Annotated in this window: 53 protein-coding genes, 1 other RNA gene and 1 pseudogene (1 of these 55 running past the window's edge); 40 read left to right on the forward strand and 15 right to left on the reverse strand. The window is 60.3% G+C overall.

The annotated features are described in order from the left end of the window. The 4 genes in view from lptA to RT582_RS06215 are tightly spaced (at most 8 nt apart) and all read right to left on the reverse strand, a layout consistent with a single transcriptional unit that may run on beyond the window. Nucleotides 1-312, reverse strand: the 5' portion of a protein-coding gene (gene lptA / locus RT582_RS06200; protein ID WP_044315499.1) for a lipopolysaccharide transport periplasmic protein LptA. It extends 234 nt beyond the left edge of the window; the window shows 312 of its 546 coding nt (coding positions 1-312); the start codon lies at nucleotides 310-312; the stop codon falls past the left edge of the window. Next, nucleotides 299-871: an LPS export ABC transporter periplasmic protein LptC gene (gene lptC / locus RT582_RS06205; RefSeq protein WP_003302839.1), complete on the reverse strand. Its 573-nt coding sequence runs from the start codon at nucleotides 869-871 to the stop codon at nucleotides 299-301. The genes lptA and lptC overlap by 14 nt, the downstream gene beginning before the upstream one ends. A gap of 8 nt (nucleotides 872-879) precedes the next feature. Continuing rightward, nucleotides 880-1,404, reverse strand: a complete 525-nt coding sequence (locus RT582_RS06210; RefSeq protein ID WP_045666720.1) for a KdsC family phosphatase — start codon at nucleotides 1,402-1,404, stop codon at nucleotides 880-882. Further along, entirely contained in the window at nucleotides 1,404-2,378 is a 975-nt protein-coding gene (locus tag RT582_RS06215) for a KpsF/GutQ family sugar-phosphate isomerase (RefSeq protein WP_023445913.1), read from the reverse strand. The genes RT582_RS06210 and RT582_RS06215 overlap by 1 nt, the downstream gene beginning before the upstream one ends. Nucleotides 2,379-2,659: 281 nt before the next feature. On the opposite strand from RT582_RS06215, the gene RT582_RS06220 reads away from it, so the two are divergent. The 11 genes from RT582_RS06220 to hisC all read left to right on the forward strand — a co-directional run bounded on the left by RT582_RS06220 (nucleotide 2,660) and on the right by hisC (nucleotide 11,248). After that, the gene (locus tag RT582_RS06220; RefSeq protein ID WP_313476943.1) at nucleotides 2,660-3,475 is read left to right on the forward strand and encodes an ATP-binding cassette domain-containing protein; all 816 of its coding nucleotides are present in this window, start codon (nucleotides 2,660-2,662) and stop codon (nucleotides 3,473-3,475) included. After that, the gene (gene mlaE, locus RT582_RS06225) at nucleotides 3,468-4,265 is read left to right on the forward strand and encodes a lipid asymmetry maintenance ABC transporter permease subunit MlaE (protein ID WP_003302833.1); all 798 of its coding nucleotides are present in this window, start codon (nucleotides 3,468-3,470) and stop codon (nucleotides 4,263-4,265) included. The genes RT582_RS06220 and mlaE overlap by 8 nt, the downstream gene beginning before the upstream one ends. Continuing rightward, complete coding sequence (gene mlaD, locus RT582_RS06230; protein WP_313476944.1) at nucleotides 4,265-4,723, forward strand: outer membrane lipid asymmetry maintenance protein MlaD; 459 nt, start codon at nucleotides 4,265-4,267, stop codon at nucleotides 4,721-4,723. Before mlaE ends, mlaD begins: the two co-directional genes overlap by 1 nt. 11 nt (nucleotides 4,724-4,734) lie before the next feature. Then, the gene (locus RT582_RS06235) at nucleotides 4,735-5,382 is read left to right on the forward strand and encodes an MlaC/ttg2D family ABC transporter substrate-binding protein (protein WP_003302831.1); all 648 of its coding nucleotides are present in this window, start codon (nucleotides 4,735-4,737) and stop codon (nucleotides 5,380-5,382) included. Further along, entirely contained in the window at nucleotides 5,375-5,689 is a 315-nt protein-coding gene (locus RT582_RS06240) for an STAS domain-containing protein (protein WP_090519252.1), read from the forward strand. Before RT582_RS06235 ends, RT582_RS06240 begins: the two co-directional genes overlap by 8 nt. A gap of 13 nt (nucleotides 5,690-5,702) precedes the next feature. After that, nucleotides 5,703-6,194, forward strand: coding sequence for a phosphate-starvation-inducible protein PsiE (locus tag RT582_RS06245; protein ID WP_003302828.1), 492 nt, complete (start codon nucleotides 5,703-5,705; stop codon nucleotides 6,192-6,194). A 99-nt stretch (nucleotides 6,195-6,293) separates the two neighbouring features. After that, nucleotides 6,294-6,533 (forward strand): BolA family protein, encoded by a 240-nt coding sequence (locus RT582_RS06250; protein WP_191121770.1) that lies wholly within the window; start codon nucleotides 6,294-6,296, stop codon nucleotides 6,531-6,533. Nucleotides 6,534-6,636: 103 nt separating this feature from the next. After that, nucleotides 6,637-7,902, forward strand: a complete 1,266-nt coding sequence (gene murA / locus RT582_RS06255; RefSeq protein WP_023445909.1) for a UDP-N-acetylglucosamine 1-carboxyvinyltransferase — start codon at nucleotides 6,637-6,639, stop codon at nucleotides 7,900-7,902. A 75-nt stretch (nucleotides 7,903-7,977) separates the two neighbouring features. After that, nucleotides 7,978-8,610 (forward strand): ATP phosphoribosyltransferase, encoded by a 633-nt coding sequence (gene hisG / locus RT582_RS06260; RefSeq protein ID WP_045666718.1) that lies wholly within the window; start codon nucleotides 7,978-7,980, stop codon nucleotides 8,608-8,610. Nucleotides 8,611-8,778: 168 nt separating this feature from the next. Beyond that, nucleotides 8,779-10,089: a histidinol dehydrogenase gene (gene hisD, locus RT582_RS06265; protein ID WP_104098446.1), complete on the forward strand. Its 1,311-nt coding sequence runs from the start codon at nucleotides 8,779-8,781 to the stop codon at nucleotides 10,087-10,089. 112 nt (nucleotides 10,090-10,201) lie between these two features. Further along, nucleotides 10,202-11,248 carry a histidinol-phosphate transaminase gene (hisC, locus tag RT582_RS06270; RefSeq protein WP_313476945.1) on the forward strand — a complete coding sequence of 349 codons (1,047 nt, stop codon included), beginning with the start codon at nucleotides 10,202-10,204 and terminating at the stop codon, nucleotides 11,246-11,248. A gap of 105 nt (nucleotides 11,249-11,353) precedes the next feature. Here the strand turns inward: hisC and algW are convergent, their stop codons facing one another. Further along, entirely contained in the window at nucleotides 11,354-12,508 is a 1,155-nt protein-coding gene (gene algW, locus RT582_RS06275) for a Do family serine endopeptidase AlgW (RefSeq protein WP_014821372.1), read from the reverse strand. 161 nt (nucleotides 12,509-12,669) lie between these two features. Here algW and RT582_RS06280 point away from each other — a divergent pair, with 161 nt between their 5' ends. The 3 genes from RT582_RS06280 (at nucleotide 12,670) to cysN (ending at nucleotide 16,441) form a co-directional block, all read left to right on the forward strand. After that, on the forward strand, nucleotides 12,670-13,428 hold the full coding sequence (locus RT582_RS06280; protein WP_003302817.1) for a Nif3-like dinuclear metal center hexameric protein: 759 nt from the start codon (nucleotides 12,670-12,672) through the stop codon (nucleotides 13,426-13,428). A 185-nt stretch (nucleotides 13,429-13,613) separates the two neighbouring features. After that, nucleotides 13,614-14,531, forward strand: a complete 918-nt coding sequence (cysD, locus tag RT582_RS06285; RefSeq protein ID WP_014821370.1) for a sulfate adenylyltransferase subunit CysD — start codon at nucleotides 13,614-13,616, stop codon at nucleotides 14,529-14,531. 11 nt (nucleotides 14,532-14,542) lie between these two features. Continuing rightward, complete coding sequence (gene cysN / locus RT582_RS06290) at nucleotides 14,543-16,441, forward strand: sulfate adenylyltransferase subunit CysN (RefSeq protein WP_313476946.1); 1,899 nt, start codon at nucleotides 14,543-14,545, stop codon at nucleotides 16,439-16,441. Nucleotides 16,442-16,562: 121 nt separating this feature from the next. On the opposite strand, the gene tfpZ is transcribed toward cysN, so the two are convergent. The 4 genes from tfpZ to RT582_RS06310 form a co-directional block, all read right to left on the reverse strand. Then, a complete protein-coding gene (gene tfpZ, locus RT582_RS06295; protein ID WP_313476947.1) occupies nucleotides 16,563-17,300 on the reverse strand; it encodes a TfpX/TfpZ family type IV pilin accessory protein in 738 nt (245 codons plus the stop codon). A gap of 8 nt (nucleotides 17,301-17,308) precedes the next feature. Beyond that, entirely contained in the window at nucleotides 17,309-18,766 is a 1,458-nt protein-coding gene (locus RT582_RS06300) for an O-antigen ligase family protein (protein WP_313476948.1), read from the reverse strand. Next, entirely contained in the window at nucleotides 18,726-19,151 is a 426-nt protein-coding gene (locus tag RT582_RS06305) for a pilin (protein WP_313476949.1), read from the reverse strand. The genes RT582_RS06300 and RT582_RS06305 overlap by 41 nt, the downstream gene beginning before the upstream one ends. A 68-nt stretch (nucleotides 19,152-19,219) precedes the next feature. Next, on the reverse strand, nucleotides 19,220-19,636 hold the full coding sequence (locus RT582_RS06310) for a pilin (RefSeq protein ID WP_446750906.1): 417 nt from the start codon (nucleotides 19,634-19,636) through the stop codon (nucleotides 19,220-19,222). 331 nt (nucleotides 19,637-19,967) lie between these two features. Here RT582_RS06310 and pilB point away from each other — a divergent pair, with 331 nt between their 5' ends. From pilB to yacG, 5 genes are all read left to right on the forward strand, one after another. Then, on the forward strand, nucleotides 19,968-21,671 hold the full coding sequence (gene pilB / locus RT582_RS06315; protein WP_313476951.1) for a type IV-A pilus assembly ATPase PilB: 1,704 nt from the start codon (nucleotides 19,968-19,970) through the stop codon (nucleotides 21,669-21,671). A 1-nt stretch (nucleotide 21,672) separates the two neighbouring features. Continuing rightward, nucleotides 21,673-22,890, forward strand: coding sequence for a type II secretion system F family protein (locus tag RT582_RS06320; protein WP_313476952.1), 1,218 nt, complete (start codon nucleotides 21,673-21,675; stop codon nucleotides 22,888-22,890). Nucleotides 22,891-22,892: 2 nt separating this feature from the next. After that, a complete protein-coding gene (locus RT582_RS06325) occupies nucleotides 22,893-23,762 on the forward strand; it encodes a prepilin peptidase (protein ID WP_313476953.1) in 870 nt (289 codons plus the stop codon). Nucleotides 23,763-23,893: 131 nt separating this feature from the next. Then, complete coding sequence (gene coaE, locus RT582_RS06330; RefSeq protein WP_312144234.1) at nucleotides 23,894-24,502, forward strand: dephospho-CoA kinase; 609 nt, start codon at nucleotides 23,894-23,896, stop codon at nucleotides 24,500-24,502. Beyond that, nucleotides 24,499-24,696, forward strand: a complete 198-nt coding sequence (gene yacG, locus RT582_RS06335) for a DNA gyrase inhibitor YacG (protein WP_313476954.1) — start codon at nucleotides 24,499-24,501, stop codon at nucleotides 24,694-24,696. Before coaE ends, yacG begins: the two co-directional genes overlap by 4 nt. A gap of 10 nt (nucleotides 24,697-24,706) precedes the next feature. Here yacG and RT582_RS06340 read toward each other — a convergent pair whose 3' ends face one another. Both RT582_RS06340 and RT582_RS06345 read right to left on the reverse strand, forming a co-directional pair. Beyond that, on the reverse strand, nucleotides 24,707-25,387 hold the full coding sequence (locus tag RT582_RS06340; protein WP_014821357.1) for an energy-coupling factor ABC transporter permease: 681 nt from the start codon (nucleotides 25,385-25,387) through the stop codon (nucleotides 24,707-24,709). A gap of 62 nt (nucleotides 25,388-25,449) precedes the next feature. Continuing rightward, the gene (locus tag RT582_RS06345) at nucleotides 25,450-26,487 is read right to left on the reverse strand and encodes an NADP(H)-dependent aldo-keto reductase (RefSeq protein WP_041014824.1); all 1,038 of its coding nucleotides are present in this window, start codon (nucleotides 26,485-26,487) and stop codon (nucleotides 25,450-25,452) included. 431 nt (nucleotides 26,488-26,918) lie between these two features. Here RT582_RS06345 and rplM point away from each other — a divergent pair, with 431 nt between their 5' ends. From rplM to RT582_RS06380, 7 genes are all read left to right on the forward strand, one after another. Further along, nucleotides 26,919-27,347 (forward strand): 50S ribosomal protein L13, encoded by a 429-nt coding sequence (gene rplM, locus RT582_RS06350; protein ID WP_014821355.1) that lies wholly within the window; start codon nucleotides 26,919-26,921, stop codon nucleotides 27,345-27,347. Between the two features lie 14 nt (nucleotides 27,348-27,361). Continuing rightward, nucleotides 27,362-27,754, forward strand: a complete 393-nt coding sequence (gene rpsI / locus RT582_RS06355) for a 30S ribosomal protein S9 (protein WP_003302797.1) — start codon at nucleotides 27,362-27,364, stop codon at nucleotides 27,752-27,754. A 256-nt stretch (nucleotides 27,755-28,010) separates the two neighbouring features. Continuing rightward, entirely contained in the window at nucleotides 28,011-28,604 is a 594-nt protein-coding gene (petA, locus tag RT582_RS06360) for a ubiquinol-cytochrome c reductase iron-sulfur subunit (RefSeq protein WP_014821354.1), read from the forward strand. Next, nucleotides 28,604-29,815 (forward strand): cytochrome b, encoded by a 1,212-nt coding sequence (locus RT582_RS06365; protein WP_003302794.1) that lies wholly within the window; start codon nucleotides 28,604-28,606, stop codon nucleotides 29,813-29,815. Before petA ends, RT582_RS06365 begins: the two co-directional genes overlap by 1 nt. Next, the gene (locus RT582_RS06370) at nucleotides 29,815-30,594 is read left to right on the forward strand and encodes a cytochrome c1 (protein WP_313476955.1); all 780 of its coding nucleotides are present in this window, start codon (nucleotides 29,815-29,817) and stop codon (nucleotides 30,592-30,594) included. Before RT582_RS06365 ends, RT582_RS06370 begins: the two co-directional genes overlap by 1 nt. Nucleotides 30,595-30,681: 87 nt before the next feature. Further along, nucleotides 30,682-31,299 (forward strand): glutathione S-transferase N-terminal domain-containing protein, encoded by a 618-nt coding sequence (locus tag RT582_RS06375; protein ID WP_042928469.1) that lies wholly within the window; start codon nucleotides 30,682-30,684, stop codon nucleotides 31,297-31,299. Nucleotides 31,300-31,311: 12 nt separating this feature from the next. Further along, the gene (locus RT582_RS06380; RefSeq protein WP_046617969.1) at nucleotides 31,312-31,710 is read left to right on the forward strand and encodes a ClpXP protease specificity-enhancing factor; all 399 of its coding nucleotides are present in this window, start codon (nucleotides 31,312-31,314) and stop codon (nucleotides 31,708-31,710) included. A 39-nt stretch (nucleotides 31,711-31,749) separates the two neighbouring features. Here RT582_RS06380 and RT582_RS06385 read toward each other — a convergent pair whose 3' ends face one another. The 4 genes from RT582_RS06385 to RT582_RS06400 all read right to left on the reverse strand — a co-directional run bounded on the left by RT582_RS06385 (nucleotide 31,750) and on the right by RT582_RS06400 (nucleotide 35,192). Then, entirely contained in the window at nucleotides 31,750-32,328 is a 579-nt protein-coding gene (locus RT582_RS06385) for a BON domain-containing protein (RefSeq protein WP_313476956.1), read from the reverse strand. Then, nucleotides 32,325-32,918 carry a phosphoheptose isomerase gene (locus RT582_RS06390; RefSeq protein WP_313476957.1) on the reverse strand — a complete coding sequence of 198 codons (594 nt, stop codon included), beginning with the start codon at nucleotides 32,916-32,918 and terminating at the stop codon, nucleotides 32,325-32,327. Before RT582_RS06390 ends, RT582_RS06385 begins: the two co-directional genes overlap by 4 nt. 109 nt (nucleotides 32,919-33,027) lie before the next feature. Next, nucleotides 33,028-33,390, reverse strand: coding sequence for a YraN family protein (locus RT582_RS06395; protein ID WP_313476958.1), 363 nt, complete (start codon nucleotides 33,388-33,390; stop codon nucleotides 33,028-33,030). Further along, nucleotides 33,390-35,192, reverse strand: a complete 1,803-nt coding sequence (locus RT582_RS06400; protein WP_313476959.1) for a penicillin-binding protein activator — start codon at nucleotides 35,190-35,192, stop codon at nucleotides 33,390-33,392. Before RT582_RS06400 ends, RT582_RS06395 begins: the two co-directional genes overlap by 1 nt. A gap of 124 nt (nucleotides 35,193-35,316) precedes the next feature. Between RT582_RS06400 and rsmI the strand changes: the two genes are divergently transcribed. The 14 genes and pseudogenes from rsmI to RT582_RS06470 form a co-directional block, all read left to right on the forward strand. Further along, nucleotides 35,317-36,180: a 16S rRNA (cytidine(1402)-2'-O)-methyltransferase gene (rsmI, locus tag RT582_RS06405; protein ID WP_041014820.1), complete on the forward strand. Its 864-nt coding sequence runs from the start codon at nucleotides 35,317-35,319 to the stop codon at nucleotides 36,178-36,180. 71 nt (nucleotides 36,181-36,251) lie between these two features. Next, an RNA gene (rnpB, locus tag RT582_RS06410) (RNase P RNA component class A) lies at nucleotides 36,252-36,610 on the forward strand. Nucleotides 36,611-36,904: 294 nt separating this feature from the next. Then, complete coding sequence (gene mraZ, locus RT582_RS06415; RefSeq protein WP_003302783.1) at nucleotides 36,905-37,360, forward strand: division/cell wall cluster transcriptional repressor MraZ; 456 nt, start codon at nucleotides 36,905-36,907, stop codon at nucleotides 37,358-37,360. Further along, nucleotides 37,357-38,304, forward strand: coding sequence for a 16S rRNA (cytosine(1402)-N(4))-methyltransferase RsmH (gene rsmH, locus RT582_RS06420; RefSeq protein WP_313476960.1), 948 nt, complete (start codon nucleotides 37,357-37,359; stop codon nucleotides 38,302-38,304). The genes mraZ and rsmH overlap by 4 nt, the downstream gene beginning before the upstream one ends. An 8-nt stretch (nucleotides 38,305-38,312) precedes the next feature. After that, on the forward strand, nucleotides 38,313-38,591 hold the full coding sequence (gene ftsL, locus RT582_RS06425) for a cell division protein FtsL (RefSeq protein ID WP_218857949.1): 279 nt from the start codon (nucleotides 38,313-38,315) through the stop codon (nucleotides 38,589-38,591). Then, a complete protein-coding gene (locus RT582_RS06430; RefSeq protein WP_313476961.1) occupies nucleotides 38,588-40,315 on the forward strand; it encodes a peptidoglycan D,D-transpeptidase FtsI family protein in 1,728 nt (575 codons plus the stop codon). The genes ftsL and RT582_RS06430 overlap by 4 nt, the downstream gene beginning before the upstream one ends. Beyond that, a complete protein-coding gene (locus RT582_RS06435; RefSeq protein WP_313476962.1) occupies nucleotides 40,315-41,778 on the forward strand; it encodes a UDP-N-acetylmuramoyl-L-alanyl-D-glutamate--2,6-diaminopimelate ligase in 1,464 nt (487 codons plus the stop codon). The genes RT582_RS06430 and RT582_RS06435 overlap by 1 nt, the downstream gene beginning before the upstream one ends. Next, on the forward strand, nucleotides 41,771-43,147 hold the full coding sequence (locus RT582_RS06440) for a UDP-N-acetylmuramoyl-tripeptide--D-alanyl-D-alanine ligase (protein ID WP_090519230.1): 1,377 nt from the start codon (nucleotides 41,771-41,773) through the stop codon (nucleotides 43,145-43,147). The genes RT582_RS06435 and RT582_RS06440 overlap by 8 nt, the downstream gene beginning before the upstream one ends. Continuing rightward, nucleotides 43,147-44,229 (forward strand): phospho-N-acetylmuramoyl-pentapeptide-transferase, encoded by a 1,083-nt coding sequence (mraY, locus tag RT582_RS06445; RefSeq protein ID WP_023444292.1) that lies wholly within the window; start codon nucleotides 43,147-43,149, stop codon nucleotides 44,227-44,229. Before RT582_RS06440 ends, mraY begins: the two co-directional genes overlap by 1 nt. 6 nt (nucleotides 44,230-44,235) lie before the next feature. Further along, a complete protein-coding gene (gene murD / locus RT582_RS06450; RefSeq protein WP_023444293.1) occupies nucleotides 44,236-45,579 on the forward strand; it encodes a UDP-N-acetylmuramoyl-L-alanine--D-glutamate ligase in 1,344 nt (447 codons plus the stop codon). Then, complete coding sequence (ftsW, locus tag RT582_RS06455; RefSeq protein ID WP_014821339.1) at nucleotides 45,579-46,802, forward strand: putative lipid II flippase FtsW; 1,224 nt, start codon at nucleotides 45,579-45,581, stop codon at nucleotides 46,800-46,802. Before murD ends, ftsW begins: the two co-directional genes overlap by 1 nt. Beyond that, a complete protein-coding gene (gene murG, locus RT582_RS06460) occupies nucleotides 46,792-47,862 on the forward strand; it encodes an undecaprenyldiphospho-muramoylpentapeptide beta-N-acetylglucosaminyltransferase (RefSeq protein ID WP_045666674.1) in 1,071 nt (356 codons plus the stop codon). The genes ftsW and murG overlap by 11 nt, the downstream gene beginning before the upstream one ends. Further along, nucleotides 47,855-49,312 (forward strand): UDP-N-acetylmuramate--L-alanine ligase, encoded by a 1,458-nt coding sequence (murC, locus tag RT582_RS06465; RefSeq protein ID WP_278447378.1) that lies wholly within the window; start codon nucleotides 47,855-47,857, stop codon nucleotides 49,310-49,312. The genes murG and murC overlap by 8 nt, the downstream gene beginning before the upstream one ends. Next, nucleotides 49,309-49,819, forward strand: a pseudogene (locus RT582_RS06470) (D-alanine--D-alanine ligase); the annotation flags it as partial. The gene murC and the pseudogene RT582_RS06470, both read left to right, overlap by 4 nt.

Raw genomic sequence — 49,819 nt, forward strand, 5'->3', positions numbered from 1 at the left:
GGCTTTGACGATCTCCTTGTCCACCGCAGGCTTCTGCTCGTAGTAGGCCGGCTTGCCGATGGAGGTGAAGACTTCGACGTCGCCGTTGTCATCCTGGGTAATGGTCACCGTGTCGCCGGTGATCTTCATCGTGCCCTGGGTGATGACCACGTCGCCGCGGTAGACCGCCACGCCCTGTCGGTCGTCCAGTTCGGCGGTGTCGGCTTGAACGCGGATTGGTTGTTCACGGTCCTCGGGAAGCGCCCAGGCGCTGGCGCCAAGCCAGAATGCGCTCAAACCGAGCAGGAGGGGGAGAGTCTTAACGCAGCTCATGCTGGCCTCTTACGTTGGACAGCAGGAGCATCCTGCCGTCATCCATGTACGCTTTCATGCCGGTTGCCGTGGTCACGCCATTGGCGGCCTCGATTCTAACGGCTTGGTTTGTCTCGGCATAATCCTTCTCCGGCCATACCGTCAGGCGGCTGGTGGTCAGGATCGTCGGGCGCCCCTTGGCGTCGGTTCGCTCGACCTTGACCTGATCGATCAGCAGCACCTCGTCGCCTTCGGCCGATACTTCGCCGCGCTCACTACGCACGTGCCACGGCAGTTCGGTGCCGCGATAGGACAGCAGATCCGGTTTGGTCAGCAGGCTGATGTCGCTCGCCTTGATGTGCTCGAGCTTGTCTGCGGTCAGTTCGTAGTTGCGCTTGCCGTCGGGCTGATATTGCACCGTGCGGGAATTGATCACATAGAAGTCGACATCAGGCGTTGCGCCACTGGCGACGGACGGCTCCTGCATGAAGCTTTCCGGCCGGATGTTCCAGTAGCCGACCGCCACCAGCAGGGCGGCGATCAGCGTCAGCAGGACAGCGAAGCGCATTTTGCGAAGCATGCAGACCCCTACAGATATGCGTTTTGCGCGGCGGCCAGGGTGCCCTGCGCGCGCATGATCAGTTCGCAGAACTCGCGTGCCGCACCCTCGCCACCGCGGGCCAGGGTAACGCCATGGGCATGTTCACGAACGAAGGTGTCGGCGCTGGCCACGGCCATGCCGAGGCCTACGCGGCGTATCACCGGCAGATCAGGCAGGTCGTCACCGAGATAGGCTACTTCAGAGTAGCTCAGGCCAAGTTCGGTCAGCAGTTCGTCGAGCACGACCAGCTTGTCCTCGCGCCCCTGATAAAGGTGCTGGATACCGAGGTTCTGCGCTCGACGCTCTACCACGGGCGTCTTGCGCCCGCTGATGATCGCGGTGCGCACGCCGGAGTTGATCAGCATCTTGATGCCGTGGCCGTCCAGTGTGTTGAACGTCTTGAACTCGCTGCCATCGGTCAGGAAATAAAGGCGGCCATCGGTGAGCACACCATCGACGTCGAAGATCGCCAGGCGAATGTCGCGGGCGCGTTGCAGCAGGTGTTCGTGCATTACATCACCCCCGCGCGCAGGAGGTCGTGCATGTTCAGCGCACCAATCGGCAACTCCTGGTCATCGACGACTACCAGCGAACTGATCTTGTGGTCTTCCATGATCTTCAGAGCCTCGGCGGCGAGCATCTCGGCATGGGCGGTCTTGCCGTGTACGGTCATGATCTCGTCGATGCGCGTCTGGCGAACGTCGACTCCCTTGTCCAGCGCACGGCGCAGATCGCCGTCGGTGAAGATGCCGGCGAGTCGTCCGTCCGCTTCGACGATGACGGTCATGCCCAGGCCCTTCTGCGTCATTTCCAGCAGGGCGTCGCGCAGCGATGTGCCGCGCGGAACCCTCGGCAAGCGCTCGCCGGTATGCATGACGTGCTCGACTTTCAACAGCAGGCGGCGGCCCAGCGCGCCGCCCGGGTGAGAGAAGGCGAAATCTTCAGCAGTGAACCCACGAGCCTCGAGCAGCGCGATAGCCAGGGCATCGCCGAGCACCAGGCTGGCAGTGGTGGAGGAGGTCGGCGCGAGGTTCAGCGGGCAGGCTTCGATGGCGACGCTAGCGTCCAGATTCACCGCAGCGGCCTTGGCCAGTACCGAGTTGGGGTTGCCGGTCATGCTGATCAGGGTGATGCCGAGCCGCTTGATCAGCGGTAGCAGGGTGACGATCTCGCTGGTGGTGCCGGAGTTGGAAAGGGCGAGGACCACGTCGTCCTGAGTGATCATGCCCATGTCGCCATGGCTGGCTTCGGCAGGGTGCACGAAGAAGGCGGCGGTGCCGGTGCTGGCCAATGTGGCGGCGATCTTGCGGCCGACGTGCCCGGACTTGCCCATGCCAACCACGACCACTCGGCCCTTGCAGCCAAGGATCAGCTCGCAAGCCTGCACGAAATCGGCATCGATACGTGCGTTCAACTGCTCAACCGCTTCTATTTCCAGGCGGATGGTGCGTTGCGCGGTTTCGATCAATTGGCTGCTCTGGCTCATGGCTGGCGAGGTCGTCCGATTAAAAGGCGGGGATTATAGCGAGAATCCGTTGCGGGCTCATGGAAAATGTCGGCACATCACTGTGGGTCGGCACAATCAATTTGATCAGCCTGAGCTGAACTGAAGCTGAACGGGGCGTCGCTCGTCATCTGCCGAAACGCTCATCGGTTGGGCGGCCTCTGGCGCGATGCTATAGTGCGCCGCCGAAAACGGTCAGGGCAGAAAGTATCCCAGCGTCATCGGGAGCCGTCTGTTTCGCAGACTGCATGCAAGGAGACCAGATGAGCGCCTGCAATGACTTCGCCGTCGAGCTGAAGGGAGTGACCTTCAAGCGAGGCGAGCGCAGTATTTTCAACGATGTCGATATCGCCATACCGCGAGGGAAGGTTACGGCCATCATGGGGCCGTCCGGTTGTGGCAAGACGACGCTGCTGCGCCTGATCGCTGCGCAGCTGATGCCGTCGCGTGGTGAAGTCTGGGTGGCGGGCAACAATCTGCCGAGCCTCTCGCGCAGCGATCTGTTCGACATGCGCAAGCAGATGGGTGTGCTGTTCCAGAGCGGGGCGCTGTTCACCGATCTCGACGTGTTCGAGAACGTTGCGTTTCCGCTGCGGGTGCATACCAAGCTCCCAGACGAGATGATCCGCGACATCGTGCTGATGAAGCTCGAAGCGGTAGGGCTGCGTGGCGCCATCGAGCTGATGCCCGACGAGCTGTCCGGTGGTATGAAGCGGCGTGTCGCGCTGGCGCGGGCGATTGCCCTGGATCCGCAGATTCTGATGTATGACGAACCCTTCGCCGGACAGGATCCGATTGCGATGGGCGTTCTCGTGCGGCTGATTCGCCTGCTCAACGACGCGCTGGGCATCACCAGTATCGTGGTCTCCCACGATCTGGCCGAAACCGCGTCCATTGCCGACTACATCTACGTGGTTGGCGATGCCCAGGTGCTTGGCCAGGGCACGCCGGCGGAGCTGATGGAGTCGAACAATCCGCGCATCAGGCAATTCATGACGGGCGCAGCCGACGGGCCGGTGCCATTCCATTTTCCTGCACCGGCCTATGCCGACGATCTACTGAGAGGCACCGATGCGTAAGCGTTCGTTGTTGGATCGGATTGCCCTGCTCGGTCGCGCCGGACTGGATGTGCTGGCAGCCCTGGGGCGCTCGACGATATTTCTCGTGCATGCGCTGTTCGGGCGAAGCGGGCTGCGTAACGGTTTTTCGCTGCTGGTCAAGCAGCTCTATTCGGTTGGTGTGCTGTCACTGGCCATTGTAGTTGTCTCCGGCATCTTCATCGGCATGGTGCTGGCGCTGCAGGGCTACAACATTCTCAGCAGCTACGGCTCCGAGCAGGCGGTTGGGCAGATGGTCGCACTGACCCTGTTGCGCGAGCTCGGTCCGGTGGTTACTGCGCTGCTGTTCGCCGGGCGTGCCGGCTCGGCTCTGGCGGCCGAGATCGGCAACATGAAGTCGACCGAGCAGCTCTCGAGCCTGGAAATGATCGGAGTCGATCCGCTCAAGTACATCATCGCGCCGCGCCTCTGGGCCGGTTTCATCTCGCTGCCGCTGCTGACGCTGATCTTCAACGTGGTCGGTATCTGGGGCGGAGCGATGGTGGCGGTGGAGTGGCTCGGTGTCTACGAAGGCTCGTTTTGGGCCAACATGCAGAACAGCGTCGACTTCAGTTCCGATGTGCTCAACGGCGTTATCAAGAGCGTCGTCTTTGCGCTGGTAGTGACCTGGATCGCCGTGTTCCAGGGCTACGATTGCGACCCGACCTCCGAAGGTATCAGCCGTGCCACCACCCGGACTGTGGTTTACGCCTCGCTGGCGGTGCTCGGCCTCGATTTCATTTTGACCGCGTTGATGTTTGGAGATTTCTGATGCGTATCCGCACACTGGAAATGGGTGTCGGGCTATTCCTGCTTGCCGGGCTGCTGGCCTTGCTGCTGCTGTCACTGCGTGTCAGCGGGTTGAGCGTTACTGATGCCGACACTTACAAGCTGTATGCCTATTTCGACAATATTGCCGGATTGACTGTCCGATCCAAGGTGACCATGGCTGGCGTGACCATCGGCAAGGTCACCGCGATCGACCTGGATCGTGACAGCTACACCGGACGAGTCACGCTGGAAATCCAGCAGGATGTCGACATCCTGCCGGCCGACTCGACGGCTTCGATCCTTACCGCAGGGCTGCTTGGTGAGAAGTACATCGGCATCAGCGTCGGCGGTGAGGAGGAGTTGCTCGCGGATGGCGACACCATTCAGGACACCCAGTCCTCACTGGTGCTCGAGGATCTGATCGGCAAATTCCTGCTCAACTCGGTTAAAAAAGATTGAAGGAGATGCACATGATGACTGCCTTGCGCCGCGGCCTGCTGATTCTGTTGGCCGTTCTGCCCATGTTCTCCCACGCTGCGCTGACAGCCCACCAGGTCATTCAGCAGACCACCGATGAGTTGCTGGCCGATCTGAAGGCCAACAAGGAGCAGTACCGCAACGATCCGGCGGCTTTCTATGACTCGCTGAACGAGATTCTCGGCCCGGTCGTCGATGCCGAAGGCATCTCGCGCAGCATCATGACCGTCAAATATTCGCGCAACGCCTCGCCTGAGCAGATGACGCGCTTCCAGGAGAATTTCAAGCGCAGCCTGATGCAGTTCTATGGCAACGCCCTGCTGGAATACAACAACCAGCAGATCCGCGTGCTGCCGTCGAGCGGCAAGGCTGATGACAAGCGCACCAGCGTCGGCATGGAGGTGGTAGGGCGCCAGGGCGAGATCTATCCGGTGTCCTACACCATGGTCAACGCCGGCGAGTGGCGAGTGCGCAATGTGATCATCAATGGCATTAACATTGGCAAGCTGTTCCGCGATCAGTTCGCCGATTCCATGCAGCGTAACGGCGGCGATCTGGACAAGACCATCGATGGTTGGGCCGAGGTGGTGGCGCGAACCAAGGACACCGAGGCCGGTCAGCAGGCCGCAGGCGATGAGTGAGGCGCGTATCGAGCGTGGTGCCGAAGGCGAACTGCGCATGATCGGCGTGCTCGACTATAGCAGCGGGCCCGCGCTGCGCGAGGCCGGGCGAGCGCTGATCGCGGACAGCCGCTCGGCACTGATGCTGGATTGCTCGGCGGTCGAGCGGTCCAGCAGTGTCGGGCTTTCTCTCCTGCTGGCCTTCATGCGCGATGCCAAGGCCGCCGGCGTCGAACTGCGCGTCACTGCGTTACCTGACGATATGGAAAAGATTGCCAAGGTGTCCGGCTTGCTGGATATCCTGCCGCTGGAAGCATCCCGGGTCTGAAAGGAATATCCGTATGAAACTGCGCTGGGCGGAAGAGCTGCGCGATAGCGTGCATGAGCTGGCCGAATCGCTGGGCAATCTACTGGTCGAGACGTTCCACTACCTGGCGCTGTTTGCGATCGGCGCGGTGACGGCCTGGGCAGCGGTCATGGCCTTTCTCGGCATGGTCGAGAAGGGCCATATCACGGTCGATGACATCCTGCTGCTGTTCATCTACCTGGAGCTGGGTGCGATGGTCGGGATCTATTTCAAGACCAACCACATGCCGGTGCGATTCCTGATCTACGTGGCCATTACCGCGCTGACCCGCCTGTTGATCTCCGATGTTTCCCACCACCATCGTCCTGACATGGGCGTGGTCTACGTATCCGGTGCGATCCTGCTTCTGGCGTTGGCGATTCTGGTGGTGCGCTTCGCCTCCTCACGCTTTCCCGCCGTGCAAAGCGATAGCGGTCGGCCACGCCATTCGCGTAGCCGTGACCAGGGCGCCGAGACGCTCGATTGAGACATCTCCGTTGGTTCGGCGAGGTTCGGGGTTCGCAGCCTTCGGGCTTTTTTGTATGATGATCGGCCCGTGCGCTTCCTGCGCCGATCGAGGTTGAACATGCAGGCCCAAGAAGTGAAGAATTTCCTGGAACAGAAGATTCCAGGTGCCCAGGTAGAAGTGGAAGGCGAAGGCTGCAATTTCCAGCTCAACGTGATCAGTGACGAGCTGGCCGGTCTGAGCCCGGTCAAACGCCAGCAGCAGATCTACGCCCACCTCAACCCCTGGATCGCAGATGGCAGCATTCACGCCGTCACCATGAAGTTCTTCAGTCGCGTCGACTGGGCCGGGCGAGCCTGATCGCTGGCGGCCAGCACCTCCACTCATTCCAGGCAGAGCGCGTCGAATTGACTGCGCCGCCCCCTTCGGCAGTGCTTACAGCCTGCGGCTTACGGGAATACTCATGGATAAACTGATCATTACCGGCGGTATTCGCCTCGATGGCGAGATTCGCATTTCCGGTGCGAAGAACTCCGCCCTGCCGATTCTGGCCGCCACTTTGCTGGCCGACACCCCTGTCACGGTATGCAACCTGCCGCACCTGCACGACATCACCACGATGATCGAGCTGTTCGGTCGCATGGGCGTGCAGCCGGTCATCGACGAAAAGCTCAGTGTCGAAGTGGACGCCAGCAGCATCAAGACGCTGGTTGCGCCCTATGAGCTGGTGAAGACCATGCGCGCCTCGATCCTGGTACTCGGCCCGATGGTCGCGCGTTTTGGCGAAGCCGAAGTTGCCTTGCCCGGCGGTTGCGCCATTGGCTCGCGGCCGGTCGATCTGCACATCCGTGGTCTCGAAGCCATGGGCGCGCACATTGACGTCGAAGGTGGCTACATCAAGGCCAAGGCGCCTGCCGGTGGATTGCGTGGTGCGCATTTCTTCTTCGATACGGTAAGTGTGACCGGTACCGAAAACATCATGATGGCCGCCGCGCTGGCCAACGGCCGCAGCGTGCTGGAAAACGCCGCGCGTGAGCCCGAGGTGGTTGACCTGGCCAACTTCCTCAACTCCATGGGTGCTAAGGTTTCCGGTGCCGGCACAGACACCATCACCATCGATGGGGTCAAACGTCTTGGCGGTGGTCGTTACAGCGTGATGCCCGACCGTATTGAAACCGGGACCTATCTGGTCGCGGCGGCTGCCACTGGTGGCCGTGTTCGCTTGAAGGATACCGACGCAACGCTGCTCGAAGCTGTGCTGCACAAGCTGGTTGAGGCTGGCGCGCATATCGACACCGGTAGCGACTGGATCGAGTTGGACATGAAGGGCAAGCGGCCAAAGGCAGTCAACGTGCGGACTGCGCCATACCCCGCGTTTCCGACCGACATGCAGGCGCAGTTCATTGCGCTGAACGCCATTGCCGAAGGCACCGGCACGGTGATCGAGACCGTTTTCGAGAATCGCTTCATGCACGTCTACGAGATGAACCGCATGGGCTCGCAGATTCTGGTCGAAGGCAATACCGCCATTGTCACCGGCGTCGAGCGTCTCAAAGGTGCGCCGGTCATGGCGACCGATCTGCGCGCGTCGGCAAGCCTGGTCATCGCCGGCCTGGTTGCCGAGGGCGATACGCTGATCGATCGCATCTACCACATTGATCGTGGCTACGAGTGCATCGAAGAGAAGCTGCAGCTGCTGGGCGCGAAGATTCGCCGCGTGCCGGGCTAGGTTTTCGCGAGACGGATGGCTAGCGGGCCCTGGACTATCAAGGGCCCACCCGAGGTTCCAAAGGAAATGTGCTCCATGCTTACCATCGCCCTGTCCAAAGGCCGCATCCTCGACGATACCCTGCCGCTGCTCGCCGCAGCCGGCATCGTGCCCACCGAGAACCCGGACAAGAGCCGCAAGCTGATCATCCCTACCACTCAGGATGATGTGCGTCTGCTGATCGTCCGCGCTACCGACGTGCCCACCTACGTCGAGCATGGTGCGGCCGATCTCGGCGTCGCCGGCAAGGATGTGCTGATGGAGTACGGCGGCCAGGGGCTGTACGAGCCACTCGATCTGCGCATCGCCAACTGCAAGTTGATGACCGCCGGCAAGGTCGGTGCGCCGGAGCCCAAGGGCCGCCTGCGCGTGGCGACCAAGTTCGTCAATGTCGCCAAGCGCTACTACGCCGAGCAGGGCCGTCAGGTCGACATCATCAAGCTCTACGGCTCGATGGAGCTGGCGCCGCTGGTGGGGCTGGCGGATAAGATCATCGACGTCGTCGACACTGGCAACACCCTGCGTGCCAATGGCCTGGAGCCCCAGGAACTGATCGCACACATCAGTTCGCGGCTGGTGGTGAACAAGGCTTCGATGAAGATGCAGCACGCGCGCATCCAAGCGCTGATCGATACCCTGCATGCGGCGGTTCAGCAGCATCAGCATTGATGCGTTTCGCGGTCCCCACCGCGCCTGCCTATTCGTGCCATAGCTGAAATTCTCAGGTGCCCGCACGGTGGGCTTGATATTCTAGCGGCGCCTGAAATTCGGCCGGTGCTTCGTGCCATTGCAACGAAGCCGGCTGCTTCCGATGCCTAGCCAACCATGAGGCCCGCTATGACCGCTCCCTCCGCCATTCGTCGACTCAACGCTGCCGATGCCGACTTCGCGCGTCATCTGGATCATCTGTTGAGCTGGGAAAGCGTTTCCGACGATGGCGTAAACGAGCGAGTGCTGGAGATCATCAAGGCTGTGCGCGAGCGCGGCGATGCTGCGCTGGTAGAGCTAACCCAGCGCTTCGATGGACTACAGGTCGCCTCCATGGCTGATCTGATCCTGCCACGCGCACGTCTGGAGCAGGCCCTCGAGCGGATTACCCCGGCACAGCGCGAGGCCCTCGAAATTGCTGCCGAGCGGGTGCGCAGCTATCACGAGCGGCAGAAACAGGACTCATGGACCTATACCGAAGCCGATGGCACGGTGCTGGGGCAGAAAGTCACCCCGCTGGACCGCGCCGGTCTCTACGTGCCGGGCGGCAAGGCATCCTATCCATCGTCGGTGCTGATGAACGCCATTCCGGCCAAGGTTGCTGGTGTGCCGGAAGTGGTCATGGTCGTGCCTACCCCGCGTGGCGAGCTCAATGAGTTGGTGCTCGCGGCGGCCTGCATTGCCGGCGTCGATCGGGTCTTCACCATCGGTGGCGCTCAGGCAGTCGCGGCGCTGGCCTACGGCACCGAGAGCGTGCCTCCAGTGGACAAGATCGTCGGCCCCGGAAACATCTATGTGGCTACCGCCAAACGCCATGTGTTCGGCAAGGTCGGCATCGACATGATCGCCGGCCCGTCGGAAATCCTGGTGGTCTGCGACGGCCAGACCGACCCGGACTGGATCGCCATGGACCTGTTCTCCCAGGCCGAGCATGACGAGGATGCCCAGTCGATTCTGGTCAGCCCGGATGCCGCCTTCCTTGATCGCGTCGCCGAAAGCATCGCCCGCCTGCTGCCGACGCTGGAGCGTGCCGATATCGCCCGTACCTCCATCGAAGGCCGTGGTGCGCTGATTCAGGTGGCCGACATGCAGCAGGCGATCGATGTCGCCAACCGCATCGCGCCTGAGCACCTGGAGCTTTCGGTCGCCGAGCCGGAGCAATGGCTGCCGCAGATTCGGCATGCCGGCGCGATCTTCATGGGGCGTTACACCGCCGAGGCGCTGGGCGATTACTGCGCTGGCCCGAACCACGTGCTGCCGACCTCGGGCACGGCGCGCTTCTCCTCGCCGCTGGGTGTGTATGACTTCCAGAAGCGCTCGTCGATCATCAATTGCTCGGCCGAGGGTGCCTCGACGTTGGGCAAGGTGGCGTCGGTGCTGGCGCGCGGCGAATCGCTGACGGCGCATGCGCGCAGCGCCGAGTACCGCATCAAGAGCTGACGCTGGGCGGCCGGCACGGACTGGCTCATGCCCGTTCGCCGTCGCCACTCGGCAACGCGTTTTGAACTATCGCCTCACGACCAACCGATCACTTTCGAGGAGAGAAGGGCAGATGAGCAAATTCTGGAGCCCCTTCGTCAAGGACCTGGTGCCCTATGTGCCGGGTGAGCAGCCCAGGCTGAGCAAGCTGGTCAAGCTCAACACCAACGAGAATCCCTATGGCCCATCGCCACGTGCGATCGCCGCGATGCAGGCCGAGCTCAACGACGGTCTGCGGCTGTATCCGGACCCGAACGGCGAGCGGCTGAAGCACGCCGTGGCCGAGTATTACGGTGTTTGCCCAGCTCAGGTCTTCGTCGGCAATGGCTCGGACGAAGTGCTAGCCCATGCCTTTCATGGTTTGTTCCAGCATGACCGCCCGCTGCTGTTTCCTGATATCAGCTACAGCTTCTACCCGGTGTACTGTGGGCTGTATGGCATCGCCTACGAAACCGTCGCGCTCGATGAACAGTTCCAGATCGATGTGGCCGATTACAACCGGCCGAACGGCGGCATCATCTTCCCTAACCCGAATGCGCCGACTGGCTGCCTGCTTCCACTTCAGGCGATCGAGCAGCTATTGCAGGCGAACACTGAATCCGTGGTGCTGGTCGATGAGGCCTATGTGGATTTCGGCGGTGAGTCTGCCATCGCATTGGTGGACCGTTATCCGAATCTGCTGGTGACGCAGACGCTGTCCAAGTCGCGTTCGCTGGCCGGTCTTCGGGTGGGTCTGGCGGTCGGCCATCCGGATCTGATCGAGGCGCTGGAGCGGATCAAGAACAGCTTCAATTCCTATCCGCTGGACCGTATCGCCATCGCCGGCGCCGCGGCGGCGTTCGAGGATCGCGCCCATTTCCAGCAGACCTGTCAGCAGGTCATCGACAGTCGCGAGGCGGTAGTCACGGCGATGCAGGGGCTGGGGTTCGAGGTTCTGCCATCGGCGGCGAACTTCATTTTCGCACGTCATCCGCAGCGCGATGCGGCCGCGATAGCCGCGAGCCTGCGCGAGCAGGGCGTGATCGTGCGGCACTTCAAGCAGCCACGTATCGAGCAGTTCTTGCGTATCACCATCGGTACGCCGGAGCAGAATCACGCGCTGTTGGCTGCGCTCGGCTGACGCTGAGTCTGGTTCGGGCAGGCTTACTGCCTGCCCTTGCCGACCTGGCGGTGGAAGGGGCGCAGCATGTTGCGGCATTTCCCTCGTTTGGCAGGAGCGTCATCGCTATTTCGGCGCCGCGTTCACCGGTGGTCGCATGCCAACTTCGGCGGTGAGGGTCAGCGGCTTGCCGTTGCGCAGGATGTCGATGTCGATGTTCTCGCCTGGGCGCGCGCGGGCGACCTGATTCATCGAGCTGCGTCCGTCGGCCGACTGCACCCCGTCGATGCTCAGGATCAGGTCGCCTGGCTGAAGTCCGGCGCGTGCCGCCGGGCCGTCGCGGTAGACACCGGCCACCACGATTCCCGGTCGTCCCTCCTGACCAAAGGACTCGGCAAGCTCCTGGGTCAGCGACTGCACCTCCACGCCCAGCCAGCCACGGATCACCTGGCCGTGTTCGATGATCGACTTCATCACTTCCAGCGCCAGCTTTACCGGAATCGCAAAACCGATGCCCTGGGAACCGCCAGACTCGGAAATGATGGCGGTATTGATGCCGATCAGGTTGCCGCCGGCATCCACCAGCGCGCCGCCCGAGTTGCCGCGGTTGATTGCAGCGTCTGTCTGGATGAAATCCTCATAGGTATTCAGGCCCAGCTGGTTGCGACCGGTGGCGCTGATGATGCCCATGGTGACCGTCTGGCCAACACCGAAGGGATTGCCGATCGCCAGGGTGACGTCGCCGACGCGTATGCGATCGGAATGGCCGAGCGTGATGGCCGGCAGGTCGGCCAGGTCGATCTTCAGCACGGCAAGGTCGGTCTCGGGATCGCTGCCAATCACCCGGGCGAGCGTTTCGCGGCCGTCCTTGAGGGCCACGACGATCTGCTCGGCGTTGGCGGTCACATGATTGTTGGTCAGCAGGTAGCCTTCGGAACTCATGATCACCGCCGAACCGAGACTCGACTCCATGCGCCGCTGCCTGGGCAGGTTGTCACTGAAGAAGCGTTGAAACAGCGGGTCTTTGGATAGCGGTTGCTGCTCGGTCTTTTCAATGACCTTGGTGGTGTAGAGGTTGGCGACTGCTGGCGCAGCCGTGGCGACCGCGTTGGCGTACGAGTAGGGTCCCTGCTGCGGTGCGCTGGCGACCAGCGGTGCCTGCTGTAGACCGATGTCGTGCTCTTTGACACCCACCAGCTGCGGGTAACGCTGGATGATCAGCAGTGCTACGAGCAGGCCGACCAGCAACGGCCAGCCGAGAAAACGTAGGGCATTGAACATCGCGCAGGGGTCCGGACAGAGTTGCGGGCGCGGGGAGCGCCCCTTAAGGTGGCGGCATTATACGAAGCTCCAACTGAAATGCAGCTTCATGTGTGCATGATTTGCCGTGAGGGTTCGACTAGAAATCTATCGAGCCATATCGCATTTACCAAGAGGTTGCCATGACTGTTGCGCTCACCGCTCTGGTTCAGGAAGCAGACCGGTATCTGGATGCCGCGAGGATTGCCGATTACTGCCCCAATGGTCTGCAGGTCGAAGGGCGTCCTCAGGTGGCGCGGATCGTCAGCGGTGTGACGGCCAGCCAGGCATTACTGGATGCGGCAGTCGAGGCGGGCGCCGATGTGGTCCTGGTCCATCATGGCTATTTCTGGAAGAACGAGGATGCTCGTGTCGTCGGCATGAAGCAGCGCCGCCTGAAAACCTTGCTGAGCAATGACATCAGCCTGCTGGCGTACCACCTGCCACTCGATGTGCATCCTGAGGTCGGCAACAATGCCCGATTGGGCGTATTGCTCGGTCTTCGCTCCGACGGTCCGCTGGAGCCGGGCAATCCGCGCTCGGTGGGGCTGGTGGGCTCCCTTGAGAAACCGCTGGCGCCGGCTGAGTTCATGCGTCGGATCCATGACGTGCTTGGACGGGAGCCGCTGATGGTCGCCGGCGACCGCCCGATTCGGCGTGTCGCCTGGTGTACCGGTGGTGCCCAAGGCTATATCGATCAGGCTGTGGCGGCCGGAGTAGACGCCTATATCACCGGTGAAATCTCCGAACCCACGGCACATATCGCGCGTGAAAATGGCCTGAGCTTCTTCGCTGCCGGCCATCACGCGACAGAGCGCTATGGGGTCCGTGCGCTGGGTGAGTACCTGGCAAGCCGCTTCGGCATCGAGCACCAATTCATTGATTGCCCAAACCCCGCGTAAAGCTTGTTCTACAAGCGCAGTGAGTCGTGGAGCCCCCATTTCACGGTCCCGTGGCACGGCGGAGAGTCGATATAAATCTATAGCTTTTAGGTCTAAAAGGCGGCCTGATTAGAATTGAAGGTCGTGTTAGAGTTGCGCCCATTCCACGGCCGGCCGGCCGTCCATCTGCCAAATCGTGAGTAGCCATGGTCGACAAACTGACGCATCTGAAACAGCTGGAGGCGGAAAGCATCCATATCATTCGTGAGGTCGCTGCAGAGTTCGGCAACCCGGTGATGCTGTATTCCATCGGCAAAGATTCGGCCGTAATGCTGCACCTGGCGCGCAAGGCCTTCTTCCCTGGCAAGCTGCCGTTCCCGGTGCTGCATGTCGACACCCGCTGGAAGTTCCAGGAGATGTACAGCTTCCGCACCAAGATGGTCGAGGAGATGGGCCTTGAGCTGATCACCCACATCAACCCCGAGGGTGTGGCGCAGGACATGAATCCCTTCACGTATGGCAGTGCCAAGCACACCGACGTCATGAAGACCGAAGGACTCAAGCAGGCGCTGGACAAGTACGGCTTCGACGCTGCCTTCGGTGGTGCCCGTCGCGACGAGGAAAAATCCCGCGCCAAGGAACGTGTCTACTCCTTCCGTGACAGCAAGCACCGCTGGGATCCGAAGAACCAGCGCCCTGAGCTGTGGAATCTCTACAACGGCAAGGTCAAGAAGGGCGAGTCGATCCGCGTGTTCCCGCTCTCCAACTGGACTGAGTTGGACATCTGGCAATACATCTATCTCGAGCAGATCCCGATCGTGCCGCTGTACTTCGCTGCCGAGCGGGAAGTCATCGAGAAGAACGGCACGCTGATCATGATCGACGATGAGCGGATCCTCGAGCACCTCACCGATGAGGAAAAAGGGCGCATCGAAAAACGCATGGTCCGCTTCCGCACCCTCGGCTGCTACCCGCTCACCGGTGCGGTCGAGTCGACCGCGACCAGCCTGCCGGAAATCATCCAGGAGATGCTCCTGACCCGCACTTCCGAGCGCCAGGGGCGCGTCATCGACCATGACGCCACCGGCTCGATGGAAGAAAAGAAACGCCAGGGTTATTTCTAAGGAAACGCATCATGAGTCATCAATCCGAACTGATCAGCGAGGACATCCTCGCCTACCTGGCGCAACACGAGCGCAAGGAACTCCTGCGTTTCCTGACCTGCGGCAACGTCGATGACGGCAAGAGCACCCTGATCGGCCGCCTGCTGCACGATTCGAAGATGATCTACGAGGACCATCTCGAAGCGATTACCCGCGACTCCAAGAAGGTCGGTACCACTGGCGAAGACGTCGATCTGGCGCTGCTGGTCGATGGGCTGCAGGCCGAGCGCGAGCAGGGCATCACCATCGACGTTGCCTACCGTTATTTCAGTACCGCCAAGCGCAAGTTCATCATTGCCGACACCCCCGGCCATGAGCAGTACACGCGCAACATGGCCACCGGCGCGTCCACCTGTGACCTCGCGATCATACTGGTAGATGCCCGCTACGGGGTGCAGACCCAGACCAAGCGCCACAGCTTCATCACCTCGTTGCTGGGCATCAAGCATATCGTCGTCGCCATCAACAAGATGGACCTGATGAACTTCGATCAGGACGTGTTCGAGAAGATCAAGGCCGACTACCTGGCATTTGCCGACCGCATCGAGCTCAAGCCGTCCTCCCTGCACTTCGTCCCGATGTCGGCGCTGAAGGGCGACAACGTGGTCAATCGCAGCGAACGCGCGTCCTGGTACGAGGGGCAGTCGCTGATGGAAATTCTCGAAAGCGTCGAGATCGCCGGCGACCGCAACTTCGATGACCTGCGCTTCCCGGTGCAGTACGTCAACCGCCCGAACCTCAACTTCCGTGGCTTCGCCGGCACCCTGGCCAGCGGTATCGTGCGCAAGGGTGACGAAATCGCTGTGCTACCGTCCGGCAAGACCAGTCGGGTGAAGTCCATCGTCACCTTCGATGGCGAGCTTGAGCAGGCAACGCCGGGTGAAGCCGTCACCCTGACGCTGGAAGACGAGATTGATGTCTCGCGCGGCGACATGCTGGTACATGCTGACAGTCGTCCACGTATCGCCGACAGCTTCGAGGCAATGCTGGTGTGGATGGGCGAAGAGCCGATGCTGCCGGGCAAGAAGTACGACATCAAGCGTGCTACCAGCTATGTGCCGGGCTCGATTGCCAGCATCGCCCACAAGGTGGATGTGAACACGCTGGAGAAGGGCGCTGCGAGCAGCCTGCAGCTGAACGAAATCGGCAAGGTCAAGGTCAGCCTGGATGCGCCTATCGCGCTCGATGGCTACGCGCAGAACCGCACCACCGGTGCCTTTATCGTCATTGATCGTCTTACCAATGGCACCGTCGGCGCCGGCATGATCATCGCCGACCCGATTGTCCATGGATCGGGCGGCCATCACGGCGCGCTGGCGCATGTGTCTACCGAAGAGCGCGCCACTCGCTTCGGCCAACAACCGGCGACCGTGCTGTTTACCGGCCTTTCCGGCGCCGGCAAGAGCACGCTGGCTTATGCGGTGGAGCGCAAGCTGTTCGATATGGGCCGCGCAGTTTACGTGCTCGATGGCCAGAACCTGCGCCACGACCTCAACAAAGGCCTACCTCAAGACCGCGCCGGCCGTACCGAGAACTGGCGCCGCGCCGCCCATGTCGCACGTCAGTTCAACGAGGCGGGCCTGATCACCCTCGCCGCGTTCGTCGCACCAGACGCCGAGGGGCGTGAACAGGCCAAGGCATTGATCGGCGCTGGGCGCCTGATCACCGTCTACGTCCAGGCCTCTCCGCAAGCCTGCCGCCAGCGCGATCCGCAGGGGTTGTATGCGGCCGGTGGGGATAACATTCCGGGTGAGTCTTTTCCGTACGATGTGCCGATTAACGCTGATCTGGTGGTCGATAGCGAATCTGTTGGTGTTACAGAGGGGGTGAAGCAGGTGATTGACCTGCTACGTCAGCGGGACGCGATCTAGGCTAACGTGACAAGAAAACGCCCTGCTAATGCAGGGCGCTTTCTGTGGCATCAGAGCGATTGGCGCTGTGTCGCTTCGATTTGGCCCGACCTAAGGACTTCGAGCCCCTGCGTCTCGGTTTTTAGTTCCATGGTTGAGCATCGACGATAGCTATAACCTCGCCACTGTTTCCTTTCAGCAACACCACCATGTCTTTCTGATTGGCTTTTAAGGGCAGCCAAGCGCCTGCGTTGGGGTAGATTTCAAGGATGGCCGCGACCGCCTCGCGGGTGTTGTATTTCTCAAGCAATGCTAAGGGTTTTCCTGCTTCTTGCATGGCAGATTCGGCAGTGCTCAGCGATTGATAAAGCTCGGGATGTTGTGAAATATCGACACCGGCGAAAACAGACTCAAAAAGCAAGTTGCCTTTTTCGTCGGCGCTTTCAGGCTCCAGTACAGAAACCCACCTCGGCCCCATCCATGGAGGGCTTCGATATTCTATTTTCGCTTCACCCAGCCTGCGCCCATCGATCTCATTAGCGCGCACCAACTGGAAGCGCTCATCAGCGAAAACCAGCCATGCAGGTCGACCATCGGCCACAGTGTGCAACCCATACAACAGCGCGCCAAGTTGTAGAGCACAGATTATGGAGAGGTCCATGGCCAAGGTCTTTTTGCCTTGCTTGTAAACCATCAGAGTAAGACAGGGGCCAAGAACTACATCAATTGCTATTAGCATGAGGAATATCTTGGTCACGCCTACGGCTGTGTGTAGCGGACTGGGATGCCAAATAAAGAAGACTAAGTACAAAATCGCAAGCGCCAGGCCAGCAGAGATCAGCAGGTGAGTAGAAAAAGCTCTGATACGTGGATTAGACATGTATATCCTCACATCGGAATCCAGCCCTGGTCCCAGAACCTGGGAGGGCTGCCTATATTGTGTTCTTTATAGAATTTCATGGATGTTTCATGCAACAAGGGAACGTCCACAATCAAGATGCGCCCAATGATGGTTATTGCCAGCAGCAAAAGTATGGAGAACATTCTCTGTCGTATCGGGCTGATCGTGGTGGCGGTGCCTTCAGGGCTTCCCCAGCGCGCCAGAGCCAGCCCGGCAATAACTGTCAGCCAGCCTTCGGTATAAGGCATAGCGAATACGCCATCGACCTGAGCCAGCGTCAACGAAGCCAGCAGAGCCATCCATAAAGCCGCGTCAAGCACATCCGTTTTGCTGCGAATCTTATTCATTCCTCGCAGCATGCCGGTCATTATGCTGAACAGAAATAGTAACGTTGCCGGAATGCCCCACTCAGCAAGGAACTGCAATGTAGCTTGATGCGGATGTGCGCCGATATGGTTCCATACAGCCGAGTAGTGCAGGGGGCCTACACCAAGAAACGGGTTGGCCTTGATCATCTCCCATGCGCCTTGCCAAAGAACATCTCGTTTGGATAGGTCAAACCTCAGGCCCGAGGGTATATCTCTGGCTAGCCCCGCCCACTCCGGAAAGCAAAAGAAAAGTAGAAAATAGAGTGCCAAACCGGCCAAGGCGAATGCTGCCGCCTGCAAGAGCAATGCCTTGTAGCGAACGCCGGTGGCAAGCAGCGTGACGACGCTTGCTATGCAGAGGCCCAGCAAAACACCACGCCCAGCTAGCGCCCAGGCGATGCACCACTGCAATAGAAGAGTTAATTGGATGGCGTTCTGGTTAAACAACTTCTTGTGCCAGCCCTGCTGGAGTGAAAGGCCATGCAAAATAGGGATAAGTATTATTTGAAACTGACCATAGAAGCGAGGGTTATCGAACCCGGGATACATCAAGTAAGGGGTGACGTCACGTGTCCCGGTAAAGAACGAGGCTATGTAAAAGGCGAGAAATTGTACTGCCAGCAATGCTGATGTGACAAAGAGGATGAACAGCACCACTTGCTGAGCGGCTGCTTGGCGAAGAATATGTCCGAGATAAACAATCAATGCGAAGCTGGATGCATATTTTGCCCATTCTTTCAATGCCCATTGCGGGTGTTGGGATAGCAGCACCGAAGCCAAGCCCAAGATAAACGCCAACAACACTGTATTGCTGGGGGGGGCAAAGGCGCCAGGGCGGCGCCAATAGCCCAGCTGAAGCGCCGCTGAGGCAGCAACTAAAAGCATTAGCTGGGTAATTCTTTGTTGTTCCAGCCAGCTGTAATCAAATAGCCAATAACTGAGGCTGGTGCTCGAAAAAACAAGCAGAAAAAAAGCTGCAATCAATATTTCTTTATTTTTCAAGAGGAGCATCTGGCGTAGTTCGGTTGTTGCTGCTTTAAAGGCATTTCCCCGGATTATATTGGCTGTCCAGATCACTGGTGCAGCTCCACAAGCCCTCCGCCGTGCGGTTAAGGGTAATGATTTTGCCATTGAACCGCCCTGGCATTCCATTCCGGGCGGTGCAGGTGATCGATCCCGTCGCCGTTGCTATTAGCGTTACCGTGCAATAGTTTGTGCTCGCACCGATACCGATAAATCCCGGCAAGCCAGGCACCAGTGAGGGGGTTCGATTTTCGCTGATGGCGTGCTCGAACGTGTCCTTTGCCGGAGTGATTTCGGCCAAGGCGGCAGCGGCTGTCGTGCGCACGGTGTGGTTCTGATAGGCGGGAAATGCGATGGCCGAAAGAACGCCGATGATGGATAGCACGATCATCAACTCAATCAGAGAAAAGCCGCGGCACGATCTTTTTGCGGGCTTCATGTTTTTCTCCAAGTAAAAGGCAGGCAAAAAAAGAGCGGCTTAGGCCGCTCTTTTTTCAACAGGCTAGATTAGGAGCACTTGCCTGGCTTGTACTTAGCGTCCAAGGTGCTGGCGCAAGACCATGCACCCTCGGCGGTACGATTAAGCGTGATTGCTTTGCTATTGAACTTGCCAGCGTTGCCGCCAGTAGTTGTACAAGCGATGGAACCAACACCGGTTGCCTGGGCGAAAGTGACCGCTACGCCACAATAAGAAGTTGTAGCGCCAACGCCGATGTAGCCCGGATCAGTTGCAGTGGTGGACGGGGTTTTACCTTCGTTAACCGCCTGCTCAAAACCGATCTTGCCAGGCGTGATTTCGGCCAGGGCAGCGGCAGCGTTGGAGCGTACGGTATAGTCCTGATAGGCGGGCAGCGCAATAGCGGCCAGAATACCGATGATCGCAACCACGATCATCAGTTCGATCAACGTAAAGCCTTTTTGCATTTGAGTTTTCATCTGTTGTTTCTCCTTGAGTGTTAGGCAACCGCCTGCTAGCGATAGTGCAGTTTGTGTGCCAGCGTTCCCGAAGGTGTTCTGATGATGGATAGTATGTGACATGACGCAAGTTTCCTGCTGGTTGGTGCTGCTTCGCGAAGCAGCTAGCAAAGAAAAAACGGCGGTAAGGCTATTTAGGGCGCTTTTCTTTTCTTTATGGCGCCTGCGGCGTGCTCGTTTAGATGGCATTAAGTGACGTATTTCGTCACTTGATGTGGTGTGTATTTGCACGGCCTGGCAACTAGGCTATAAGGCGAGCTTGGAACTAGGCGAGACCCTTATGAGCGAAAATATTTCTCTATCCGGGCTGGCGCGGCAGATGGTCGGTGCCGGGGTGCTAGACGAGAGAACGGCGCAGCAGGCTCAGGCACAAGCGCTTCGCAGCAAAACGCCCTTCGTTACCTATGTCGTTCAGAACAGGCTGGTCAAGGGGCGCGTCATAGCTGAGCTTGCATCCGAGCAGTTTGGCGTCGCACTGCTGGACCTGGGTGCGCTTGATAAGGAGGCGCTGCCGAAGGATCTGATTAGTGAGAAACTTGCCAAGCAGCATCGCGTGCTTCCCCTTTCCAAGCGTGGAACCAAGCTGTACATCGCTATTTCCGATCCTGCGAATCATCAGTCGATTGCTGATATCCAGTTCAGTACCGGGCTTTCGATCGAGCCGGTGTTGGTGGAGGACGATAAGCTCGGTGAGGCAATCGACAAGCTATACGACAACGGTTCTACCGGGCTGGAGGATCTAGGTGACGTTGACCTGGATGGCGTAGATGTAGAGTCGGTTAATGATGATGGCAAGGGTGACGAGGCTGGAGAGGCTGCAGACGATGCGCCGGTGGTTCGTTTCGTCAACAAGATGCTGCTCGACGCCATTCGCGGGGGCTCTTCCGACCTGCATTTCGAGCCTTATGAGAAGGCGTTTCGCGTGCGGCTGCGTACCGATGGCATCCTGCATGAGGTGGCGCGTCCGCCAATACAGCTGGCGCCCAGGATTTCCGCGCGCCTCAAGGTGATGGCGGGCTTGGATATTTCCGAGCGTCGCAAGCCTCAGGATGGCCGTATCAAGATGAAGCTGTCCAAGAATAAGGCGATTGATTTTCGTGTGAATACGCTACCCACGCTGTGGGGTGAGAAGATCGTGATGCGTATTCTCGACCCATCCAGCGCACAAATGGGAATCGATGCGCTGGGTTACGAAGAGGATCAGAAAGAGCTTTATATGAATGCCTTGAAGCAACCGCAGGGCATGATTCTGGTCACCGGTCCGACCGGCTCCGGTAAGACGGTATCTCTTTATACCGGGCTTAATATTCTTAATACGGTCGATGTGAATATCTCGACCGCAGAAGATCCTGTGGAGATCAACCTGGAAGGCATCAACCAGGTCAACGTCAATCCACGCCAGGGGATGGATTTTTCGCAGGCCCTGCGCGCGTTTCTGCGTCAGGATCCAGACATCATCATGGTGGGTGAGATCCGCGATCTGGAAACCGCCGAGATCGCCATCAAGGCGGCGCAGACCGGTCACATGGTCATGTCGACTCTTCATACCAACAGCGCTGCAGAAACTCTGACGCGCCTTCGCAATATGGGGGTGGCAGCGTTCAATATCGCGACATCGGTCAATCTGATCATCGCGCAGCGACTGGCACGCAAGCTTTGCAACAGTTGCAAGAAAGAAGTGGAGTTGCCCCGCGAGGCCCTGCTGGAAGAGGGCTTCCCTGCCGATAAGATCGGAACCTTCAAAATTTACGGTCCGATAGGCTGTGAAAATTGCAAAGGCGGATACAAAGGCCGTGTCGGTATTTATGAAGTGGTTAAAAACACGCCGGCGTTGGCCAGGATTATCATGGAGGACGGCAACTCCATCGACATTTCCACCCAGATGCGTAAAGACGGCTTCAACGATCTGCGTACTTCGGCTCTTGTTAAAGCCATGCAGGGCGTGACCAGCCTGGAAGAAGTCAACCGGGTGACCAAGGATTAACATGGCGCAGAAAGCGATAAAGACCAGTGTGTTCACCTGGGAAGGGACGAACAGGCAGGGCGCAAAGATTAAAGGCGAACTGAGCGGCGTCAGCCCTGCGCTGGTCAAGGCCCAGCTGCGTAAGCAAGGCGTCAACCCGCAAAAGGTGCGTAAGAAATCGGTGTCGCTGTTCAGTGCCGGCAAGAAGATCAAGCCGATGGACATCGCCTTGTTCACTCGTCAGATGGCAACCATGATGAAGGCGGGTGTGCCGCTTCTGCAGTCGTTCGACATCATCGGTGAAGGCTTTGACAATCCGAATATGCGAAAGCTGGTGGATGATCTGAAGCAGGAAGTTGCGGCAGGTAATAGTTTCGCAACCGCACTGCGCAAGAAGCCTCAGTACTTCGATGATCTCTATTGCAATCTAGTAGATTCCGGTGAGCAATCCGGCTCGTTGGAAACGCTGCTTGATCGGGTGGCGACCTACAAAGAAAAGACTGAAGCCTTGAAGGCCAAGATCAAGAAGGCAATGAACTACCCCATCGCGGTGGTGCTGGTTGCGATCATCGTTTCGGCGATCCTGTTGATCAAAGTGGTTCCGCAGTTTCAGGATGTTTTTGCAAACTTCGGCGCGGAGCTTCCGGCGTTCACATTGATGGTCATTGGCTTGTCCGAAGCGCTGCAGGCCTGGTGGCATGCGGTGCTTTTTGCCATGTTTGGGGTGGCTTATGCCTTCAAAACAGCCCACGGCAAATCGGAACGTTTTCGCAACGGGTTCGACCGTTTTTTGCTCAAGATCCCTGTGGTTGGCGATATTCTCTATAAGTCTGCAGTGGCACGCTTTGCACGCACGTTAGCTACCACCTTTGCTGCTGGCGTGCCGCTGGTCGATGCGTTGGACTCGGTGGCTGGTGCGACCGGTAATGTGGTGTTCCGTAATGCAACGATGAAAGTGAAAAGTGATGTTTCGAGCGGTATGCAGCTCAACTTTTCCATGCGTACGACTGGTGCCTTTCCGAGCATGGCCGTCCAGATGACTGCGATCGGGGAAGAGTCCGGCGCCCTGGATGAGATGCTGGCCAAGGTGGCAACCTTTTATGAAGATGAAGTCGATAACATGGTCGACGGGCTGACTGCCTTAATGGAGCCAATGATCATGGCGGTGCTTGGTGTGCTGGTCGGCGGTTTGATCATTGCGATGTATCTTCCGATTTTTCAGCTTGGCTCTGTTGTGTAAGTATGATTCTGATCGATTATCTGGCCAGCCACGTGCTGGCCTTTGTTTTGTCCGCTGCTTTGCTGGGCTTGTTGATCGGCAGCTTCCTCAACGTCGTGATTTATCGGCTGCCGATCATGATGCAGCGTGAGTGGCGTGCGCAGGCGCTTGAGTATCTCGAGTGCCCACCGGAGGCGATCGGTGAGCGCTTCAATCTGCTGCTGCCAAGCTCGCGGTGCCCGCACTGTGATCATCAGATTCGCTCTTGGGAGAATATCCCCTTGGTCAGCTGGCTGGCCTTGCGTGGCAAGTGTTCGTCATGCCGGGCGCCGATCAGCAGTCGCTATCCCCTTGTGGAGTTGGCGTGCGGCCTGCTTTCTGGCTATGTCGTTTGGCATTTCGGTTTCACCTGGCAGGCAGGAGCAATGCTGTTGCTGACCTGGGGATTGGTGGCGATGAGCATGATCGATATCGATCATCAGTTGCTGCCCGATTCGCTGGTTCTGCCGCTGTTGTGGCTTGGTCTCATCCTGAACAACTTCGGTTTGTTCGTATCGCTAGAAAGTGCACTGTGGGGAGCGGTAGCGGGATATCTGAGCCTGTGGTCGGTTTATTGGCTGTTCAAGCTGGTCACCGGCAAAGAAGGTATGGGCTATGGCGATTTCAAACTGCTTGCGATGTTAGGAGCTTGGGGTGGTTGGCAGGTGTTACCACTTACAATCCTATTGTCGTCGGTGGTTGGGGCTGTTCTTGGCACAATCCTGTTGCGGGTGCAGCGCGCCGAGAGCAGCACGCCCATCCCTTTCGGTCCCTACTTGGCGATCGCCGGCTGGATCGCGTTGCTTTGGGGTGACCGGATTACCGAGAGCTATCTCCAGTTCGCGCGCTTCTAAGTCGGACAGCATTGCTGAGCCGAAAGCCGTTCCGCCGACTTGTACTCTTAACGAAAGACGTTCTGGGCTTGCGCTTCGCAGGCTGAGTAGTTACTACTGCGCGTCCTGTTTTTAGTCTGGGTGTGGTTGCGATGGAGCCCTGGATTCTCGGGTTGACTGGCGGCATTGGTAGTGGCAAGACCGCGGTGCTGGATCGCTTCGCCAGTCTGGGTGTACATGTCGTCGATGCCGATCAGGCGGCGCGCTGGGTGGTCGAGCCCGGGCGGCCAGCGTTGCTGCAGATTGCCGAGCGCTTCGGCTCAGGCATCTTGCTTGCGGACGGCGCTCTGGATCGAAAAGGGCTGCGTGAGCGTATATTCGATAACCCGGCCGACAGGCAGTGGCTGGAACAGCTGCTGCATCCTCTGATTCGTGCTGAGATCGCCAGGCATCTCGCCTTGGCTGAGTCGCCTTACGCCATCATGGCTTCTCCGCTGCTGATTGAGTCAGGGCAGTACCGTCAGGTCAATCGTGTGCTGGTTGTAGACGTCCCTGTGTCACTCCAGGTAGCGCGCACGATGGCACGTGATCAAGTCAGTGAGGAGCACGTGCGGGCGATTCTCAAGGCGCAGGCCAGTCGTGAAGCGCGCCTGCAACATGCCGATGATGTGCTGGTAAATGATCGAGATCTGTCGTGGCTAGGGGCGGAGGTCGAGCGATTGCACCGCTTTTATTTGACGTTACGAGGAGGGCAGGTATGACCGCTGCGATAGTTGAGTGTCCGACGTGTGGAGCGCCGGTAGAGTGGGGGCCGAAAAGCCCAAGCCGGCCGTTCTGTTCCGATCGTTGCAAGCTTATTGATCTTGGTGCTTGGGCGTCGGAAGCGCACGCGATTCCGGGCAATGAGCTGGAGGATGATCTGTTCTCCGGTGACATGCCTCCGCGCGAGCACTAGCGCTTTGACGCTACTTGTCTTCTTTCCATGGCGCCTGCAGATAGCGGCTTTGATTGAAACTTTCCATCCAGTCCGGGTAGAAAACCACCAGGGCGGTAATCGCTGTGCCGTTGATGAAGGCTTCGGGGAACATGACCAGCCATAGGTAGCCGGCAAAATCCGCCAGCCAAGGCGGCATCGGGTAGCGACCATCTAGTAGCAGTACGCCGAGCGATGCCAGGATGCACGCCAATGCTGCGAGCGCCGCTGGAAAGAATCCAGCGAAGAAAATGAAGACGAACAGGTTGCGGGGTTGGGCGCGTTCGACGAGTCGCGCGCATACAACCGTGACCAGCACTGGGATCAGTACCAGCAGGATGCCGTTCATGCCCAGGGCTGCAACTTGTTGATGACCTGTCAGTGTCAGGCCGACCTGGGCGATGAGGGCGGCGATGATTGCCAGTGGCCAGTCCAGTAGCAAGGTGACGGCTGTCAGCCCGATGAAGTGGAATGAAAGGCCCGAATCGAAGTCCCTTCGCACCAGCCAGAGCAGAAAGATCGAAAGCATTGCGCCGAACAGCAAGTGCTGACGGCGAGTATCACTGAAGAGCTCGACCCAGGGAGCTCGCCAGGCCGCCCATAACAGCGCGATCACATAGATTATCCAGCCTGCCAGCAGGCTGGATGGAGCAAGCAGGTGAGCGGCGATCATGCTAGTGATTCCTTTGTGCTCGTTGTTGCCGGTGCGCAGTAGTCGTTGCTTCGTGAAGGGGCTTAGGGGGCTGGATTCGGCTGTTCTGTGTGGATCGCTTCAATTGCGGCTAGCACTTCACTCGAGAGCGTAATTTCGGCGCTACGGATATTCGACTCAAGTTGCTCTAGTGATGTCGCGCCGATGATATTGCTGGTGACGAAGGGTTGCGCTGTGACATAGGCAAGCGCCATCTGTGCTGGATCCAGTCCATGCTCGCGAGCCAGTTTAACGTACCGAGAGCATGCGGCTTTGGCCTGGGGATTGTTATAGCGTGCGAAACGTTGAAAGAGCGTGAGGCGCGCGCTGGCAGGGCGAGCACCGTTCTCGTATTTGCCGCTGAGCATGCCGAATGCCAGTGGCGAGTACGCGAGTAGGCCGCATTGTTCGCGGATGCTGATTTCCGCCAGGCCGACCTCGAAACTGCGATTGAGCAGGTTATAAGGGTTCTGTATCGAAACCGAACGCGGCAAGCCGCGAGCTTCGGCTAATTGCAGGTATTTCATCGCGCCCCAAGGCGTTTCGTTGGACAGGCCGATGTGGCGGATTCTGCCCGCTTTGACTTCGGCATCGAGCGCTTCGAGAGTTTCTTCCAGTGGAGTGAAGTCGCCTTCTTGATGTCGGTAGCCCAGCTGCCCGAAAAAGTTGGTGCTGCGTTCCGGCCAATGCAGCTGGTACAGGTCGATCCAGTCGGTCTGCAGGCGCCGAAGGCTGTTATCGAGCGCGGTGCGGATCTGTTCGCGATTGAGTCTAGGTTGACCGTCGCGAATGTGTGTAATGCCGTTGCCGGGTCCCGCGATCTTCGTGGCTATGATCCAGTCGGCTCTGTCGCCCCGGCTCTGGAAGTAATTTCCTATGTATTGCTCAGTGGTTGCGTAGGTTTCCGGGCGCGGCGGCACCGGGTACATCTCGGCCGTATCTATGAAGTTGATGCCGGCAGTCTTCGCCCGGTCGATCTGGGCGAATGCCTGGGCCTGGTCGTTCTGTTCTCCCCATGTCATGGTGCCGAGGCACAGCGAACTGACTTTCAGATTTGTGCGGCCGAGTGAGCGATATTCCATGCAATACCTCGCGTGATCTGAGACTGAGTGCCGAAGAGCTTAACGAAGACGGGACGGCTTGTGCTCATGAGAGCGTTCGACGTATCCGAAGTGCCCTGGATGTCACGCTGGCAGATCTAGGGAGTGAGGCTCCCTGTTTGGTGGGCTGTGCCTGCTTGAGGGCGGGTGTAGCGGAATTCGATAACTATAAATGTCGGTTGCTATTTTGCTGGTAATCAGGATAATTCCGCAGCCTGTCGCCGGGGATGCCTAGCCTGTCGACGCAAGCCAAAGGTAGGGGATGCCTAGCCTACCGAACCACTGCCGTGGCGGACGCGCTGACCCGAGCCCCCGATAGCGTCTGTTTCCGGCTGCCCTGGCCTTGCCAGGGCGAGCACCATTCAGTAAGATTCGCCGTCTTATTTTCAGGGCGGCCCCTGAGGCTATAACGAATGAAGACATTTACTGCTAAACCGGAAACCGTCAAGCGCGACTGGTTCGTCGTCGACGCTGCCGGCCAGACCCTGGGTCGTCTGGCAACCGAAATCGCTAGCCGCCTGCGTGGCAAGCACAAGCCGGAATACACCCCTCACGTGGATACTGGCGATTACATCGTCGTGATCAACGCTGAGCAAGTGCGTGTGACTGGTGCCAAGACCACAGACAAGGTGTACTACTCTCACTCCGGTTTCCCGGGTGGCATCAAGTCGATCAGCTTCGAGAAGCTGATCGCCAAGGCGCCCGAGCGTGTGATCGAGACCGCGGTCAAAGGCATGCTGCCGAAGAACCCGCTGGGTCGCGACATGTATCGTAAGCTGAAGGTGTACAAGGGTGCCAGCCACCCGCACACCGCTCAGCAGCCCCAAGAACTGAAGATTTAACGGAATAGTTCATTATGTCGGCGACTCAAAATTACGGCACTGGCCGTCGCAAGACTGCAACCGCGCGCGTCTTTCTGCGCCCGGGTACTGGCAAGATCTCCATCAACAACCGTGAGCTGGATAACTTCTTCGGTCGCGAAACTGCCCGCATGGTCGTTCGCCAGCCGCTGGAGCTGACTGAGACTGTCGAGAAGTTCGACATCTACGTCACCGTTCTTGGTGGTGGTGTCAGTGGTCAAGCCGGTGCCATTCGTCACGGTATCACTCGTGCTCTGATCTCGTATGACGAAACTCTGCGCAGCCCGCTGCGTAAGGCTGGCTTCGTCACTCGCGACGCTCGTGAAGTGGAACGTAAGAAGGTCGGTCTGCGCAAAGCGCGCAAGCGTCCGCAGTACTCCAAGCGCTAATTCGCGCTTTCAAAAGAAACGCCCAGTTTCGTTCGGAGCTGGGCGTTTTTTTTTGGGGTGCGTTTTTATATGGCGGTGCGACAGTGTGTCGCGCGCTGGAAAGCCTGAAGGCCGGGCATTAGGGCTTATGTGACAGGCTATTACCTTGTCAGAAGAAGGCCTTTTCTTTACCATTTGGCGAATTTTTCGCGGCCCAATTTTACGTGGTACATGCCTGCGTCAAGCAGGCCATAAGAAGCTGATGGGAGACGACTGAATGAGCAATGACGGCGTGAATGCAGGCCGGCGTCGCTTCCTTGTGGCCGCCACTTCGGTGGTGGGCGCTGCAGGAGCGGTGGGTGCTGCGGTCCCGTTTGTGGGATCGTGGTTCCCGAGTGCCAAGGCCAAGGCTGCCGGTGCGCCGGTAAGGGTAAATATCAGCAAGATCGAGCCGGGGCAGCAGATGGTCGCCGAGTGGCGCGGTCAGCCGGTATTTATCGTGCGTCGGACCGACGAGGTCCTCGGAAATCTGGAGAAGGTTGCCGGCCAGGTAGCCGATCCTGAGTCCAAGGCTTCCGAGCAACCTGCTTATGTCGATCCGAAGAACCGGTCGATCAAGCCCGAGTTGCTCGTGGTGGTCGGTCTGTGTACTCACCTCGGCTGTGCGCCGTCCTTCCGTCCTGAGGTGGCTGCGGCCGATCTCGGTGCCGATTGGCTTGGTGGGTATTTCTGTCCTTGCCATGGTTCCAAATACGATATGGCCGGTCGCGTCTATAAGTCGCAGCCAGCTCCCTTGAACCTGCCGGTGCCCCCGCACTCGTACGAGACCGATAATGTAATCATCATCGGTGTGGACCAGGAGAACGCCTGATGAGCAAGTTCATGGAATGGGTCGACGCCCGCTTTCCCGCGACCAAGATGTGGGAAGACCATCTTTCGAAGTACTACGCCCCCAAGAACTTCAACGTCCTGTATTTCTTCGGCTCGCTGGCCCTGCTCGTACTGGTCAATCAGATACTTACCGGTATCTGGCTGACCATGAGCTTCGAGCCTTCGGCTGAGGGCGCCTTCGCCTCCGTCGAATACATCATGCGCGACGTTGAGTACGGCTGGATCATCCGCTACCTGCACTCCACGGGCGCGTCCGCGTTCTTCGTGGTGGTCTATCTGCATATGTTCCGTGGGATCCTCTACGGCTCCTATCAGAAGCCGCGCGAGCTGGTTTGGATCTTCGGCATGATGATCTATCTGGCGCTCATGGCTGAGGCCTTCATGGGCTATCTGCTGCCTTGGGGGCAGATGTCCTACTGGGGTGCCCAGGTAATCATCTCGCTGTTTGGTGCCATTCCGGTCATCGGTGGTGACCTGACCCAGTGGATTCGCGGTGACTACCTCATCTCAGGCATCACGCTGAACCGCTTCTTCGCGCTGCACGTGATCGCGTTGCCAATCGTCATTCTTGGCCTGGTCGTTCTGCACATCCTGGCGCTGCACGAGGTTGGCTCGAACAACCCGATGGGTGTCGATATCAAGAAGACCAAGGATGAGAACGGCGTGCCGCTCGATGGTATCCCGTTCCACCCGTACTACACCGTTAAGGACATTGTCGGTGTCGTGGTGTTCCTCTTCGTCTTCTGTGCGGTCGTGTTCTTCTTCCCTGAGATGGGCGGCTATTTCCTTGAGAAGCCGAACTTCGAAGTGGCGAACGCGTTCAAGACTCCGGCACACATTGCTCCTGTTTGGTACTTCACTCCGTTCTACGCGATTCTGCGTGCGGTGCCGGATAAGCTGCTTGGTGTTATCGCCATGGGGGCGGCGATCGCAGTGCTCTTCGTGTTGCCCTGGTTGGATCGAAGCCCGGTCAAATCCATGAAGTACAAGGGTTGGATGAGCAAAGTAACGCTGTTGGCGTTCTGTGTATCCTTCATTATTCTCGGCGTGCTTGGCGTACTTGCACCGACTCCCGAGCGCACTCTGCTCGCGCGGATATGTACTGCTATCTACTTCGGCTACTTCATCCTGATGCCGTTCTATACCAAGCTCGAGAAGACCAAAGTGGTTCCGCAAAGGGTGGCTGGCTGATGAAAAAGCAATTTGCTGCATTGATTCTTGCAATCCTGCCGGTCTTTGCCTCCGCTGCAGGGACCGAGGCACACTTGGATAAGGTCGATATCGACCTGACTGACAAAGCGGCCATGCAGGACGGTCTGAAGACTTTCGCCAACTACTGCATGGGTTGTCATAGCGCGCAGTACCAGCGTTATGAGCGTGTTGCCACTGACCTCGGTATTCCCGAAGAGGTCATGATGGACAACATCGTCTTTGCTGATGCCAAGTTTGGCGATCACATGAAGATCGGCATGAAGCCTGATGATGCCAAGGTCTGGTTTGGTGCTGCTCCGCCGGACCTGACCCTGGTTGCTCGCGTTCGCGGCAACGACTGGCTGTACACCTACATGCGCAGTTTCTACGAAGATCCGGCCCGCCCTTATGGCGTCAACAACACGGTCTTCCCGAACGTCGGTATGCCGCACGTGCTGGCTCCGCTTCAGGGGCGTCGCGTCGTGGGCTGCAAGCAGGTGCAGGTGGTCGAAGACGGTCGCAAGCAGTTCGATCCTCTGACCGGCACGCCGATCACCGAGGAGGCATGCGATCAGATGGTCGTCGAGCCTGGTACCGGCACACTCTCCGAGGCCGAGTACGACGAGAAGATCAAGAACCTGGTGACCTTCCTTGCCTATTCGGCAAACCCGGTCAAGCTGGAGAGCCAGCGTATCGGTACCTATGTGTTGCTGTTCCTGGCGGTGTTCTTCGTGTTCGCTTACCTGCTCAAGCGTGAGTACTGGAAAGACGTTCACTAAGCTGCAAGCCGCAACTGCTGTACCCTGCGCGCGCCCTCTGGGCGCGCGTGTTTTTTCTGCTTCAAGATAAAGAGTGAGGAAGGACCTATGGCTGCAACCAATCGGTTGGGCTGCTACTCCGATCCCGCCGACCACTATTCCCATCGCGTTCGTCTCGTGCTCGCAGAGAAAGGCGTCAGTGTGGACATACTTGACGTCGAGGCGGGGCAGTGTCCGGCCAAGCTGGCCGAGGTGAACCCGTATGCCAGTGTTCCGACGCTGGTGGATCGCGATCTGGCACTGTATGAGCCGAGTGTGATTCTGGAGTATCTGGAAGAGCGTTACCCCCATCCCCCTTTATTGCCGGTCTATCCGGTTGCGCGGGCGAATACTCGCCTGCTGGTTCATCGCATTCAGCGAGATTGGTGTTCGCTGGCCGACCGTATCCTTGACCAGCGTACCGCTGAGCCGCAACGCGCGCAGGCTCGCAAAGAGCTTCGTGAAAGCTTGACCGGCGTGTCGCCGATATTCGCGGAAAAGCCGTATTTCATGAGTGACGAGATCAGTCTCGTCGACTGCTGCCTGTTGCCTATCCTCTGGCGTTTGCCCAGACTCGGTATCGAGTTGCCTCGAGCTGCCAAGCCGTTGCTTGACTATATGGAGCGCAGTTTCGCCCGCGAGGCCTTTCAGGCCAGTCTTTCCGCCGTCGAGCGCAACATGCGCTGAGAGAGGATTCCCATGAATTCAAGCCGCCCCTATCTAGTCAGGGCGCTCTACGAGTGGATCGTGGACAACGATTGCACGCCGCACTTGCTGGTCAACGTCGATTATCCCGGCGTGCAGGTCCCTGTCGGGTTCGCCAGTGACGGGCAGATCGTGCTGAACGTTGCGCCAAGCGCCATACGCCACCTGCACATGGATAATGAGGCGATCAGCTTCGAGGGGCGTTTCGGTGGCGTTGCTCACTCGTTGAACGTACCGTCCGCTGCTGTGATGGCCATCTATGCAAGGGAAAATGGGCAGGGCATGGTGTTCGAGATCGAGCCGACGCCGCCGGACGACGATGCGCCAAGCGAGAGCGGTGGTGATGATGCGCCGCGGCCGGGCGGACGTCCGAGCTTGAAGGTGGTCAAGTAGGCGAGCGCGGCGCCCGGGTCTATCGGGCGCCAAAGTCGGTCAGTCGATGTATTCGAACAGCTTTACGATACGCTGCACGCCACTGACGCTCTGCACGAGGTTGGTCGCGCGGTTGCCTTCCTGGCGTGTAACCAAGCCCAGCAGATAGACAATGCCGTTTTCGGTGATCACCTTGATCCGCGAGCCCGGAACGCTGTTATCTGCGAGCATCTGGGTCTTGATCTTGGTGGTCAGCCAAGAGTCGTTGCTGCGTGCCAGTGCAGAGGAAGGCTGCAGGATCTGCAGTTCATTGTGGACGCGCTTGACGCGCTGCACGCTGCTTGCAGCTCGTTCGGCCGTTTCCTTGAGTTCTGCGCGCGGAGTCTGTCCGGCCAGCAGCACGACGCCGTTGTAGCTCGCTACGACTATGTGCGAGCCCTGATCAAGGTCGGGATGGGCCTTGGCGATATTGACCGCAGCCTTTGTTTCGATCAGCGAGTCGTCGATCTTGCTGCCGATGGTGCGGGTGCCGCGGTTGTCGGCAATTGGATCGTCGCGGGTTGCGGTCAGTACCGAACTACAGCCGCTGACGGCCAGACACAGGCCTAGGGCGATAACAGGCAGGCGGGGCACGTTCATTCCTCACTTCCGAACAATTGGTTGTCGATCAGGTCGCACAAGCAGTGGACAGCCAGCAGGTGCACTTCCTGGATGCGGGCGGTTACCTTGGCTGGTACGCGGATTTCAACGTCTTCTGGCAGCAGCAGCGACGCCATGCCGCCGCCGTCCCGTCCAGTCAGTGCCACTACCAGCATCTCCCGGTCATGAGCTGCCTGGATGGCCTGGATCACGTTGGCGGAATTGCCGCTTGTAGAGATCGCTAGCAATACGTCGCCTGGCTGACCCAGGGCGCGGATCTGCTTGGAGAATACTTCGTTGTAGCTGTAATCGTTGGCGATCGAGGTGATCGTCGAGCTGTCGGTGGTCAGTGCGATGGCGGGAAGGCTCGGCCGCTCGCGCTCAAAGCGGTTGAGCAGTTCGGAGGAGAAATGCTGCGCGTCGCCAGCGGAGCCGCCGTTGCCACAGGTAAGAATCTTGCCTTCGCTAAGAAGGGCATTGACCATCGCCTGGCCGGCCTGCTCGATGCTCGGGGCCAGGACTTCCATGGCCTGCTGCTTGGTTTCGATGCTGGCCTGGAACAGTTGGCGGATTCGGGTTTGCATGTCCATTGTGTTCGACCTTAAAGGTTGCAAGCGCCACCGGCTATCGCTTCGGTATGCGCTTGCGGTTCGCTAGGGCTGGGCGGCATCGTGCAGCAGTCGCTGCGTAATGAATCGTTCAGCTATCAAATGCGTTGCGGATCCAGTTCAGATTCTCGGTCTGCCCGGCTAATGTGATCGCAACGACGTCGAAGCGACAAGGGCTCCGGGCCCATCGGCTTTCCTTCTGCAGGAAGAGCTGGGCAGCCTTGATCAGCTTCTGCTGCTTGCGCGCATCAATGCTTTCAAGGGCGCCACCCCAGGCGGCGTAGCGCCTGTAGCGGACCTCGACGAATACTACTGTATCGCCGTCGAGCATGACCAGATCAAGCTCGCCGCTGCGACAGGACCAGTTGCGCGTCAGCAGGCGCAGGCCCTGATCGCACAGGTGACGCAACGCGAGTGCTTCGGCAGAGCGTCCGCTGCTCTGGCTGTCGCTCATTACTGCATGTTGTCCAGGCGCTGGACCTCGCCGTCGCGGAACTCGGCCCATGGAAGCTGACGCTCGATGCGCTGCTGCGGGTTCAGGCTGAGCGTGCCGGAGAGGCCGTCGAGTTGAGTATCCGGAAGTGCCAGCAGTTGATTCAGCCGCGGCGCGAGAAGGTAGGCGTCCGCACCCATTGCGTACAGTCGACCCAGACTGCCGCCCGCCTGCGGCCATTTCTGCTCGACTTCCTGGCGCAATGGAAGTTGGTCGTTCAATAGCCAAGGGGTTTCTGCGAAACGAATGCCTTCGAGGTCGAGGTACTGGGTGCGATCGTGGCTGGCCGCATGCAGGTGAGAGGTGGCGTATACCGGAAGGTCGCCCGCATATTGGAAGATCAGGGTGGGTCGGACTTGCTGGGCCTGCTGCGGAGTGGCTGCCAGGAACAGGAAGTCGACGTCCTGCCGGCGAGTGGGCTGGTTGCTCGTCGAGGCGTCAGTGATGCTGCTGACCCGTCCGCCACGACTCTCGCTACTGCGCAGTTGCAGCAGATCGGCGATCTGGTTGGCGAGTTGCACGGGCTCGGCCAATGGCTCGGCTGCAACCAGTGTTCCGCCGGCTTCTTCCCAGCTCTGGCGGAAGGCATCCAGAATCCGCCCGCCCCAGTCTCCGCGAGGAGCCAGTGCGATGGCGCGGCGATGGCCGTCCGCCCATGCGCGGCGGGCGACCTCGCGGGCTTCGTCCTCGGCAGCCAGGCCGAACTGGAACAGCTGGGGCGGGGTGCTCTGACCGGCGTCACTGTAGTTCAGGGCGAGTGTCGTGATCGGCAGCTGATCCCTCTCGGCCAGTTGGCGCACCAGATCCTTTTCCAGAGGGCCCACGACCAGCTGTACGCCGGCAGCCTGGGCCTGTCGGTAGAACTCGTCGATGGAGGTCATGCGGGTGCTGTCATAAAGCTCGATGCGCAGCGCCTGGCCGGATTGCTGCGCGTGCAGGTGTGCCGCAAGGAAGCCGTCACGCAGGGCGCGCGCGACGCTTGCCAGCTGGCCGTCCATGGGGAGCAGCAGTGCGATGTTGTTCAGGGGCTGATCGGCCAGCTCACGAAGTTTCTGTAGTGGCTCAGGGAGCTGTTCTGCGGCAGGGTGCTGGGGGTTTTGTGCAATCCAGTCGTCAATGGCGCGCTGTTGCTGGGCAACGGTGCCGGCGCGTTTCAGTGACAGCGCCAGCGACTGCCAGCCGGCGAGATCGTCATCTGCCGCGCCTTGCAGTTGCTGCTCGGGAAGTGCGGATATGAGTTTCCAGATGGCTTCGTGGTTGGTTCTGGCTTGCTCGCCACTCAGGAGTGGAGCAGTGAAAACCCGTTCGCGCGCAGCAGCGAGGGGCTTGCCGGTCGCCTCCAGCGCTTCCGCCCGCGCCAGCTGGCTACGAACCTGCTGCGCCACTGGTAGCTCGCCCAGGCGTTCGAACGCAGGGTGCTGCAGAGCTTGCTCGGCTTGTTCAGGTTTGCCATCGGCTAGTGCGATTTCGGCCTGCAGTGTCAATGCGAAGATCTGCTGCGCTGGTTTCAGTGTATCCAGCTGAACCTTTTCCAGAATGCTGCGAGCCTGGGCATGGTTGCCCTGTTGGATGCTCTGGTCGGCGGCGGCCAGGCGCAGCTGCACGGCTTGTTCGGGGTCGCTTTGGTCGGCTTTCTCCAGCAGTTGCTGGGTGGAAGCCTGTGGTGTGCGAGGCAGTTCGCCCAATGTCGAAGAGGGAGAGCTGGCGCAAGCTGCGAGCATGATTGCGACGCACAGGAGTAGAAGGGGGCGTAAGCAAGCCATTGTTTGATCGTTCCTGAAAGCACTGGCGAGTGTTGGCGGATTGTACCCAAGCGCTGAAGTGGCGGCGATGTTGCGGCGGTGAATCGGGCTACAATGCGCATTTCCGTGACAGAGGTAAGCCCTTGTGACTGCCAGCGGTGGTGCGAATTCCGGAATGGGGACGCTTTATGTCGTCGCAACGCCGATCGGCAATCTGGAGGACATCAGTGCCCGAGCGCTGCGGGTGCTGCGAGAGGTGTCGCTGATAGCCGCGGAGGATACCCGTCACTCGTCTCGGTTGCTCGCGCACTTCGGTATTCAGACGCCGCTGGCAGCTTGCCACGAGCATAACGAGCGTGAAGAGGGGGGGCGATTCATCGGGCGGTTGCAAGGTGGAGAGGATGTCGCGCTGATCTCCGATGCGGGTACGCCGTTGATTTCCGATCCGGGATATCACCTGGTGCGCCAGGCGCGTGCCGCTGGGGTTGCAGTGGTGCCGGTGCCGGGTGCTTGTGCGCTGATCGCCGCACTGTCGGCGGCTGGGTTGCCCTCGGATCGATTCATCTTCGAAGGCTTTCTGCCTGCCAAGGCTGCTGCACGATGTGCACGGCTCGAAGCGCTGAAAGAAGAGCCACGCACTCTGATCTTCTACGAAGCTCCGCACCGCATACTGGAATCGCTTGGCGACTTTCGAGATGTGTTCGGTGGCGATCGAATTGCCGTGCTCGGCCGAGAGCTGACCAAGACGTTCGAAACACTGAAAGGGCTGCCGCTGAGCGAGTTGCACGCGTGGGTCGAGGCCGACAGCAATCAGCAGCGCGGCGAGTGCGTGGTGCTTGTAGAGGGTTGGCATGCTCCGCTAGACGAGAGCGCGGTGAGCGCAGAGGCGCTCCGGGTGCTCGATCTGCTGTTGGCAGAAATGCCGCTCAAGCGGGCGGCCGCAATCGCAGCCGATATTACCGGTGTGCGCAAGAACCTGTTGTACCAGGCGGCGCTGGAACGCAAATAGGAGGTGGCCTGCGCCTCGTGCCGCCTGGTGAGCTTGCAGGCAGCGAGTTGCGGCGGTACTCTGGCGCCTGGAGAGTCGATCGGACAGTCGCTGTCTCTTTTTGTTCCGCAAAAAGGGAGGGAGGAAAGTCCGGGCTCCATAGGGCGAAGTGCCAGGTAACGCCTGGGAGGCGCGAGCCTACGGAAAGTGCCACAGAAAATAACCGCCTAAGCACTTCGGTGCCGGTAAGGGTGAAAAGGTGCGGTAAGAGCGCACCGCGCGGCTGGCAACAGTCCGTGGCTAGGTAAACCCCACTTGGAGCAAGACCAAATAGGGATCCATCGGCGTGGCCCGCGCTGGATCCGGGTAGGTTGCTAGAGGCAGTCAGCGATGGCTGTCGTAGAGGAATGGCTGTCCTCGACAGAACCCGGCTTACAGATCGGCTCTCCTCCTTTCTTCCTTCGCAATACCCCATTTTTAATTCCGAAACATTCTTGCTCTTAACAAAGTACTTTAACTTTGTTGAGCAGCTCACTGTTGTCTCTGAAGATGCTTCCAATCCTCTGCGCGTTCTCCGCTCGAATTACCTCTCAACGTCGCTAAATTGCCGCTCCGTAAGGCTTTTTCCCTTCTGGCTCGCCTTGACGGTGGGGCGGCTGCGTTTCTATAGTGCGCACAAGTGGTAGGAAGTGGCAGAAAGTGGGTGAATATGGGTATGGATAGCTAATTCAGGGGAAGCGCAGCCGTGTTTCGCGGAGCTAACGCCATCAGTCTCGACGCCAAAGGCCGGCTAGCCATGCCCAGCCGGTATCGCGACGAGCTGAATTCCCGTGGCGATGGCCAGCTGATCATCACGATCGACGCCGTGGACCGTTGTTTGTGCATTTACCCCTTGCCCGAGTGGGAGCTGATCGAAGCCAAGCTCCGCGAATTGCCCTCCTTGCGTGAAGAGGCCCGTCGCCTGCAACGCCTGCTGATTGGTAATGCTGTCGATCTGGAGATGGATGGCAGTGGGCGTGTCGTGGTGCCGCCGCGTCTTCGTGAGTACGCCCGGCTGGACAAGCGCGCGATGTTGGTAGGGCAACTGAACAAGTTTCAACTATGGAACGAGGACGACTGGAACGCGGTTTCTGACGCGGACCTGGCGGCCATCAAGCAACCCGGCGGTCTGCCGGAAGAACTACGTGACCTAATCCTGTGAACCAGATCAGCAGCTTGCGACATATCACCGTGTTGCTCGACGAAGCCGTCGCGGCGCTGAGCGTGCGCCCGGACGGACGCTATCTGGATGGCACCTTTGGGCGGGGAGGTCACAGCCGGCTACTGCTTCAGCAGCTTGGGCCAGATGGCCTATTGCTAGGGTTCGACAAGGATCCGTTAGCCATCGCTACGGGGCAAGCACTGGCGGCCGAGGACGGCCGCTTTGTCGTTGTGCAGAGAAGTTTTGCCGAACTTGGCGAAGAAGTGGCGCAGCGCGGCTGGAGCGGAACCGTCAGTGGCGTTTTGCTGGATCTGGGCGTTTCGTCACCGCAGCTGGACGACCCCGAGCGCGGCTTCAGTTTTCTTAACGACGGTCCTCTGGACATGCGCATGGATCCTAGCCGAGGCGTCAGTGCGGCCGATTGGATAGCGCACGCCGACGAAGATGAGATCGCCCGGGTGTTCAAGGATTATGGCGAAGAGCGCTTCGCCAAGCGCATGGCTCGTGCGGTGGTGCAGCGCCGCGAAGCGGCGCCTTTCGAACGTACCGCCGACCTCGCCAAGGTCCTGAGTGAGGCCAATCCCGCTTGGGAGAAGGGCAAGAATCCGGCGACTCGTGCGTTTCAGGGACTGCGCATCTACATCAACAATGAGCTTGGCGACCTGGAGCATGGCCTTGATGCAGCCCTGGAGGCTCTGGAAGTGGGCGGCCGGCTGGTGGTCATCAGCTTTCATTCGCTGGAAGACCGCATCGTCAAACAGTTCATGCGCCGCCACGCCAAGGGCGAGGCGGACAAGCTGCCACGCGACCTGCCCATCATTCCAAAGGCATTCGAGCCGCGCCTTAAGCTGCTCGGCAAGCCGCAGTACGCTTCCGATGCCGAGGTCAAGGGCAACCCGCGTTCGCGCAGTGCGGTAATGCGCGTGGCGGAGAAGCTGCGGTGACCAAGGTAATGCGCTCCATGCCCAGCGGCAGCCTGTTGATGCTGGTGCTGTTCGTCAGTGTCCTGCTGTCGGCGATCGCAGTTGCCTACTCGGCGCATTGGAATCGTCAGTTGCTCAACGAGCTCTACGGTGAGCTTAGCGTGCGTGACAAGGCCCAGGCCGAGTGGGGGCGGTTGATCCTCGAGCAGAGCACCTGGACTGCGCACAGCCGCATCGAGACGCTGGCGACCGAGCAATTGCACATGCACATCCCCGAAGCGGCAGACGTCAGGCTGGTGAAGCCATGACCCTTCAAGGTGCGCTGTATCCGTGGCGGTTTCGTATCGTGCTCACGCTGCTGGCGCTGCTGGTCGGTGCGATTGTCTGGCGCATCGTCGATCTTCAGGTGATGGATCAGGGCTTCCTCAAGGGGCAGGGTGATGCGCGCAGCGTTCGGCATATCCCGATTCCTGCACATCGTGGTCTGATCACCGATCGCAACGGTGAGCCGCTCGCGGTGAGCACGCCGGTTACCACGTTGTGGGGCAATCCCAAAGAGCTGCAGGCAGCAAAGTCGCGTTGGCCGGACTTGGCCAAGGCGCTGGGTCAGGATGCTGCCACGCTTAGCGAGCGTCTCAGGTCGCAGGCGTCGCGCGAGTTCATCTATCTGGTGCGCGGACTTACCCCGGAGCAGGGGCAGGAAATCCTCGATCTGAAGATCCCCGGCGTTTATGCGCAAGAAGAATTCCGTCGGTTCTATCCGGCTGGCGAAGTGGCTGCCCATGTGGTCGGCTTCACCGATATCGATGATCGTGGCCGTGAGGGCATGGAACTCGCGTATGACGAGTGGCTGGCTGGTGTGCCAGGCAAGCGTCAGGTGCTCAAGGATCGTCGCGGGCGGTTGATCAAGGACGTTCAGGTCGTAAAGAACGCCAAGGCCGGCAAGGCGATGGCATTGTCGATCGATCTGCGCCTGCAGTACCTCGCGCACAGCGAGCTGCGCAACGTCGTGCAGGAATACGGTGCCAAAGCCGCCAGCCTGGTGATGGTTGACGTCAAGACCGGCGAGATTCTCGCCATGGCCAACCAGCCTACCTATAACCCGAACAATCGGCGCAATCTGCAGCCCGCGGCAATGCGCAATCGCGCCATGATCGACGTCTTCGAGCCCGGTTCCACCGTCAAACCTTTCAGCATCGCGGCGGCGCTGGGTACCGGTAAATATCAGCCGGATTCGGTCGTCAATACCTTGCCCGGGTGGATGCGTATCGGCCGCTACACGATTCGTGATGTCTCCCGTGGCGGCATGCTGACGCTGACCGGGATTCTGATGAAGTCGAGCAACGTCGGCATCAGCAAGATCGCCTTGGATATCGGCGCCGAGCCGGTATACGCGGTGATGCAACAGGCCGGTTTCGGCCAGGACACCGGGCTGGGTTTCCCCGGCGAGCGCGTCGGCAATCTGCCCAATCATCGCAAGTGGCGAGACGCTGAGACGGCATCGCTTGCCTACGGCTATGGCCTGTCGGTGACCGCCGTTCAGTTGGCGCATGCGTATGCCGTGCTGGGTAACCAGGGCAGCAACGTGCCGCTCTCTCTGTTGCGTCTGGATCGCACCCAGGACGGCGTGCAGGTCATTGACAAAGAGATTTCCGGCATTGTTCTGCAGATGTTGCGCGCGGTCGTGGAAGAGGAGGGTGGCGGCGGCGCTCGTGCCAAGGTGCCGGGCTATCACGTCGGCGGCAAGAGCGGTACCGCGAAGAAGATTTCCGGCACCGGCGGCTACACCAAAGACGCCTATCGCTCGTTCTTCGCCGGGGTTGCGCCGCTTTCCAATCCGCGCATCGCTGCGGTGATCGTTGTGGACGAGCCGAGCAAAGGACAGTACTACGGCGGACTGGTCGCGGCACCGGTGTTCGGCAAGGTCATGGCGCGCGCCCTGCGGCTGATGAACGTCGCACCGGACAATCTGCCGCCGCCTGCCGAGCTGCAGACCGCCGAAGCGGCAAAGGGCAAGGGAGGGCGTATCTGATGCCGATGCCATTGAATCACCTGCTGCCTCAGGCCGGCAGCGACGTGCTGATCCGTGAGCTAACACTCGACAGTCGCAAGGTTCGCGGCGGAGACCTGTTCCTCGCTGTACCGGGTCTGCAGTTCGATGGTCGCGATCACATAGGGGATGCCGTCGCCCGTGGCGCGGCCGCGGTCGCTTATGAGGCAGAAGGCCTCGACCAGTCACTGACCGGCAACGCAGTCATGGTTCCGGTGCTGCATCTGGCAGAACAGCTATCGGCGATTGCCGGCCGCTTCTACGGCGAGCCCAGCCGCAGCCTGCGTGTGGTCGGTGTGACCGGAACCAACGGCAAGACCAGTGTCAGCCAGCTGATTGCCCAGGCGCTCGATCGGCTCGGCGAACCCTGCGGAATCATCGGCACGCTTGGCACCGGATTCCACGGACAGCTGGAACTGGGACGCCACACCACGCCAGACGCCATCGGCGTGCAGGCGACACTGGCGAACCTCAAACAAGAGGGTGCTCGCGCGGTAGCGATGGAAGTGTCCTCGCATGGTCTCGATCAGGGGCGCGTCGCGGCCCTGGATTTCGATGTCGTCGTGTTCACCAATCTGTCGCATGACCACCTCGATTACCACGGCAGCATGGATGCTTACGGTGCTGCCAAGGCGCGCCTGTTCGAGGTGCCCGGGCTGAGCTGTCGGGTAATCAACCTCGACGATGCCTTTGGCCGCGTGCTGGCCGGCGAGGAGCGCGAGTCGCGCCTGATCACTTACAGCCTGGAAGACCCCACGGCCTACCTGTTCTGCGCTGAAGCGCGTCTCGACGACGACGGCATTCATGCTCGGCTGATCACGCCGCAGGGCGAGCGCTCGTTGCGCAGTCCGCTGCTCGGGCGTTTCAACGTCAGCAATGTATTGGCCGCCGTCGGCGCCCTGCTTGGCATGGACTATCCGCTGGACGAAATCCTGGCCGTGCTGCCTGAACTGCAAGGCCCCGCCGGCCGCATGCAGCGCCTGGGTGGCGGCGATCATCCGCTGATCGTGGTCGACTACGCACACACCCCCGATGCGCTGGAGAAAGTCCTCACCGCGCTGCGTCCACACGCGCGCGGCAGGCTGCTTTGTCTGTTCGGTTGCGGCGGTGATCGTGATACCGGCAAGCGCCCGCTGATGGCTGAAGTCGCGGAGCGGCTGGCCGACGGCGTCGTGGTCACCGATGACAATCCGCGCAATGAGGCCCCGGAACAGATTCTCGAGGGTATCCGTTCGGGGTTCAGCAATCCTGCGGCGGTCACTTTCAGCCATGGTCGCGCGCAGGCAATCGCCAGTCTGATCGCGGCCGCGCGAGCGGAAGATGTGGTAGTGCTGGCCGGCAAAGGTCACGAGGACTATCAGGAAGTTCGCGGCGAACGCTTGCCGTTCTCCGATCTCGAGGAAGCCTGCAGGGCGCTGTCCGTCTGGAGGAAGGCCAATGCTTGAGTCGATGCGCCTGAGCGAATTGCAGCTACCGCTGTCTGGCCGACTGGTCGGAGCGGATGCCAGCTTCACTGCCGTCAGCACAGACAGCCGGGCCATCGAACCTGGCCAGCTGTTCATCGCGCTGACCGGGCCACGCTTCGATGGTCATGCCTATCTGGCGGACGTCGCCGCCAAAGGCGCCGTTGCAGCACTGGTCGAGCGTGAAGTTGCAGATGCAGGCCTGCCGCAGCTGGTCGTTGCCGATACCCGGTTGGCGCTTGGGCAGCTCGGCGCGCTCAATCGCGCCGCATTCAACGGTCCGGTCGCAGCGATCACCGGCTCCAGCGGCAAGACCAGCGTGAAGGAAATGCTCGCCAGCATTCTACGCAGCGCCCATGGCCAGGACGCCGTACTGGCCACTCGCGGCAACCTCAACAATGACTTGGGTGCGCCACTGACGCTGTTGGAGTTGAGCACCAGTCATCGCAGCGCCGTCATCGAACTCGGCGCTTCGCGGCCCGGCGATATTGCCTACACCGTCGATCTGGTGCGCCCGGATGTCAGCGTAATTACCAATGCGGGCACCGCCCACGTCGGGGAGTTCGGTGGCCCGGACAGGATCGTCGAGGCCAAGGGCGAGATTCTCGATGGCCTGAACGCATCCGGCACCGCCGTGCTCAACCGTGACGACAAGGCCTATTCGATCTGGGCCGAGCGCGCTGCGGGCAAGCGCATCGTATCGTTCGGCCTGGACGACCCCCTCGTGGATTTCTCCGCCGGGTCGATCGCCTACGACCAGCGTGGCTGCCCGAATTTCGTGCTGACTGGCCCGCTGGGCAATCTTCGCACCCAGCTCAATCTGCTGGGCCGGCATAACGTGGCCAACGCCTTGGCGGCAGCCGCGGCAGCCTATGCGCTGGGTATCGAGGCCGAGGCCGTGGTGGCGGGGCTGGAAAGCCTGCAACCGGTCAAAGGCCGAGCCGTGGCGCAAATGCTGGCCAACGGCGTGCGCCTGATCGACGACAGCTACAACGCCAATCCGGCATCGATCTGCGCCGCCATCGACGTGCTGGCCAGCTTTGCCGGTAGCACCATCCTTGTGCTTGGCGATATGGGCGAGCTGGGCGAGTGGGCCGAGCAGGGCCATCGCGACGTCGGCGCCTATGCCGCTGGCAAGATCGACACGCTTTATGCCGTCGGGCCTCTGATGGCCCATGCAATTCAGGCATTCGGTCCAGGCGCTCGGCACTTCGCCGACCAGGCCAGCCTTATCGACAGCCTGCGAGCCGAACAGGGCAGCGGTACCACCATTCTGATCAAGGGCTCACGCAGCGCGGCGATGGACAAAGTCGTCGATGCGCTCGCTGGGCCATCCATGGAGAAACACTGATGCTGCTGCTGCTCGCCGAGTATCTGCAACAGTTCCACAAAGGCTTCGCGGTCTTTCAGTACCTGTCGCTGCGTGGAATTCTCGGCGTCCTCACCGCGCTGGTGCTGTCGCTGTGGATGGGCCCTTGGCTGATCCGTACGTTGCAGATGCGCCAGATTGGCCAGTCCGTGCGTACCGACGGTCCGCAGTCGCACCTGTCCAAATCCGGCACGCCGACCATGGGTGGTGCGCTGATCCTCAGCGCCATCAGCATCAGCACCTTGCTCTGGGCCGATCTGTCCAATCGCTACGTCTGGGTGGTGCTGGCGGTGACCTTGCTGTTCGGCGCGATCGGCTGGGTCGATGACTATCGCAAGGTGATCGAGAAGAACTCCCGCGGCTTGCCAAGCCGTTGGAAGTATTTCTGGCAATCGGTCTTTGGCCTCGGCGCCGCGGTCTTCCTTTATATGACTGCGCAGACACCGGTCGAAACCACGCTGATTCTGCCGCTGCTGAAGCACATCGAGATCCCACTCGGGATTGGTTTTGTCGTGTTGAGCTACTTCGTCATCGTCGGCTCGAGCAACGCGGTCAACCTGACCGACGGCCTCGACGGTCTGGCGATCATGCCAACGGTCATGGTCGGCGGCGGTCTGGGCATCTTCTGCTACCTCTCCGGTAACGTGAATTTTGCCGAGTACCTGCTCATTCCTTACGTGCCGGGTGCGGGCGAGCTGATCGTCTTCTGCGGCGCGCTGATCGGTGCCGGCCTCGGCTTTCTCTGGTTCAACACCTATCCGGCTCAGGTCTTCATGGGCGATGTCGGCGCGCTGGCGCTCGGCGCGGCGCTGGGCACCATCGCCGTGATCGTTCGCCAGGAAGTGGTGCTGTTCATCATGGGCGGCGTGTTCGTGATGGAAACCCTCTCGGTGATGATCCAGGTGGCGAGCTTCAAGCTGACTGGCAAGCGCGTGTTTCGCATGGCGCCGATCCATCACCATTTCGAACTCAAGGGCTGGCCCGAACCCCGGGTGATCGTGCGCTTCTGGATCATCACTGTGATCCTGGTGCTCGTCGGCCTTGCCACCCTGAAACTGAGGTAATCAAGAGTGCTCATCGCTTCCGACCAGTTCCGCATCGTTGTCGGCCTCGGCAAGAGCGGCATGTCCCTGGTTCGCCATCTGGCGCGTCGGGGGCTGCCGTTTGCCGTCGCTGATACCCGTGTGAACCCGCCGGAGTTGGCGACGCTCAAGGCCGAGTATCCAGACGTGCAAGTGCGCTGTGGCGAGCTGGACGTCGAGTTTCTCTGCACCGCCAGCGAGCTGCTGGTAAGCCCGGGTCTGGCGATCAGTACGCCGGCGCTGCAGGAAGCGGCGGCGCGTGGGGTCAAGCTGTCCGGTGATATCGAGCTGTTCGCCCGCGAAGCCAAGGCGCCGATCATTGCGATCACCGGCTCCAACGCCAAGAGCACCGTGACCACGCTGGTCGGCGAGATGGCCGTGGCGGCAGGGCGCACCGTGGCGGTTGGTGGCAACCTGGGCACGCCGGCGCTCGATCTGTTGGCAGACGACGTCGAGCTTTATGTGTTGGAGCTGTCCAGCTTTCAGCTGGAGACCACCGAGCAGCTAAATGCCGAAGTGGCGACCTGCCTGAACATCAGCGAAGACCATATGGACCGCTACAGCGGCCTGCCAGCCTATCATCAGGCCAAACACCGAATTTTCCGCGGCGCGCGTCAGGTGGTGGTCAATCGCGATGACCGGCTCAGCCGTCCGCTGGTCGCGGATGACCTGCCGACCTGGACCTTTGGCCTCGGCAAGCCGGACTTCAAGGGCTTTGGGCTGTTCGAGGAAAAAGGCGAGAAGTACTTGGCGTTCCAGTTCGATGCGCTGATGCCGGTTCGCGAGCTGAAGATGCGTGGTGCGCACAATCAGTCCAATGCTCTGGCAGCGCTGGCGCTGGGGCACGCGGTGGGTCTGCCGTTCGAGCCGATGCTGGAGACGTTGCGCCAGTTCGTCGGTTTGCCGCATCGCTGCCAGTGGGTTGGCCAGCGTGGCGACGTCAGCTATTACGACGATTCCAAGGCCACCAATGTCGGTGCCGCGCTGGCTGCGATCGAAGGACTGGGTGCGGATATCGACGGCAAGCTGGTGCTGATCGCCGGTGGCGATGGCAAGGGCGCAGACTTCTCCGCGCTGCGCGCGCCGATTGCACGCTATTGCCGTGCCGTGGTGCTGCTCGGTCGTGATGCGCAACGCCTTGCGGACGCGCTGGCCGATGCCACCACCCTGGTTCATGTCGCAACACTGGGCGAAGCGGTGCAGCGCGCCGCCGAGTGTGCCGAAGCGGGCGATGCGGTATTGCTGTCGCCGGCCTGTGCCAGTCTGGACATGTTCAAGAATTTCGAAGAGCGCGGTCGCCTGTTCGCCGCTGCGGTGGAGGCGCTCGACTGATGCTCGCCTTCCTGCGCCATGCTCCTTCGCCCTTGTTCGGCCGCCGCGGTCTGGATCTTGACTTCCCCATGCTCGCCGGCTGTCTGGCTTTGCTTGGCTTGGGTCTCGTGATGATCACTTCGGCGTCGTCCGAAGTCGCGGCGGTCAATGCCGGCAATCCGCTGTATCACATGAGCCGCCATCTGGTTTATGTGGCGCTGGGCCTCGGCGCGGGAATTGCGATGCTGCTGGTACCGCTGTCGGTCTGGCAACGTCTGGACTGGATGCTGCTGCTGGCGGCGTTCGGCCTGCTGATCCTTGTCTTGCTGCCGGGAATCGGCCGGGAAGTGAACGGTTCGATGCGCTGGATCGGTTTCGGCGCCTTCAACGTGCAGCCGTCCGAGCTGGCGAAAGTCTTCGTGGTGATCTACCTGGCCGGCTATCTGGTGCGCCGGCAAGAGGAAGTTCGCGAAAGCATGTGGGGCTTTGCCAAACCCTTCCTGGTCCTGCTGCCCATGGCATTCCTGTTGCTGCTGGAGCCCGATTTCGGTGCGACCGTGGTCATGATGGGCGCCGCAGTGGCGATGTTGTTCCTCGGTGGTGTTGGCATGATCCGCTTCAGTCTGCTGGTGATCGCCGCGGTGGGTGCCGTGGTGGTGTTGGTGCAGACCCAGGAATACCGTCTGCAGCGCCTGATCACTTTCACCGACCCCTGGGCCGATCAGTACGGCGCCGGCTACCAGCTGACCCAGGCGCTGATCGCCTTCGGCCGCGGGGAGTGGTTCGGCGTCGGCCTGGGTAATAGCGTGCAAAAGCAGTTCTACCTGCCCGAAGCGCATACCGACTTCGTATTCTCCGTACTGGCCGAAGAGCTGGGCATGGTCGGCGCACTGGCGACCATCGCACTGTTCGCCTTCGTAGGCGTTCGCGCACTGTATATCGGTCTGTGGGCAGAGAAGGCCCGGCAGTTCTTCGCGGCGTATGTGGCCTGGGGGATGGCGTTCCTCTGGCTGGGACAGTTCCTGATCAACGTGGGAGTAAACGTAGGTCTGCTGCCAACCAAGGGCCTGACGCTGCCGTTCCTCAGTTATGGCGGCAGCTCGCTGGTAGTGACCTGCGCAAGCATGGCGCTGCTGCTGCGCATCGAATGGGAAAGCCGCACCGTGCTGGGCAGCGAGGACACCGAGTTCGACGAGGCCGATTTCGCCGAGCCGCCGGCCAAGGAGGTCGCCCATGGCCGCTAATGTACTGATCATGGCCGGCGGCACCGGTGGCCACGTTTTCCCGGCGCTCGCCTGTGCTCGTGAGTTCCAGGCCCGCGGCTACTCCGTGCACTGGCTCGGCACGCCGCGCGGCATCGAGAACGAACTGGTACCCGCCGCTGGCCTGCCGCTGCATCTGATCCAGGTCAGCGGATTGCGCGGCAAGGGCATCGTTTCGCTGATCAAGGCACCGCTGCAGTTGATTCGCTCGCTGTTCCAGGCGCGTCGCATCGTGCGCGAGCTGCAACCGGTCTGCGTGCTGGGGATGGGCGGCTACGTTACCGGTCCGGGCGGACTGGCTGCCAAGCTGGCCGGGGTACCTCTGGTGATTCACGAACAGAACGCCGTCGCTGGGACCGCCAATCGTAGCCTCGCGCCGCTTTCCAGCCGCGTCTGCGAAGCCTTCCCGGAAACCTTCAAGGCCAGCGCCAAGCGCCGCACCACCGGCAATCCGGTGCGTGAGGAGCTGTTCCTCGAGACGCCCCGCGACGCCCTTGCGCATCGTCGCCCGCGCCTCCTGGTACTGGGCGGCAGTCTCGGTGCCGAACCGCTGAACAAACTGCTGCCCGCCGCGCTCGCCCAGGTACCGGCGGATGTGCGGCCGCAGGTGTTTCATCAGGCGGGCAAGCAGCACGCCGATATCACCACGCAGCGTTATGCCGAGGTCGGCGTCGAGGCGGAAGTCGCGCCCTTCATCAAGGACATGGCGCGGGCCTACGCCTGGGCCGATCTGGTCATCTGTCGTGCCGGAGCGCTCACCGTTTGCGAGCTTGCCGCCGCTGGGTTGCCATCCTTTCTGGTGCCGCTGCCCCATGCCATCGACGACCACCAGACACGCAATGCCGAATATCTGGCGAAGGAGGGCGCTGCCGTCCTTCTGCCGCAAGCCAAGACTGATGCGGCCGTGCTTGCCGCTCAGCTGACCGAGGTAATGATGCAGCCGGAAAAACTCAAGGCCATGGGCGCCATCGCGCGCCGTCTGGCCCGGCCCGACGCCACCCGCAGCGTGGTCGATATCTGTCTGGAGGTGGCCCGTGGCTAAATCTCCCGCCGCGGTAAAAGCCGAAGTCCGCCGTATGCGGCGCATTCGTCGCATTCACTTCGTGGGTATCGGCGGGGTCGGCATGTGCGGCATCGCCGAGGTGCTGCTCAATCTCGGCTACGAGGTGTCGGGCTCGGACCTCAAGGAATCCGCCAGTACCGATCGGCTGCAGAGCTTCGGTGCGCAGATTTTCATCGGTCATCAGGCCGGCAATGTTGCCGGCGCCGACGTGCTGGTGGTGTCCAGCGCGGTCAATTCGGCCAACCCGGAAGTCGCCCTGGCGCTCGAACAACGTATTCCAGTGGTTCCACGTGCCGAGATGCTTGCCGAGCTGATGCGCTACCGGCACGGTATTGCTGTCGCCGGCACCCATGGCAAGACCACTACTACCAGTCTGCTGGCTTCGGTTTTTGCCGCCGGCGGGCTCGATCCGACTTTCGTCATCGGTGGCCGACTCACTGCGGCCGGTACCAACGCGCAGCTCGGCAGCAGCCGTTATCTGATCGCCGAGGCCGACGAAAGCGATGCCAGCTTCCTGCACCTGCAGCCGATGGTCGCGGTGGTCACCAATATCGATGCCGACCACATGAGCACCTATGGCGGCGACTTCGGCAAGCTGAAGAAAACCTTCGTCGAGTTCCTGCACAACCTGCCGTTCTACGGCCTGGCAGTGCTCTGCGTCGACGACCCGTTCGTTCGCGAGATCATTCCGCAGATCGGCCGGCCGATCACGACCTACGGTTTCAGCGAAGACGCCGACGTGCGCGCCACCAATGTCCGTCAGGAAGGCATGCGTACCTTCTTCACGGTGCTACGCGATGGCTGTGAGCCGCTGGATGTGTCAGTGAACATGCCGGGCAACCACAACGTGCTGAACGCCCTGGCCACCATCGCCATTGCTACCGATGAAGGTATCGACGACGAAGCCATCGTCCAGGGTCTCGCGGAGTTCGCAGGCGTCGGCCGCCGCTTTCAGGTCTATGGCGATCTACCGGTCGACGACGGCAGCGTGATGCTGGTCGACGACTACGGTCATCACCCGCGCGAAGTCGCCGCAGTGATCAAGGCAGTCCGCGGTGGCTGGCCGGAGCGGCGCCTGGTCATGGTCTATCAGCCCCATCGCTACAGCCGCACCCGCGACCTCTACGACGACTTCGTGCAGGTGCTCGGCGAGTCCAACGTGTTGCTGCTGATGGAAGTCTATCCGGCCGGCGAAGAGCCGATACCTGGCGCCGACAGCCGCCAGTTGTGCCACAGCATCCGCCAGCGCGGCCAGCTGGACCCGATCTACGTCGAGCGTGGCGTCGACCTCGCTCCGTTGGTCAAGCCGCTGCTGCGTGCCGGCGACATTCTGCTTTGCCAAGGAGCCGGTGATATCGGTGGCCTGGCGCCGCAACTGCTCAAGAGTCCGCTGTTCGGTGGCGATGGCGCCGCGAGGAAATCCAAATGACGACCCTGCATTCGACTCGCGACCCCAAGGCGTTTGGTCGTGTCGCCGTGCTCTTCGGTGGCAAGAGTGCCGAACGCGAAGTGTCCCTGAAATCCGGCGCGGCGGTACTCGCCGCGTTGCAGGAGGCCGGTGTGGATGCGTTCGGCATCGATGCCGGCGATGACCTGCTGCAACGCCTGAGCAACGAGCGCATCGATCGTGCCTTCATCGTCCTGCATGGTCGTGGTGGCGAAGACGGCAGCATGCAGGGACTGTTGGAATGCGCCGGTATCCCCTACACCGGCAGCGGCATTCTGGCTTCGGCCCTGGCCATGGACAAACTCCGCACCAAGCAGGTGTGGCAGAGCCTTGGCTTGCCGACGCCGCAGCATGCCGTGCTGGCTACGGAGGCCGATTGCAAGGCTGCAGCGGAAACCCTGGGTTTTCCGCTGATCGTCAAACCGGCCCACGAAGGCTCTAGCATCGGCATGGCCAAGGTCGGCGGGCTCACCGAGCTGATCGAAGCCT

It is taken from the genome of Stutzerimonas kunmingensis, from assembly GCF_032106285.1.
Taxonomy (GTDB): domain Bacteria; phylum Pseudomonadota; class Gammaproteobacteria; order Pseudomonadales; family Pseudomonadaceae; genus Stutzerimonas; species Stutzerimonas kunmingensis_B.

Excerpts from the sequence above, each read along its gene's own strand:
- lptC (WP_003302839.1), bottom strand. The coding sequence starts at position 871 with ATGCTTCGCAAAATGCGCTTCGCTGTCCTGCTGACGCTGATCGCCGCC.
- RT582_RS06210 (WP_045666720.1), bottom strand. The coding sequence starts at position 1,404 with ATGCACGAACACCTGCTGCAACGCGCCCGCGACATTCGCCTGGCGATC.
- RT582_RS06215 (WP_023445913.1), bottom strand. The coding sequence starts at position 2,378 with ATGAGCCAGAGCAGCCAATTGATCGAAACCGCGCAACGCACCATCCGC.
- RT582_RS06220 (WP_313476943.1), top strand. The coding sequence starts at position 2,660 with ATGAGCGCCTGCAATGACTTCGCCGTCGAGCTGAAGGGAGTGACCTTC.
- mlaE (WP_003302833.1), top strand. The coding sequence starts at position 3,468 with ATGCGTAAGCGTTCGTTGTTGGATCGGATTGCCCTGCTCGGTCGCGCC.
- mlaD (WP_313476944.1), top strand. The coding sequence starts at position 4,265 with ATGCGTATCCGCACACTGGAAATGGGTGTCGGGCTATTCCTGCTTGCC.
- RT582_RS06235 (WP_003302831.1), top strand. The coding sequence starts at position 4,735 with ATGATGACTGCCTTGCGCCGCGGCCTGCTGATTCTGTTGGCCGTTCTG.
- RT582_RS06240 (WP_090519252.1), top strand. The coding sequence starts at position 5,375 with ATGAGTGAGGCGCGTATCGAGCGTGGTGCCGAAGGCGAACTGCGCATG.
- RT582_RS06245 (WP_003302828.1), top strand. The coding sequence starts at position 5,703 with ATGAAACTGCGCTGGGCGGAAGAGCTGCGCGATAGCGTGCATGAGCTG.
- RT582_RS06250 (WP_191121770.1), top strand. The coding sequence starts at position 6,294 with ATGCAGGCCCAAGAAGTGAAGAATTTCCTGGAACAGAAGATTCCAGGT.
- murA (WP_023445909.1), top strand. The coding sequence starts at position 6,637 with ATGGATAAACTGATCATTACCGGCGGTATTCGCCTCGATGGCGAGATT.
- hisG (WP_045666718.1), top strand. The coding sequence starts at position 7,978 with ATGCTTACCATCGCCCTGTCCAAAGGCCGCATCCTCGACGATACCCTG.
- hisD (WP_104098446.1), top strand. The coding sequence starts at position 8,779 with ATGACCGCTCCCTCCGCCATTCGTCGACTCAACGCTGCCGATGCCGAC.
- hisC (WP_313476945.1), top strand. The coding sequence starts at position 10,202 with ATGAGCAAATTCTGGAGCCCCTTCGTCAAGGACCTGGTGCCCTATGTG.
- algW (WP_014821372.1), bottom strand. The coding sequence starts at position 12,508 with ATGTTCAATGCCCTACGTTTTCTCGGCTGGCCGTTGCTGGTCGGCCTG.
- RT582_RS06280 (WP_003302817.1), top strand. The coding sequence starts at position 12,670 with ATGACTGTTGCGCTCACCGCTCTGGTTCAGGAAGCAGACCGGTATCTG.
- cysD (WP_014821370.1), top strand. The coding sequence starts at position 13,614 with ATGGTCGACAAACTGACGCATCTGAAACAGCTGGAGGCGGAAAGCATC.
- cysN (WP_313476946.1), top strand. The coding sequence starts at position 14,543 with ATGAGTCATCAATCCGAACTGATCAGCGAGGACATCCTCGCCTACCTG.
- tfpZ (WP_313476947.1), bottom strand. The coding sequence starts at position 17,300 with ATGTCTAATCCACGTATCAGAGCTTTTTCTACTCACCTGCTGATCTCT.
- RT582_RS06305 (WP_313476949.1), bottom strand. The coding sequence starts at position 19,151 with ATGAAGCCCGCAAAAAGATCGTGCCGCGGCTTTTCTCTGATTGAGTTG.
- RT582_RS06310 (WP_446750906.1), bottom strand. The coding sequence starts at position 19,636 with ATGCAAAAAGGCTTTACGTTGATCGAACTGATGATCGTGGTTGCGATC.
- pilB (WP_313476951.1), top strand. The coding sequence starts at position 19,968 with ATGAGCGAAAATATTTCTCTATCCGGGCTGGCGCGGCAGATGGTCGGT.
- RT582_RS06320 (WP_313476952.1), top strand. The coding sequence starts at position 21,673 with ATGGCGCAGAAAGCGATAAAGACCAGTGTGTTCACCTGGGAAGGGACG.
- RT582_RS06325 (WP_313476953.1), top strand. The coding sequence starts at position 22,893 with ATGATTCTGATCGATTATCTGGCCAGCCACGTGCTGGCCTTTGTTTTG.
- coaE (WP_312144234.1), top strand. The coding sequence starts at position 23,894 with ATGGAGCCCTGGATTCTCGGGTTGACTGGCGGCATTGGTAGTGGCAAG.
- yacG (WP_313476954.1), top strand. The coding sequence starts at position 24,499 with ATGACCGCTGCGATAGTTGAGTGTCCGACGTGTGGAGCGCCGGTAGAG.
- RT582_RS06340 (WP_014821357.1), bottom strand. The coding sequence starts at position 25,387 with ATGATCGCCGCTCACCTGCTTGCTCCATCCAGCCTGCTGGCAGGCTGG.
- RT582_RS06345 (WP_041014824.1), bottom strand. The coding sequence starts at position 26,487 with ATGGAATATCGCTCACTCGGCCGCACAAATCTGAAAGTCAGTTCGCTG.
- rplM (WP_014821355.1), top strand. The coding sequence starts at position 26,919 with ATGAAGACATTTACTGCTAAACCGGAAACCGTCAAGCGCGACTGGTTC.
- rpsI (WP_003302797.1), top strand. The coding sequence starts at position 27,362 with ATGTCGGCGACTCAAAATTACGGCACTGGCCGTCGCAAGACTGCAACC.
- petA (WP_014821354.1), top strand. The coding sequence starts at position 28,011 with ATGAGCAATGACGGCGTGAATGCAGGCCGGCGTCGCTTCCTTGTGGCC.
- RT582_RS06365 (WP_003302794.1), top strand. The coding sequence starts at position 28,604 with ATGAGCAAGTTCATGGAATGGGTCGACGCCCGCTTTCCCGCGACCAAG.
- RT582_RS06370 (WP_313476955.1), top strand. The coding sequence starts at position 29,815 with ATGAAAAAGCAATTTGCTGCATTGATTCTTGCAATCCTGCCGGTCTTT.
- RT582_RS06375 (WP_042928469.1), top strand. The coding sequence starts at position 30,682 with ATGGCTGCAACCAATCGGTTGGGCTGCTACTCCGATCCCGCCGACCAC.
- RT582_RS06380 (WP_046617969.1), top strand. The coding sequence starts at position 31,312 with ATGAATTCAAGCCGCCCCTATCTAGTCAGGGCGCTCTACGAGTGGATC.
- RT582_RS06385 (WP_313476956.1), bottom strand. The coding sequence starts at position 32,328 with ATGAACGTGCCCCGCCTGCCTGTTATCGCCCTAGGCCTGTGTCTGGCC.
- RT582_RS06390 (WP_313476957.1), bottom strand. The coding sequence starts at position 32,918 with ATGGACATGCAAACCCGAATCCGCCAACTGTTCCAGGCCAGCATCGAA.
- RT582_RS06395 (WP_313476958.1), bottom strand. The coding sequence starts at position 33,390 with ATGAGCGACAGCCAGAGCAGCGGACGCTCTGCCGAAGCACTCGCGTTG.
- RT582_RS06400 (WP_313476959.1), bottom strand. The coding sequence starts at position 35,192 with ATGGCTTGCTTACGCCCCCTTCTACTCCTGTGCGTCGCAATCATGCTC.
- ftsL (WP_218857949.1), top strand. The coding sequence starts at position 38,313 with ATGCGCTCCATGCCCAGCGGCAGCCTGTTGATGCTGGTGCTGTTCGTC.
- RT582_RS06430 (WP_313476961.1), top strand. The coding sequence starts at position 38,588 with ATGACCCTTCAAGGTGCGCTGTATCCGTGGCGGTTTCGTATCGTGCTC.
- RT582_RS06435 (WP_313476962.1), top strand. The coding sequence starts at position 40,315 with ATGCCGATGCCATTGAATCACCTGCTGCCTCAGGCCGGCAGCGACGTG.
- RT582_RS06440 (WP_090519230.1), top strand. The coding sequence starts at position 41,771 with ATGCTTGAGTCGATGCGCCTGAGCGAATTGCAGCTACCGCTGTCTGGC.
- mraY (WP_023444292.1), top strand. The coding sequence starts at position 43,147 with ATGCTGCTGCTGCTCGCCGAGTATCTGCAACAGTTCCACAAAGGCTTC.
- ftsW (WP_014821339.1), top strand. The coding sequence starts at position 45,579 with ATGCTCGCCTTCCTGCGCCATGCTCCTTCGCCCTTGTTCGGCCGCCGC.
- murG (WP_045666674.1), top strand. The coding sequence starts at position 46,792 with ATGGCCGCTAATGTACTGATCATGGCCGGCGGCACCGGTGGCCACGTT.